Below are 57671 nucleotides of genomic sequence, written 5' to 3'. Positions count from 1 at the left end.
CCCCTGCCAGAAGAGCTCCATAAAACACCCAGGGGATTCCTGCTCGCGCAATTTTCCAGAAAAGATTTTTTCACGGGCAATGCGGCCATCTACAATAATCTTATTATCTTCTCCTCCCGCTACGCTTACGATAAATTCACCCCGGTTACCAACAATTACTCACTCAGCGCAACCACCAAAGACTTTGCCAGAATATTTTTTTCAGCAACCCATGAGGTAAAAGAACAGGATGGGGTACATTCCACGTTATTTACCCTCACCCTCACACAGTGCAGCACTTCCTGGGATTTGTGCGTCATTGTGAAGCATCACCATGCAGGACTGGCCTCGTTATCTCCCGCGGTGTTTGCCTTTCTCGTGGCTATTTTATGTTTTATCTGGATTGCGATAACGTTATTTTCCTTTCGACTCAATGAAGACCGCTTTTCACTGGAACGGACGTTGGTTAAAGCCGTCTTAACCAACACTATTGGCGTTCACTACCAGCCCATAATTCGCATTCAGGATAGCAAAATAGTGGGCGTGGAGGTTTTATCGAGATGGCGCGACGCAAAACACGGTGACGTCTCGCCGGAATTGTTTATTCCATTAATCCAGAAAATTGGTTTGTATAAAAAATATTATACCCATATTCTTGAGAAAGCCCTTAAGGACATCGCACCGCTGGTGCTTAAGCATCAGCTGGTCGTTTCGCTCAATGTTGGTCGAACGGAAATTGAAGATGGACAATTTATCAGCATTTTGCGCCGTGGATGTTTAGCCAACAACATTCCGCTGTCTCTGGTAAAAGTCGAGCTCTCTGAAAAAGCCGTTTCCACCGCGAATATTCTGGAGGGCTTCTGTCAGAAGTTAAAATCCCTTGGTGTCAGAATATCCATTGATGACTTCGGTGTGCAAAACTCCAACCTGGCCAGGCTTTCGCTTCTTGAATATGATGAGATCAAAATCGACAAGTCGCTGGTCGATGGCATCAGTGAGCATTATAAACAGAACATTTTTGTTATCTTTAGCGACGCCCTCGCAAAACTGAATAAAACGCTGGTTTTCGAAGGCGTTGAGAACGAAATACAATTCCGCTTTATTGCTGAACGATATCCTGAGGCTCTGGTTCAGGGATGGTATTTTTCAAAATCTGTTTCCCGCCGTGAGCTTGCGAAGCGGCTCCTGGGTCTGGCGCGGTAGGCTATTCATTTCCCCACTGATTAAGGAAGTTCGCAATATCATCAATACGTTCAGCATGAACCCCGGCTTCACGCGCCATCTCTTGCTGAGCTTCCTCATCAATCTCCTCATTATTTGATAACCGCGTGAGCAGCAGCTGGAAATAATGCGCCAGTGGGTCCTGCTCTGACTCACTGACAGGCTTTGCGGCTTCCGTCGCGTATTCTTCGACGATGTCATAATACTTCAATGGGATGTCGTTATTCATAACTGTCTAAACCTCTCACGATGAAGCCACAAGTATATCGGACGACGCACGGTTGACCAACGCGTTGCTTCAGATAAGCAGCGCAAGCAGGGCGGCAAGCGCAGGTAAAGCCTGAACATACAGAATCTTCCGGCTGGCGGTCACTGCGCCAAAGAGACCGGCAATCAGCACGCAGGCCAGGAAGAAGATGGCCACATGAACGCCCTCTTCACCGAGCCAGAGGCTCCAGAGCAAACCCGCCGCAAGAAAACCGTTGTATAGCCCCTGATTCGCGGCCAGCACGCGGGTTTCACGCGCAAATTCCGGGCTGAGATTAAACGCCTTATGCCCGGTTCTGGTGTCCCACAGAAACATTTCCAGCACAAGGATGTAAAGATGGATAAATGCAACGACAGCGATAAGAACAGTGGCTAGCATCGTGTTATTTCCTGCAGGCAGAGGCAAAAAAAACGGGAACCCTCAGGCCCCCGCTCTTGTTTAACCCAGAGTCTGGATTACATGTTCGCGATGATCGCGTCGCCAAACTCTGAGCATTTCAGCAGTTTAGCGCCTTCCATCAGACGTTCGAAATCGTAAGTTACGGTTTTGGCGTTGATCGCGCCTTCCATACCTTTCACGATCAGGTCTGCGGCTTCGAACCATTCCATATGACGCAGCATCATCTCTGCGGACAGGATGATAGAGCCTGGGTTCACTTTGTCCTGACCTGCATATTTAGGAGCAGTACCGTGGGTCGCCTCGAACAGAGCGCACTCGTCACCGATGTTTGCACCAGGGGCGATTCCGATACCGCCAACCTGTGCTGCCAGGGCGTCAGAGATGTAGTCACCGTTCAGGTTCATACAGGCAATCACGTCGTATTCAGCAGGACGCAGCAGGATCTGCTGCAGGAACGCATCGGCGATCACATCTTTAACGATGATCTCTTTGCCGTTGTTCGGGTTCTTAATCTTCTGCCACGGGCCACCGTCGATCAGCTCACCGCCGAACTCTTCTTTCGCCAACTGGTAACCCCAGTCTTTGAAGGCACCTTCGGTGAACTTCATGATGTTGCCTTTGTGAACCAGAGTCACAGAGTCACGGTCGTTGGTGATCGCGTATTCGATAGCCGCGCGCACCAGACGTTTAGTCCCTTCTTCGGAGCATGGCTTGATGCCGATACCGCAATGTTCAGGGAAGCGAATTTTCTTCACGCCCATCTCTTCGCGCAGGAATTTAATCACTTTTTCTGCGTCTGCAGAGTCTGCTTTCCACTCGATGCCCGCGTAGATGTCTTCTGAGTTTTCGCGGAAGATAACCATATCGGTCAGTTCAGGGTGCTTAACCGGGCTTGGGGTGCCCTGATAGTAACGCACCGGACGCAGACAGACGTACAGGTCCAGCTCCTGACGCAGTGCCACGTTCAGGGAGCGGATACCGCCGCCGACTGGGGTGGTCAATGGGCCTTTGATAGCAACGCGGTAGTCGCGGATCAGGTCCAGCGTTTCTGCTGGCAGCCAGACGTCCTGGCCATAAACTTGAGTCGATTTCTCACCGGTGTAAATTTCCATCCAGGAAATTTTACGCTCGCCTTTGTAGGCTTTCTCAACAGCGGCATCAACCACTTTCAGCATTGCCGGGGTAACGTCTACACCGATACCGTCACCTTCAATGAACGGGATAATCGGATTGTGAGGAACGTTAATCTTGCCGTTTTGCAGGGTGATCTTTTTACCTTCCGCCGGAACAACTACTTTGCTTTCCATTAACCTCTCCTTCGAGCGCTTCTGGTTGTTACTGATCTTATGTTAATAAATTGTAATGAGCCCTTCGATAGTACCTGAATGTCCTGCGCCATGAAAGGTCTTCGTTATTAGGCTATAATGCGGCAATTGATAACGCCTGAAAATACCATGAAGAAAACTTCTTTTACAAAACACCGGGTTGAGCGATTCAGCTCGCGACAAGCCGCCAGAAGACCGCAAGAAACCCAGCCGAAGCGGGTTATTTTGTTCAATAAACCCTACGATGTTTTGCCGCAGTTCACCGATGAGGCCGGACGCAGCACGCTGAAGGATTACATTCCCGTTCAGGGCGTTTACGCCGCCGGGCGTCTGGACCGGGACAGCGAAGGACTTTTAGTTTTAACCAACGACGGCGCTCTGCAGGCAAAGCTCACACAGCCGGGAAAACGCACGGGCAAAATTTACTTCGTGCAGGTCGAAGGCGAACCGGACGAAGAAACGCTGGAGAAATTACGCCGTGGCGTAACGCTGAACGATGGCCCAACCCTGCCTGCAGGTATTGAACGCGTGAATGAACCGGAGTGGCTATGGCCGCGCAATCCGCCCATCCGCGAACGCAAATCCATTCCGACAAGCTGGCTCAAAATCACCCTTTATGAAGGCCGCAACCGTCAGGTTCGGCGCATGACCGCTCACGTCGGCTTCCCTACTCTGCGTCTGATTCGCTACGCCATGGGCAGCTACACCCTGGAAACGCTGGCAAACGGTGAATGGCGAGACGTTACCGCTTAAGGAGTCACTATGTTTAAACCTCATGTTACGGTCGCCTGCGTGGTCCACGCCCAGGGTAAATTCCTTGTAGTCGAAGAGAGCATTAACGGTAAAGCGCTGTGGAACCAGCCAGCCGGGCACCTTGAAGCCAATGAGACCTTACTGCAGGCAGCAAAACGCGAGCTGTGGGAAGAGACCGGCATACACGCTGAACCCCAGCACTTTATCCGACTGCATCAGTGGATTGCGCCCGATAGCACCCCGTTCCTGCGCTTCTTGTTTGCCGTCGAGCTTAGCGAAATGTGCGCCACAGAGCCGCAGGATGACGATATCGACCGCTGCCTGTGGGTGACTGCCGAGGAGATCCTTAACGCACCAAACCTGCGCTCGCCGCTGGTTGCGGAAAGCATTCGCTGCTGGCAGTCTGCTGGCCGCTTACCGCTGGAAGTCATCGGCGCATTTAACTGGCCGTTTACAGAGGGTGCCAATGGTGGGGGGGCGTGATAGAATACGCCGCCTTGAAGTTCAATGTCGTGAGTATTCCATGTCAGATAACAGCCAGAAAAAAGTGATCGTCGGCATGTCCGGCGGTGTCGATTCCTCCGTTTCCGCCTACCTGTTACAGCAACAGGGCTATAAGGTGGAGGGCCTGTTCATGAAGAACTGGGAGGAAGATGATGGCGAGGAATACTGCACTGCCGCTGCGGATCTCGCCGATGCGCAGGCCGTGTGCGATAAGCTCGGCATTGAACTGCACACCGTTAACTTTGCTGCAGAATACTGGGATAACGTCTTTGAACTGTTCCTGGAAGAGTACAAAGCGGGGCGCACCCCGAACCCGGATATTCTGTGCAACAAAGAGATCAAATTTAAAGCCTTCCTGGAATTCGCTGCGGAAGATCTGGGCGCAGACTACATTGCGACCGGCCACTACGTGCGTCGTGCAGATGTGAATGGCAAAAGCCAGCTGCTGCGCGGTCTGGACGGCAACAAAGATCAGAGCTACTTCCTTTATACCCTGAGCCACGAACAGATCGCCCAGAGCCTGTTCCCGGTTGGCGAGCTGGAAAAGCCGCAGGTACGTAAAATCGCGGAAGAGCTGGACCTGATCACCGCAAAGAAAAAGGACTCTACCGGCATCTGCTTCATCGGTGAGCGCAAATTCCGTGATTTCCTTGGCCGCTACCTGCCTGCACAGCCGGGTAAAATTGTCACCGTTGATGGCGATGAGATCGGCCAGCACCAGGGGCTGATGTACCATACTTTAGGCCAGCGCAAAGGTCTGGGTATCGGTGGAACCAAAGATGGCAGCGAAGATCCGTGGTATGTGGTCGACAAAGATGTCGAAAACAATATTCTGGTTGTCGCCCAGGGGCACGACCATCCGCGTCTGATGTCCGTTGGCCTTATCGCGCAACAGCTGCACTGGGTCGATCGCGAGCCGCTGAAAGGCACGCTGCGCTGCACGGTGAAAACGCGCTACCGTCAGACCGATATTCCTTGCACCGTTACCGCGCTCGATGACGATCGCATTGACGTGCGTTTTGACGAGCCGGTTGCCGCCGTCACCCCAGGTCAGTCTGCTGTCTTCTACAGCGGCGAAATCTGCCTGGGCGGCGGGATCATTGAACAGCGCCTGCCGCTGCCCGCTGTTTAACAGAGTGCACACATAAAGGAGACCATGTGGCGAAGAACTACTACGACATCACCCTGGCGCTGGCAGGAATTTGCCAGTCTGCCCGTCTGGTGCAACAGCTGGCGCATCAGGGTCATTGCGATGCCGATGCCCTGCACGTTTCACTCAACAGCGTTATCGACCTTAACCCCGGTTCAACTCTGGGTGTATTTGGTGGGAGTGAAACCAATCTTCGTCTCGGTCTTGAAACCCTGCTTGGCGTGCTTAACGCCAGTAGTCGTCAAGGATTAAACGCAGAACTGACCCGCTACACCTTAAGCCTGATGGTACTTGAGCGTAAGTTGAGCGCGGCGAAAGGCGCGCTCAATACCCTGGGCGATCGTATCGGCGGGCTCCAGCGTCAACTCGACCATTTTGATCTGCAATCCGAAACGCTGCTGAGCGCGATGGCCGGTATTTACGTTGATGTCATCAGCCCGCTGGGCCCACGTATTCAGGTCACCGGATCCCCTGCCGTGCTGCAAAGCCCACAGGTGCAGGCAAAAGTACGTGCGTCCCTGCTGGCAGGGATCCGCGCCGCCGTGCTGTGGCATCAGGTTGGCGGTGGCCGTCTGCAGTTAATGTTTTCTCGTAATCGCCTGACCACTCAGGCAAAACAAATTCTTGCTCATTGTTAACCTCCCGGAGTTGCGAATTATGGAATTATCCTCACTGACCGCCGTATCCCCTGTCGATGGACGCTACGGCGATAAAGTCAGCGCGCTGCGCGGGATCTTCAGCGAATATGGTTTGCTGAAGTTCCGTGTTCAGGTTGAAGTACGCTGGCTGCAGAAGCTGGCCGCCCAGGCAGCAATCAAGGAAGTTCCTGCTTTTGACGAAAAGGCAAACGATTACCTTGATAAAATCGTTGCTGAGTTTAGCGAAGAAGATGCCGCGCGCATTAAGACCATTGAACGCACCACCAACCACGACGTGAAAGCGGTTGAGTACTTCCTGAAAGAGAAAGTGGAAAGCGTCCCTGCCCTGCACGCGGTGTCAGAGTTCATTCACTTCGCCTGTACCTCTGAAGATATCAACAACCTGTCTCACGCGCTCATGCTCTCTACCGCGCGTAAAGAGGTTGTGCTGCCTTACTGGCGTAAGATCATCGACGCGGTGAAAGCGCTCTCCGTGGAATACCGCGACATTCCGCTGCTTTCCCGTACTCACGGCCAGCCAGCCACCCCTTCCACCATGGGTAAAGAGATGGCGAACGTGGCGTACCGTATGGAGCGCCAGTACCGCCAACTGGAACAGGTTGAAATTCTTGGCAAAATCAACGGTGCAGTCGGTAACTACAATGCCCACATCGCCGCTTACCCGGAAGTGGACTGGCACCAGTTCAGCGAAGAGTTTGTCACCTCCCTGGGTATTCAGTGGAACCCGTATACCACACAGATTGAACCGCACGACTATATCGCTGAGCTGTTTGACTGCATCGCGCGCTTCAACACCATTCTGATCGACTTCGATCGTGACGTGTGGGGCTACATTGCGCTGAACCACTTCAAGCAGAAAACCATCGCCGGTGAAATTGGTTCTTCCACCATGCCGCATAAAGTGAACCCAATTGACTTCGAAAACTCCGAAGGCAACCTGGGCCTGGCGAATGCCGTGCTGCAGCATATGGCGAGCAAACTGCCGGTATCCCGCTGGCAGCGTGACCTGACCGATTCCACCGTACTGCGTAACCTGGGCGTGGGCATTGGCTACGCGCTGATCGCGTATCAGTCCACCCTGAAAGGCGTGAGCAAACTGGAAGTGAATCGCGATCGTCTGCTGGACGAACTGGATCACAACTGGGAAGTACTGGCGGAGCCGATTCAGACCGTGATGCGTCGCTACGGCATCGAAAAGCCGTATGAAAAACTGAAAGAGCTGACTCGCGGCAAGCGTGTAGACGCTGAAGGCATGAAACAGTTTATTGACGGTCTGGCACTGCCAGAAGAAGAGAAAACGCGCCTGAAAGCCATGACGCCGGCGAACTACATTGGCCGCGCCATTACCATGGTCGACGAGCTGAAGTAACACCCCTTCCCCCCTTTCCGCCCGGAAAGGGGGTTGCTTTTCCCCGGTTTACTGAATGTTTATCCCCACGGCAACATAATCAGCGTTAAACTATTCGTACTACATATTCTGGGAGAAAAGATGATGCGCGTACTGGTTGTTGAGGATAACGCATTGCTACGCCACCACCTGAAGGTTCAGCTTCAGGAGATGGGACATCAGGTGGACGATGCTGAAGATGCAAAAGAAGCCGATTATTATCTCAATGAACATCTGCCGGATATCGCCATTGTCGATTTAGGCTTGCCTGATGAAGACGGTCTGTCGTTAATTCGTCGCTGGCGCAGCCATGATGTTTCTCTCCCGGTGCTGGTTCTGACCGCCCGCGAAGGCTGGCAGGACAAAGTTGAAGTGCTCAGCGCCGGTGCGGATGATTACGTCACCAAGCCGTTCCATATTGAAGAAGTGGCTGCGCGAATGCAGGCGCTATTACGCCGCAACAGCGGGCTGGCTTCACAGGTTATCTCCATTCCGCCTTTCCAGGTGGATCTCTCCCGACGCGAGCTTTCGATTAACAATGAAGTGATCAAGCTGACCGCATTCGAATACACCATCATGGAAACGCTGATCCGTAACAGTGGCAAGGTTGTGAGCAAAGACTCCTTAATGCTCCAGCTCTACCCGGACGCGGAGCTGCGCGAGAGCCATACTATTGATGTGCTGATGGGGCGTTTGCGTAAGAAAATTCAGGCGCAGTACCCGCAGGATGTGATCACGACCGTCCGCGGCCAGGGCTACCTGTTTGAATTACGCTAAATGAGAAAGATTTTGCGCCATATTCTGCCCCTCTCACTGCGGGTTCGTTTTTTGCTGGCAACGGCCGCAGTGGTGCTGGTGCTGTCGCTCTCCTACGGTATGGTCGCCCTGGTGGGTTACAGCGTCAGCTTCGATAAAACAACTTTTCGACTGTTACGTGGCGAAAGTAATCTGTTTTACACTCTGGCGAAATGGGAAAACAACCGTATCAGCGTTGAAATGCCCGAGAACCTGAATCAACAGAGCCCTACTTTAGCCCTGATTTACAACGAAAAAGGGAAGTTGCTGTGGGCGCAAAGAGATATCCCATGGCTGGTTAAAAGCATTCGTCCGGAGTGGCTTAAAACCAATGGTTTTCATGAGATAGAAGCCGATCTTAACACCACCAGCTCCCTGATTCGCGAAGATCGCTCTATGCAGCAGAAACTCAATGAAATCCGCGAGGATGATGCCGAAACGGAGATGACGCACTCCGTGGCGATTAATATCTACCCGGCGACGATGAACATGCCGCAGTTGACCATTGTGGTGATCGACACCATTCCTGTCGAGCTCAAGCGCTCCTACAGGGTCTGGAGCTGGTTCGTTTATGTTCTGGCCGCTAACCTGCTGCTGGTAATCCCGCTGCTTTGGGTGGCGGCGTGGTGGAGCTTGCGCCCCATTGAATCCCTGGCGCGAGAGGTGCGCGAGCTTGAGGAACACCATCGCGAAAAACTCAATCCGGAAACCACCCGTGAGCTGACAAGTCTGGTACGTAATCTCAACCGCCTGCTGAAAAGTGAACGCGAACGCTATGATAAGTACCGTACAACCCTGACTGACCTCACTCACAGCCTGAAAACACCGCTGGCCGTGATGCAAAGTACCCTGCGTTCAATGCGCAGTTCAAAGCTGAGCGTTGATGATGCCGAGCCGGTGATGCTGGAGCAGATCAGTCGAATCTCACAGCAAATTGGCTATTACCTGCACCGCGCCAGTATGCGTTCCGGCAGCGCGCTTCTGAGCCGCGAGCTGCACCCGGTGGCACCGCTGCTGGATAATCTTACGTCCGCCCTCAACAAGGTGTACCAGCGTAAAGGGGTGAACATCAGCCTCGATATCTCGCCTGAGATAAGCTTTGTCGGCGAAAAGAATGACTTCATGGAAGTCATGGGCAACCTGCTGGATAACGCCTGTAAATACTGCCTGGAATTTGTGGAAGTGTCTGCGCGTCAGACGGATAACGAGTTACATATTATCGTTGAAGATGATGGCCCGGGGATCCCGCGCAATAAACGTGATGTGGTGTTCGATCGCGGCCAGCGCGCCGATACGCTGCGCCCTGGCCAGGGGGTGGGGTTAGCCGTCGCACGTGAAATTGTCGACCAGTACGATGGAAAAATTGAAACCAGCGAAAGTTTGCTGGGCGGCGCCAGAATGGAAGTGATTTTTGGTCGCCAGCAGCCCACATCGAACGATAGTTAACCCGTTATGTGAAAAATGCGAGGATCTCGCAGCCGGGGGGCTGAGCTTCCGTTATAATCCGTGTCAGTAAGAACCTGCGGAATAAAAAAATATGGATTATCACTTAACGCTTAACTGGCCCGAGTTTATTGAACGTTACTGGCAAAAACGCCCGGTGGTTCTGAAACGTGGGTTCAGCAACTTTGTCGACCCTATCTCGCCTGACGAACTGGCCGGTCTGGCCATGGAAAACGAAGTCGACAGCCGCCTGGTCAGTCACCAGGACGGGAAATGGCAGGTCAGTCACGGTCCTTTCGAAAGCTATGATCATCTCGGTGAAAACAACTGGTCGCTGCTGGTGCAGGCCGTCAACCACTGGCACGAACCCACTGCCGCGCTAATGCGCCCGTTCCGCGCCCTGCCCGACTGGCGGATGGACGATCTGATGATCTCCTTCTCCGTTCCGGGTGGCGGCGTGGGTCCGCACCTGGACCAGTACGACGTGTTTATTATTCAGGGTACGGGTCGCCGCCGCTGGCGCGTGGGCGAGAAAGTGCCGATGAAACAGCACTGTCCGCATCCGGACCTGCTTCAGGTGGATCCGTTTGAAGGGATTATTGATGAAGAGCTGGAGCCAGGCGATATTCTCTACATTCCGCCTGGGTTCCCGCATGAGGGTTACTCCCTGGAAAACTCGCTCAACTACTCGGTTGGGTTCCGCGCACCAAGCGGTCGCGAGATGATCAGCGGCTTTGCCGACTATGTTCTGCAACGCGAGCTGGGCAGCTATCGCTACAGCGATCCGGATGTGCCTGCGCGCGAACATCCGGCAGATATTCTGCCAGCAGAGCTGGACAAGCTGCGCGGTATGATGCTGGATCTGATCAACGAGCCGGAACATTTCAGACAGTGGTTTGGCGAGTTTATTAGCCAGTCCCGCCACGAGCTGGACGTGGCGCCTCCGGAGCCGCCTTATCAGGCTGACGAGATTTATGATGCCCTTCAGCAGGGCGACAAGCTGGTTCGTCTGGGCGGGTTGCGCGTGCTGCGCATCGGTGAAGAGGTCTTCGTCAATGGCGAGAAGCTGGATTCCCCGCACCGTCCTGCACTGGAAGCGATTGCCAGCCATATGGTTCTGACTGCTGAAACCTTTGGCGATGCGCTGGAAGATCCCTCATTCCTCGCCATGCTGGCCGCGCTGGTTAACAGCGGGTATTGGTTTTTTGAGGATTGAGTCTTGAGATGTGCCGGGTGGCGGCTTCGCCTTACCCGGCCTACATTTCGATCGTAGGCCCGGTAAGCGCAGCGCCACCGGGCAATGTCTCACCGCTTCGCGGTTAACTCCGCTATGCGCACAATCACCTTCACCGCTTTTTCCATTCCTTCCAGCGTCACAAACTCATGCTTGCCGTGGTAGTTGTAGCCACCGGTAAACAGGTTCGGGCACGGCAATCCCATAAATGACAGCTGTGAACCGTCGGTACCGCCACGAATCGGTTTTAAGATCGGTTCAATATCGCAGTCGCGCATTGCCTGCCGGGCGATATCAATTATGTGCGGATGCGCCATCACCTTCTCACGCATATTGTAATAGCTGTCTTCGATGATGAGTTCAATGTAGCAGTCAGGATGCAGCCCTTTGCCTACCTTTTTGGCGATCTCCATCATCTTACGCTTGCGCGCTTCAAAGGCTTTACGGTCAAAATCGCGCACGATGTAGTGCATCTGGGCGCTATCCACGGTGCCCTTAATGCTGGTCAGGTGATAGAAACCTTCATACCCGTCTGTCATCTCCGGGCTCTCTTGCGCCGGGACTTCAGCATGAATACGCGACGCCAGCGACAGCGCATTCACCATCACCCCTTTGGCTGAGCCGGGGTGAACGTTGTTCCCGACAATTTTAATGGTCACCGAAGCGGCGTTAAAGTTTTCATACTCCAGCTCGCCCACGCCACCGCCATCGACGGTGTAGGCCCACTGCGCGTTAAAAGCCTCCACATCGAAATGTTTCGCGCCTTTCCCCACCTCTTCGTCCGGCGTGAAAGCAACCCGGATATCCCCGTGCGGAATGTTTTTGCCTTTCAGCACCGCCAGCGCCGTCATGATCTCCGCGATCCCCGCCTTATCATCTGCGCCCAGCAGCGTTTTCCCGTCGGTGGTGATGAGCGTCTGACCGAGCAGCTGGTGCAGGACCGGGAACATCACGGGAGAGAGCACTTCGTCGCCAATGCCCAGCGCAATATCACCGCCGCGGTAGTTTTCAACAATCTGCGGGTTCACATGTTTACCGCTAAAATCCGGAGAGGTGTCGACATGGGAGATAAAGCCAATCGCCGGGATATCACCCGGGACATTCGCCGGCAGCGTGCCCATCACAGTGCCCTTTTCGCTTAACGTGACGTTAACCAGCCCCATGGCGTCGAGCTGCTCTTTAAGCAGGTTTAATAACTTCCACTGGCCTTCGGTGCTTGGCACCTGGCGGACACCCGGTTTAGATTGGGTATCCAGCGAAACGTACTGTAAAAAACGCTCAAGTAATTTATCCATGCAGTCACCCTCACTTTTTGTGACAACATTATCAATAAGCATCAAAACGCAAATATTGCGTCAGGTCACTTTTATCCCGCAAACGAGAATATTTTCCGTTTATATCGTTCTGCGTTAGTAAATGTAGCTTATGAATCAGTGACAAGGATTGGCGATTCCCGAGGTTTGCCGTAGAATGTCCGCCCTCATTACGAGTCACCAAGGTGGTTACACACAAACCCCGCTTCGGCCTGCTGCCTGAGGCGTCTATATGGGACAGTGCAAAAATTGAATACACAACCCCGTTCTCGTTCACCGCTGGTGCAACTTGAACGAATTCGTAAAAGTTTTGATGGCAAAGAGGTCATTTCCGACCTCAATCTGACCATCAATGACGGCGAGTTTCTTACGCTGCTTGGCCCCTCCGGCTGCGGCAAGACAACCGTACTGCGCCTTATCGCCGGGCTGGAAAGCGTCGATAATGGCCACATCCATCTTGAGAACCAGGACATAACCCAGGTTCCTGCCGAAGATCGCCACGTCAATACCGTCTTTCAGAGCTATGCCCTGTTCCCTCACATGACCGTGTTTGAGAACGTGGCGTTTGGCCTGCGGATGCAAAAAACGCCGGCCAGCGAGATCCCCCCGCGCGTCACGGAAGCCCTGCGGATGGTGCAGCTGGACGAGTTTGCTCAGCGAAAACCCCACCAGCTCTCCGGCGGTCAGCAGCAGCGCGTGGCCATTGCCCGCGCCGTGGTCAATAAACCGCGCCTGCTTCTTTTAGATGAGTCGCTTTCCGCGCTGGACTACAAACTGCGCAAGCAGATGCAGAACGAGCTGAAGGCGCTACAGCGCAAGCTTGGCATCACCTTCGTCTTCGTCACCCACGACCAGGAAGAGGCGCTGACCATGTCAGACCGTATTGTGGTGATGCGCGATGGCAAAATAGAGCAGGACGGCACGCCGCGTGAAATTTACGAAGAGCCGAAAAACCTGTTTGTCGCCAGCTTCATTGGCGAAATCAATATCTTTAATGCCACGGTGATTGAACGTCTGGACGATCGGCGCGTGCGCGCGAACGTGGAAGGACGTGAATGCAATATCACCGTGAACTTCGCCGTCGAGAAGGGACAAAAACTCAACGTCCTGCTGCGTCCTGAAGATCTGCGTGTCGATGAAATTCACGGTAATACCGAAGCCGAAGGGCTTATCGGCTATATCCGCGAGCGCAATTACAAAGGGATGACGCTGGAGTCCGTCGTCGAACTGGAAAATGGCAAAATGGTAATGGTCAGCGAATTCTTTAACGAGGACGATCCTGACTTCGACCACTCTCTCGACCAGAAAATGGTTATCAACTGGGTAGAAAGCTGGGAGGTTGTACTGGCTGATGAAGAACACAAGTAAATTCCAGAAGGTGGTGATTACCACTATCGTCGGTTGGCTTGTGTTATTTGTCTTTTTACCCAACCTGATGATCATCGCCACCAGCTTTCTGACCCGCGACGATGCCCACTTCGTTAAGCTGGTCTTTACGCTGGATAACTACGCGCGCCTGCTCGACCCGCTCTATTTTGACGTGCTTCTGCACTCGCTGAATATGGCGCTGATTGCTACCGTCGCCTGCCTGCTACTGGGGTATCCTTTCGCATGGTTCCTGGCCGGGCTGCCACAAAAGGTGCGCCCGCTGTTGCTGTTTCTGTTGATTGTGCCGTTCTGGACCAACTCGCTGATTCGCATCTACGGGTTAAAAATCTTCCTGAGCACCAAAGGCTACCTCAACGCGTTTCTGCTGTGGCTGGGGGTGATTGATACCCCTGTACGCATCATGTTTACTCCGGGTGCGGTGGTTATTGGCCTTGTCTATATTCTGCTGCCGTTTATGGTGATGCCGCTCTACTCCAGCATCGAGAAGCTCGATAAACCGCTGCTGGAAGCGGCAAAAGATCTGGGTGCTAACAAGCTGCAAACCTTTATCCGCATTATCATTCCACTGACCATGCCCGGCATTATCGCCGGTTGTCTGCTGGTGATGCTCCCGGCAATGGGGCTGTTCTACGTTTCAGATCTCATGGGCGGGGCAAAAAACCTGCTGATTGGTAACGTGATCAAGAGCCAGTTCCTGAACATCCGCGACTGGCCGTTCGGATCCGCGACCAGCATTACGCTGACGGTGGTAATGGGGCTGATGCTGCTGGTCTACTGGCGCGCCTCACGGTTGCTGAATAAGAAGGTGGAACTCGAATGATCGGTCGACTGCTTCGCGGCGGTTTTATGACCGCCATTTACGCTTACCTTTATATTCCGATTATCATTTTGATCGTGAATTCGTTTAACAGTTCACGCTTCGGCATCAACTGGCAGGGCTTTACCACCAACTGGTACAGCCTGCTGATGAATAATGACAGTCTGCTGCAGGCCGCTCAGCACTCGCTGACGATGGCGATTTTCTCCGCCACCTTCGCCACGCTGATCGGTTCCCTCACCGCGGTGGCATTGTATCGCTATCGCTTTCGCGGTAAGCCGTTCGTCAGCGGCATGCTGTTTGTGGTAATGATGTCGCCGGATATCGTGATGGCGATTTCGCTGCTGGTGCTGTTTATGCTGCTGGGCATTCAGCTTGGCTTCTGGTCGCTGCTGTTTTCCCACATCACCTTCTGCCTTCCGTTTGTGGTGGTTACCGTCTTTGCACGTCTGAAAGGCTTTGACGTGCGTATGCTTGAGGCGGCGAAAGATCTGGGGGCCAGCGAGATGACCATCCTGCGCAAAATCATTCTGCCGCTGGCGATGCCCGCGGTAGCCGCAGGATGGCTACTCAGCTTTACGCTGTCGATGGATGACGTGGTTGTTTCTTCGTTCGTGACCGGGCCGAGTTACGAAATCCTGCCACTGAAGATCTATTCGATGGTCAAAGTCGGCGTCTCACCTGAAGTGAACGCGCTGGCGACCATTCTGTTGGTGTTTTCGCTGGTTCTGGTGATTGCCAGCCAGATTATTGCTCGTGATAAAACAAAATCTCAGGGGACAATGAAATGAAAAAAATGCTCGCCGCTGCGGCACTGGTACTTGGCATGGGTGCCGCGCACGCTGATGACGGTAAAACGCTCTACTTCTATAACTGGACCGAGTATGTGCCACCGGGCCTGCTGGAACAGTTTACGAAAGAGACGGGCATCAAGGTCATCTACTCGACCTACGAGTCGAATGAAACCATGTATGCCAAGCTCAAAACCTACAAGGACGGCGCATATGATCTGGTGGTGCCGTCTACCTACTTTGTCGACAAAATGCGCAAAGAGGGCATGATTCAGAAGATCGATAAAACGAAGCTCACTCACTTCAACAATCTCGATCCGGAGATGCTCAACAAGCCGTTTGACCCGAATAACGACTACTCCATTCCTTACATCTGGGGCGCAACCGCAATTGGTGTCAACAGCGAGGTTATCGATCCGAAAACCGTTACAAGCTGGGCCGATCTGTGGAAACCGGAATACAAAGGCAGCCTGCTGTTAACCGACGACGCGCGCGAAGTGTTCCAGGTAGCGCTGCGTAAGCTCGGCTACTCCGGCAATACAACGGACCCAAAAGAGATTGAAGCGGCCTATAACGAGCTGAAAAAGCTGATGCCTAACGTGGCGGCATTTAACTCTGATAACCCGGCAAACCCGTATATGGAAGGCGAAGTGAATCTGGGCATGGTGTGGAACGGCTCCGCGTATGTTGCCCGTCAGGCCGGTACGCCGCTGGAGGTAGTGTGGCCGAAAGAAGGCGGGATCTTCTGGATGGATAGCCTCGCGATCCCTGCCAATGCCAAAAACGTGGAGGGTGCGCTGAAGCTGATTAACTTCCTGCTACGCCCGGACGTGGCGAAGCAGGTTGCCGAAACGATTGGCTACCCGACACCGAACCTCGCGGCACGCAAGCTGCTGAAGCCTGAAGTGGCTAACGATAAGTCACTCTATCCGGATGCCGACACCATCAGTAAAGGGGAATGGCAGAACGACGTTGGTGACGCCAGCCGCCTCTACGAAGAGTATTACCAGAAACTAAAAGCGGGCCGATAAACGGCATCGCGCGATTCCTCACGCCGTGCTAACGGCGTGAGGAAGCATTAACTGGCCGCATTCTCGCCAGCCCAAATCGTCGCCCTTCTCATCGCCTCGACCACATCATCATCCGACAGCCCCAGTGCGTGACTCAGTCTTGTCGCCTCCTCCCACTGCTGCTGCTCGTAGTAACGACAGAGTGCGATCATATCAGCTAGCTGCCCCTCCTGATGGCACAGTGCGTTGCTCACGCTCTGCGGCACCGCAATCTGCTTCATCAACTCGGTCATCGGCAGTTCAAGGAGAGTATCCAGCAGCGAGAACAGGCCGCACAGAAAAGCATTTTCAGCCAGCGTCGGTTCGTTTATCGCCTCTGCGATCAATTCGCAGAATTTCCCACGCATCATGCTCAACGGATAAAGCTCGCTGACGGTGTCATTGTCCGCACTCGCCAGGACCACGACGGCAACGAACCGTCTCAGCTGATTCTCCCCAAGATAGCGGAGTACCTCACTCAGGGTTAACTTGCTGAAATTACAGGCACCAACATGTTTAAATGCCGTGTGCTTCATGTAGCGCATAATTTTCCAGGAGAGGGTGAGATCACTTTTTATCAGCGACTCGATAATGCGATAATCAGGTTTATTACGTCCGATTTCCATTTGCAGGCGGAAAATCGCAAGCTGATTTTGCGATAAGCGTTTATATTTAATCATCTCCGGACGGCAGAAAAAATAACCCTGAAACAGAGAAAACCCTTCATCTCTGAATCGAATAAATTCCTCTTTAGTCTCAATTTTTTCAGCGAGATATTTTATATGTGCGGTCTCTTTTTTACGCGATGCCAGATACTCTTTAATTTGCGCTAAGGTATAATTTCTGACATCGAATTTCAGAACCGAAATATAAGGTAAAAACGCATCCCATTCCGGAGCGAGGGTGAAATCATCGAGCGCGAAGTGGTAGCCGTGCGCATTCATCTCTCTGACGGCCTGCAACAGCTCAGCCCCCGGAACCGCATCTTCCAGTATCTCAATGACCACGCTCTCTTTATCGAGCGCTTCTCCGCTCCGGTCGATGACCATCCGGGAGGGAAAATTAATAAACGACGTGTGCTCCCCGGCGATCCGTTGCGCGGGTACACATAAAAACTGATCTGATATCATTCTGGATGTCGCATATTCCGCCGAGACATCCGGAAAACGGTTTGTCATTCCCTCTCTGAAGAGCAGTTCATAGGCGACCGTCTTCATCTCCGGGTTAAAAATGGGTTGTCTGGCGATAAATCCGTACATATCCCATCCTCCTCTACCACTTAATATTTATTAGCATCCTCTTTCTACACGACGATAACGAGCATTATCGAGCACTATTTTGATTGAATGCACAAAATAAAAGCATCCACACTAATTAACAGGGTTTATATTCTCAGAATTTAAATTAAATACTCCCGGTACTCTACAGAAAGAGAGTGATATATCCGATAAGTAATATGTGCCTGACCGACATGCACACGATTACGGGAGATAAGAATGCAAAACGCCAAGGTCCGAAGATCAAAAATGAGCGTCAAAACGTTAATGCTATTGTCCATTTTTCTCACCGTGACGGTGGGCTTTACCGCCACGATTGGTTTTATGATGTGGCAGTGGATGGCGCAGCAGGACAGTCTGGCCAAAAAACATATCCGCCAGATTGCTGAGGTGCAGTCTTTGCAGGTCAGTAAGGAGATGGATTCCGCGCTGGCTGCCGCCAGGGATATGGGCAACAGTGCCCTGGCGCTGCGGGATGCGGGCATCTCCGATCGCCAAAGTCTCAACCAACTGCTGATCCATTATCTTGCGGCCCACCCGCAGTTTCTCTCCATGTCGATGGCTTTTGAGCCCAACGCGTTTGACCATCAGGATGCCGCCTTTGCCGGACAGAGCGGAGAGGATCCTGCCGGACGCTATGCCCGCTATGTCGACCGCGATGCCTCTGGCAAACCCGCACTGCACCTGCTGACGGACCTGGAAACACCCGGCAGCGGCGATTATTACCTGCTGCCGAAGCAACGGCAAAAAGAGGTGATCATCGAACCCTATATCTACCCCTACAATGGCGTAGACGTCATGCTTACCTCCATTGCCGCCCCCATTATGGCTGACGGTAAGTTTCTGGGATCGGTCACCTCTGACTTTTCACTCGCCACGCTGCAAGCCATGACTGGGGCAATAAAGCCGTGGAACGGGACTGGCTATGCCCTGCTCCTCTCAGCGGAAAATAAAGTGGTATTCAGCCCGGACAAACAGGCCACCGGAAAGCCTTACGCGGGGAAGATAACGGGCCATGATGTCATCCGGGAAAACGATCCACTGCTGAAGGAGGAGGCATTTATTACCTGGCAGGATATTGCAATTGGTAACAGCCAGACGCCGTGGAAGCTGGCCATCGTCACCCCGGTCAGTGAGGTGATGGCCGAGGCGCGTGCATTTTTGCTGAAAGCCATTGTCCTTATGGTGCTCAGTATCGTAGTGGTGAGCCTGGTCATGGCGCAAATCTTTACGCGTAAAGTTGACCGACCGGTGGGTGGCGAACCTTCTGACGCCGCCGGAATTGCCCTGGCCGTCGCCCGCGGGGAGCTGAACAATACAATTCCGGTGCGCGCGGGAGATACTCGCAGTATTTTTTACGCCCTGCACACCATGCAGATGCAGCTCAAACGCATCGTCGACAACATCAGCGATGCCAGCCATTCCGTGCGGGGTGGCACCAGCGAGATTTCGGCAGGTAACCTTGACCTTGCCTCGCGAACCGAGGAGCAGGCAGCAGCGATTGTGGAAACCGCGGCCAGCATGGAAGAGATTTCGGCCACGGTGAAGAATAATGCCGACAATGCGCACAAAGCGACCACGCTGACCGACCGCGCCGCCAGCCTCGCCGGACATGGCGAAACGCTGGTGAACGACGTCGTCACGGTGATCGGCGAGATTGATGACAGCGCGCGTAAGATCGGTGAGATCAACAGCATTGTCGATGGCATTGCCTTCCAGACCAATATCCTGGCGCTAAACGCGGCCGTAGAAGCCGCACGGGCGGGTGAGCAGGGACGCGGTTTTGCGGTGGTGGCCGGTGAAGTCCGTAACCTGGCCCAGCGGAGCGCTAACGCAGCAAAAGAGATTTCTCAGCTCATTGCCGAATCGTCTGGCCGCGTCAACAAAGGCGTTGAGCTGGTCAATGAAACCGGCGTGATGATGAAACAGGTTATCGAGGCGGTGTCGCATGTGCATCTGGTGATAAACGATATCGTTCAGGCGCTGGACGAGCAAAATCGGGGGATTAGCCAGGTCAGCACCGCCGTGAATCAGATGGACAGCACAACCCAGCAGAACGCCGCTCTGGTGCAGCAGATCTCAGCCGCGGCGCTCTCACTGGACGAGCAGGCTAAATCGCTGGAGAAGACGCTGGCGTTCTTTCATTCGTAAATCGTCAGGCACCCGCAGGACGGGTGCCTTTTTACACCATTGCCGCTACAGCCCTTTCAGCAGCTTGTCGACAAATTCCGGGACGACCGCGCTTGCCAGACCGTAGTGTTTCTCTTCAAACTCGCTGCCCACCTGGCTTGGCTCCAGATTGAGCTCAACCGTATGGGCGCCGTGCAGTCGCGCTTCGTGAACAAACCCCGCCGCCGGGTAAACATGGCCGGATGTACCAATGGCGATAAACACGTCCGCCATCGCCAGCGCGCTGTAAATATCATCCATCCCCAGGGGCATCTCGCCGAACCACACCACGTGCGGGCGCAGGCGTGCGGGGAACTGACAGCAGTGACATTTGTCTTCTGGCAGCACGTCCTCTTTCCAGTCCAGCACCTGGCCGCTCCAGGCACAGCGAACTTTGAGCAACTCACCGTGCATGTGGATGATGTTTTTGTTACCGGCTCGCTCATGCAGGTTGTCGATATTCTGCGTCACCAGCAGGAAACGATCCCCCAGCGCCTCTTCCAGCTTCGCCAGCGCCAGATGCGCCGGATTGGGCGCAATCTCAGGCTGCTGCAGCTGGCGACGGCGGGCGTTGTAAAACGCCTGCACGAGATCCGGATCGCGGGCAAAACCTTCCGGCGTGGCGACATCCTCCACGCGGTGTTCTTCCCACAGTCCGTCCGCCGCGCGGAAGGTTCGAATTCCTGACTCAGCGGAGATCCCCGCCCCGGTCAGCACCACCACTCTGGGTTTATCCATCGCTTCTGGCATCATTCTGTCTCTGAAAAAGATCCGCTGACGCAAGCGCTCACGTAAGCGGCGTTTGTTTTTGCGAAAACGGCTGAGTCGACCCTGGCGACGCGACAGCATAGAAACCTCGTAAACTAATCGGTGAGATGAAGGAATGCGGCTCCGCGCATGCCTCCTGCGTCCCCGTGTCGCGCACGTTCAATACGCGGCACGCGTGCAACCGGCAATAAATGTCGGGGCAAACGCCCGGACAACTGTTCCGTAATCGCAGTGAAGTTTGACAACCCTCCCCCAATCACCAGCAGATCCGGGTCGACGATAGTGAGAATATTTCCCAGACATACCGCCAGCAGATCCAGATAGCGCTCAACGTGCTCACGCGCCTGCGCATCCCCTTGCTCCCACAAGGTAATGATTTGAGGGGCCTCAAGTTTCTGATGATAGAAGTGTTCGTAAAGCCATGCAAACCCGCGGCCGGAGAGGTAGTTCTCAATACAGCCGTGCTGACCGCAGCCGCAGCGGGTCAGCGGAAACTCACGCCCGACAATGTCCAGGGCATCCACCGGCAAGCGGATATGGCCGAACTCACCGGTGATATAGCTACGCCCGGTGATGGGCTTACCGTTGATCACGATCCCTCCGCCGACGCCCGTGCCGAGGATCAGTCCCATGACCAATGGATACTGACGGAATTCATCATCCCAGGCTTCAGAGAGCGCAAAACAGTTGGCATCGTTATCTAAACGCACGTCGCGTTCAAGGCGGGCAGAGAGATCGGCGCGCAGCGCTTTGCCGCTGGCAGCAGGTACGTTGGCGGCATACAGCGTGCCGTCGTCGGTTTCGGGCATGCCCGGAATACCAATGCCGACGCTGCCTTTGACGCCAAAGCGTTCATCTGCTTGCGCCACCAGCGCGGCAATGGCGGTTAAAAATTCGTCGTAGCTCTCGCGCGGCGTGGGAACGCGCGTTTCCCACTGCAGCCTGAGGTCTTTATCAAATACGCCGAGCGCAATCTTGGTGCCGCCAATATCAAATCCATAATACATAGTGCATTCCTCTTTTGACCTGGCGGCCCAAAAGCCGCTAGATCATGACGTAATTACTGGCCACTTAATACCCTCGCCGGATCAATTCGGCTTGCGCGACGCGCCGGATACCAGCTTGCCAGCAGACTCAGTAAAAGTGCTGTAACCAGCACATAAAAAACGTCCAGCCAGTGCAATTCAGACGGCAGGAAGTCAATAAAATAGATATCACCCGACAGGAACTGGTGACCAATAAGCTTTTCAATGCCGTTAATAATTGGCGTCAACTGCAGGGAAACCACCACGCCAATCACCACGCCACACAGGCTGCCGAACAATCCTGCCAGCAAACCGTACCAGACGAAGATGGCGCGAATAAGACCGTCTTTCGCCCCAAGCGTTCTCAGCACGGCAATGTCACCGCTCTTGTCCTTGACTGCCATCACCAGCGTCGAGACGATGTTAAAGCACGCCACACCGATCACCAGCACCATCGCCAGATACATAATCGCGCGGATCATCTGGATATCACGGTACATATACCCGTAAGTGCCGATCCAGCTTTTGATGTAAACATAGTTATTGGTCACGCTGCCCGCGTCGCGTACCAGTTTGTTGGCATTAAAGACGTCGTTCACCTTAATGGCAATGCCCGTCACGCTGTCGCCCATGTCGAGATACTGCCGCGCATCTTCCATCGGCACCATCGCAAAGCTATGGTCAAGCTGACCGCTCAGCTGAAGAATACCGGTGACGTGCAGGCGCACGCGTTTCGGCTGCTGCAATTTGTGATCGGCGCTGGCGTTCGGGATCATGATCGACACCCAGTCGCCCTGCTTCACCTTCAGGGCATCTGCAACGCCTTTGCCCATGATGATCTGCTGCTCGCCGGCCTTAAAGTTTGCCCACGCGCCGTTCTGCACATATTTCGGCAACGCGCTCAGGCGTTCTTCCTGGGCGGGGTTCACCCCTTTCACCTGGATGGCACGCAGGTTTACCCCGCTCTCCACCAGCCCGGTAAAGTTGATATAGGGCGCGGCGGCAGCGATGCCCGGGACTTTCTCTACTTTGTTGAGCGCATCGCTCCAGTGGGTCCAGGGCTGGTTAACCGGCTCGATTTCCCCGTGCGGTACCACCGCCAGAATGCGGTTATTCAGTTCGCGCTCGAAGCCGTTCATGGCGCTCAGGCCGACAATCAACACCGCCACGCCCAGCGCAATACCGATGGTCGAGATGACGGAGATGAGCGACACCATGCCGCCGCGACGGCGACCGCGGCTAAAGCGTAACCCGATGAGTAACGATAACGGTGAAGCCATTACTCCGCTCCCATCAGGGTCAGTTCTGCATTCAGATGACCGTCGCGCATTTCAAGCTGGCGCCCCATGCGTTTTGCCAGCTGCAGATCGTGGGTGACCACCAGAAACGCGGTGCCCTGCGAGGCGTTAAGTTCACCCAAAAGCTGGAAAATACTGTCCGCATTACGCGCATCCAGGTTACCGGTCGGTTCATCCGCCAGCACCAGACGCGGGTTGTTGACCAACGCACGGGCAATGGCCACGCGCTGACGTTCGCCGCCGGAAAGCTCCGATGGACGGTGATTGCCACGGTGACCCAGCCCTACTGCGTTCAGCATGTCGCTGGCGCGGGCGTTAATTTCTGCCGGTTTCTTTTTGCCAATCAGCAACGGCATCGCCACGTTTTCCAGCGCCGTGAAGTCCGGCAGCAGGTGGTGGAACTGGTAGATAAAGCCCAGCTCGCGATTACGCAGCTCGGCCTTCGCCGCTGAGGACATTTTGCTCATCGGCTGGCCGGAAAAAATCACGTCGCCGCTGGTTGGGGTATCCAGCCCGCCCAGCAGGTGCAGCAGCGTACTTTTGCCCGAGCCGGAGCTGCCGACAATCGCCATCATCTCGCCTTCGCCCACGCTGAAGCTCACATTGTGCAGCACGTCGGTCTGCACAGCGCCTTCCTGATAGCGTTTGGACAGGTTGTCGCATTGCAACAGGATCTTATTCATAACGTAAAGCCTCAGCGGGTTGAGTGGCGGCAGCGCGCCAGGAAGGATAAAGCGTCGAAAGCAGCGCAATGGCCATCGCGGCCAACGCAATACCGATAACCTGCAGCGGCTCGATAGCCACCGGCAGCGCCGCGCCATCAAGCAGCGCGCCGATGATCGGCATTAAATTATTAAGCTGGCTGGCAAGCAGAGCGCCGAGCCCCGCCCCCAGCAGCGCGCCGATAATGCCGGCGCTGGCACCCTGCACCATAAAGACCGCCATGATCTGGCGCGGCGTGAGCCCCTGGGTTTGCAGGATGGCGACCTCGCCCTGCTTTTCCATCACCATCAGACCCAGCGAGGTGATGATGTTAAAAGCGGCCACGGCCACGATCAGGCTCAACAGCAGCCCCATCATGTTTTTTTCCATACGCACGGCCTGGAACAGTTCGCCTTTACGTTCGCGCCAGTCCTGCCATTTGGTGCCGTCCGGCAGTTTTTGCTGGCTGAGGGTATCAACCTTCAGCGGCGCGTCGAGCCACAGGCGCCAGCCCGTGATGTTCCCTGCCGGGTAACGCATCAGGCGCGAAGCATCCTGAATGTTAACCAGCATCTGATAACCATCGACTTCGCTGTTGGCGGCAAAGGTACCAATTACGTTAAACAGGCGCTGGCTTGGCAGGCGCCCCATCGGCGTAAACTGACTGGCAGAGGGCACCATCACACGCAGCTGGTCGCCACGGTTGACGCCAAGCTGGCCGGCAAGCTGCTCACCCAGAATAACGTTGTATTTTCCGGCGGCCAGATCGGTCTGCTTCACGTTAACCAGGTACGGCGTCAGCGGATCGTTTTGTGCAGGGTCAATACCCAGCATGACGCCGACCGCCACGCTGCGGGCGCTTTGCAGCACCACGTCGCCAGTTGTTAACGGCGCAACGCGCGTGACACCCTGTAACTTCGCCGCGCTTTCCGGCAGCTGTTGCGGGTTCAGCGAACCGTTGGTGGAGGAGAGAACGGCCTGCGGCATCAGCCCCAGGATGTTGTTTTGCAGCTCGCGCTCGAAGCCATTCATGACGGAAAGGACCGTCACCAGTGCCATCACGCCGAGCGTAATGCCAATAGTCGAAAGCCAGGAGACAAAGCGACCGAAGCGGTCCGCGGCGCGCCCACGCATGTAACGTAAGCCTATGAAGAGTGCGACAGGTTGATACATGAAATCCGTCTGTTTGCTGATAGCAGACCCACGAGTATATAAGCGAATCCGTTAAGCGTAAATGACTGAAACCGTAAGCTTTGGTAATCATTTTTCTGAAAAATTCAGATAAATCAGCGTGCTATTGTCTGAATTGTCGCCTCGCAACCTCCACCTTTTCCGAAAAACCTCCTGATACAGACTGTTACCCGTTACATCCCGGTTTCATTTCAGAACAATTGCTCGTTCGTTTATGGCAATTTAAGGTAGTCGCGAACAATGAAGCAAAAAGCATTATGGATTAACCAGATAAAAGGGCTGTGTATCTGCCTGGTGGTTATCTATCATTCGGTCATCACCTTTTATCCGCACCTGAGCGGGCTGCAACATCCGCTATCCGGCCTTCTCGCGAAATGTTGGGTCTATTTTAATCTCTACCTCGCCCCATTCCGCATGCCGGTATTCTTCTTTATCTCCGGCTATCTGATCCGTCGTTATATCGATGAGGTGAACTGGCGAACCAGTCTCGACAAACGGATCTGGAGCATTGTCTGGGTTCTGGTCCTGTGGGGGATTCTGCAATGGCAGGCATTGACCCACCTGAATGCCTGGCTGGCGCCCGATCGTGAGCTTGCCACCTCCTCGAACGCGGCCTACGCCGATTCCCTCTCAGGATTTGTACGCGGTATGCTCACCGCCAGCACCAGCCTGTGGTATCTGTATGCTCTGGTCGTCTACTTCACGCTGTGTAAACTACTGAGCCGCTGGAAGCTACCGGTGCTCGGGCTGCTGGCACTGGCGAGCGTCGCGATCAACTTCCTGCCGTTGCCGTGGTGGGGAATGAACAGCGTAGTACGCAACATGATCTACTACAGCCTCGGAGCGTGGTATGGCGCAGAGCTGATGGCGTGGATGAAAAGTTTCAACCTGCGCCGCACGTGGCTGGCGACAGGCGCGTTCGCCGCCGTCTCCGTGGTGCTGTGGTTTGCTAACGTTCCTCTCCTGCTTTCCCTGCTGTCGATTGTGTTGATCATGAAGCTTTTCTACAGTATTGAGCAGCGTTACGCCGTGCATCCCAACAATCTGCTGAACGTGATTGGCTCCAACACCATTGCGATCTATACCACCCACCGCATCCTCATTGAGGCCTTCAGCCTGTTCCTGATTGGCGAGATGAATGCCGCATACTGGCCGGTCTGGGCAGAGCTGGGCTTAATTCTGGTCTATCCGTTTGCCAGCCTGCTTATCTGCACCCTTGCCGGGCTCGGGGTGCGCAAACTCTCCACCGCGCTGTTTGGCGATCTTTTCTTCTCTCCTCCGTCAACGCTCTCCCTGTCACCGTCCCCCCGCTAATGCCTTCTCCGCCCCCCGTTTTGGGGGCGGAAAGTCACCCCGTGCGGTTACAATTTGCTTATGTAAAACGATCGAGGATAATAAAGACATTGCGTATCAGTGATATGCCCCAATACTGTTGGTATATCCATAAGAGACTCTGACATAGCCATGCCTGAACACTATCGTTATTCCTTGCCTGTCAAAGCGGGCGACCAGCGCCAGTTGGGTGAACTTACGGGCGCGGCGTGCGCCACGCTGGTGGCAGAAATTGCTGAGCGACACCCCGGCCCGGTGGTGCTTGTTGCCCCGGATATGCAAAATGCCCTGCGCCTGCACGACGAAATCCGCCAGTTCACCGATAGCCTGGTGTTCAGCCTGGCCGACTGGGAAACGCTGCCGTATGACAGCTTCTCTCCGCATCAGGAGATCATCTCCTCGCGCCTGTCGACGCTCTACCAGTTGCCGACCATGCAGCGCGGTGTGCTGATTGTGCCGGTAAATACCCTGATGCAGCGCGTCTGTCCGCACAGCTATCTGCATGGTCATGCGCTGGTGATGAAAAAAGGCCAGCGCCTGTCCCGTGATGCCCTGCGCGAGCAGCTTGACGGTGCCGGCTATCGCCATGTCGATCAGGTGATGGAGCACGGGGAATACGCAACCCGCGGCGCGTTGCTTGACCTGTATCCCATGGGCAGCGACCAGCCGTATCGTCTCGATTTCTTCGATGATGAAATCGACAGCCTGCGCGTGTTCGACGCCGACACCCAGCGCACGCTAGAGGAAGTAGAGTCCATTAACTTACTGCCCGCGCATGAATTCCCGACGGACAAAACTGCCATCGAACTGTTCCGCAGCCAGTGGCGCGATAAGTTCGACGTGAAGCGTGATGCCGAGCATATCTATCAGCAGGTTAGCAAAGGCACGCTCCCGGCCGGGATCGAATACTGGCAGCCGTTGTTCTTTAACGAGCCGCTGCCTGCCCTGTTCAGCTACTTCCCGGCAAATACGCTGATTGTGAACACCGGCGATATCGACGCCAGCGCCAGCCGTTTCGAAAGCGAAACCCGCGCCCGCTTCGAAAACCGGGGCGTTGACCCGATGCGTCCGCTGCTGCCGCCGGAAACGCTGTGGCTGCGTACCGACGAACTCAATGCGGAGCTGAAGCGCTGGCCGCGGATCCAGCTCAAAACCGATTCGCTTGCCGATAAGGCCGCCAACACCAACCTCGCCTTCCGGACGCTGCCGGACCTGGCCGTTCAGGCGCAGCAGAAATCGCCGCTGGATAATCTGCGTAAGTTCCTGGAGTCCTTTACCGGCCCGGTGGTGTTCTCCGTTGAGAGTGAAGGCCGCCGCGAAGCACTCGGCGAGCTGCTGGGGCGAATAAAAGTTGCGCCGAAACGCATTCAGCGCCTGAGCGACGCGGCCGGAAACGGCCGTTATCTGATGATTGGTGCCGCCGAACACGGGTTTATTGATACGCTCAACAACCTGGCGCTGATTTGCGAAAGCGATCTGCTGGGTGAGCGCGTCGCGCGGCGCCGTCAGGACAGCCGTCGAACCATTAACCCGGACACGCTGATCCGTAACCTGGCCGAGCTGCATCCGGGCCAGCCCATTGTTCACCTGGAGCATGGCGTTGGGCGCTATCAGGGAATGACCACGCTGGAAGCCGGCGGCATCAAAGGTGAATATCTGATGCTGACCTACGCCAACGACGCCAAACTGTATGTTCCGGTGTCATCCCTGCATCTGATCAGCCGATACGCAGGTGGCGCGGAGGATAACGCCCCGCTGCACAAACTGGGCGGCGATGCCTGGGCTCGCGCGCGCCAGAAAGCGGCGGAGAAAGTACGCGACGTGGCGGCCGAGCTGCTGGATATCTACGCCCAGCGCGCGGCCAAAGAGGGCTTCGCCTTTAAGCATGATAAAGAGCAGTACCAGATGTTCTGCGACAGCTTCCCGTTTGAAACCACGCCGGACCAGGCCCAGGCCATCAACGCCGTACTGAGCGACATGTGCCAGCCGCTGGCGATGGACCGCTTAGTCTGCGGCGACGTCGGCTTCGGCAAAACCGAAGTGGCGATGCGCGCCGCCTTCCTGGCGGTTGAAAACAACAAGCAGGTGGCGGTGCTGGTGCCGACCACCCTGCTCGCCCAGCAGCACTTCGACAACTTCCGCGACCGTTTCGCCAACTGGCCGGTGCGCATTGAGATGCTGTCACGTTTTCGCAGCGCCAAAGAGCAGACGCAGATCCTCGAACAGGCAAGCGAAGGCAAAATCGATATTCTGATAGGTACGCACAAGCTGCTGCAAAGCGACGTGAAGTGGAAAGATTTGGGGCTGCTGATCGTCGACGAAGAGCACCGCTTCGGGGTGCGTCACAAAGAGCGGATCAAAGCGATGCGCGCCGACGTCGATATTCTGACCCTGACCGCAACGCCAATTCCGCGTACGCTGAACATGGCGATGAGCGGCATGCGCGATCTGTCGATTATCGCCACACCACCGGCGCGTCGTCTGGCGGTGAAAACCTTTGTCCGCGAGTACGATAATCTGGTGGTACGCGAGGCGATCCTGCGTGAGGTACTGCGCGGGGGCCAGGTTTATTATCTTTATAACGACGTTGAAAATATCCAGAAAGCCGCGGACAGGCTGGCCGAGCTGGTACCGGAAGCGCGTATTGCCATCGGCCACGGGCAGATGCGCGAGCGCGAGCTGGAGCGGGTGATGAACGACTTCCATCACCAGCGCTTTAACGTACTGGTGTGTACCACCATCATTGAAACCGGCATTGATATCCCGACGGCGAATACCATCATTATTGAGCGTGCGGATCACTTTGGTCTGGCGCAGCTTCATCAGCTGCGCGGTCGCGTCGGCCGTTCGCATCATCAGGCTTACGCCTGGCTGTTGACCCCGCATCCGAAAGCGATGACCACCGACGCGCAAAAGCGTCTGGAAGCCATCGCCTCGCTGGAAGACCTCGGTGCAGGCTTTGCGCTGGCCACGCACGATCTTGAGATCCGTGGTGCCGGCGAACTGCTGGGCGAGGATCAGAGCGGCTCCATGGAAACCATCGGCTTCTCGCTCTATATGGAGCTGCTGGAAAACGCGGTTGATGCCCTGAAGACCGGACGCGAGCCGTCGCTGGAAAATCTCACCAGCCAGCAGACCGAGGTCGAGTTGCGTATGCCGTCCCTGCTGCCGGATGATTTCATTCCTGATGTGAATACCCGCCTGTCATTCTACAAACGCATTGCCAGCGCGAAGAATGAAAATGAGCTGGAAGAGATCAAAGTGGAACTGATTGACCGCTTTGGCCTGCTGCCCGATGCGGCGAGAAATCTGCTGGATATCGCGCGGCTGCGCCAGCAGGCGCAGAAGCTGGGGATCCGCAAACTTGAAGGTAATGAAAAAGGCGGCGTCATTGAATTCGCCGAGAAGAACCACGTCAACCCGATGTGGCTGATTGGCCTGCTGCAAAAACAGCCGCAGTATTTCCGCCTGGATGGGCCAACCCGTCTGAAATTTACCCAGGAGCTGGCGGATCGCAAAACCCGTATGGACTGGGTGCGTAACTTTATGCGGCAGCTCGAAGAGAATGCGGTCGCGTAATCTGCCCTCCCCCCGTTAGCCAGTGCTGCCGGGGGGACAATTTACAAACTCTTTGCACTTCACCCGATCTTCCCGACACACCCTTTCGCCATAATTATCATTAACACCTTATAAAACAATAACCTTATCATTTATATGGATTATGGTGATGATGACCCCTTCGCGTTTTACCCGCTGGATAACCCTGTTTGTGCTGGCTGCCGCCGTCGCGGTTGCACTTCCCGCTCGCGCAAACACCTGGCCTCTTCCACCACCTGGCAGCAAGCTGGTCGGGGAAAACCGCTTTCATGTGGTTGAAAATAATGGCGGTTCACTGGAAGCCATTGCCAAAAAATATAACGTCGGTTTTCTGGCTCTGCTGCAGGCGAATCCCGGCGTCGATCCATATGTCCCGCGCGCGGGCAGCGTACTGACGATCCCGTTACAAACTCTCCTGCCGGATGCCCCGCGCGAGGGGATCGTCATAAACCTGGCTGAGTTACGTCTCTATTATTATCCGCCGGGTAAAAATGAAGTGACCGTCTACCCTATCGGTATCGGTCAACTGGGCGGCGACACCCTGACACCGACGATGGTGACGACCGTCTCGGATAAACGGGCGAATCCAACCTGGACGCCAACGGCCAACATTCGCGCCCGTTATAAAGCCCAGGGCATCGATCTTCCCGCGGTTGTTCCGGCTGGCCCGGATAACCCAATGGGGCACCACGCGATCCGCCTGGCGGCATACGGTGGGGTTTACCTGCTGCACGGAACGAATGCCGACTTTGGCATCGGCATGCGCGTCAGCTCCGGCTGTATTCGTCTGCGCGATGACGATATCAAAACGCTGTTCAATGTCGTTACGCCAGGGACTAAAGTGAATATTATCAATACGCCGATTAAAGTCTCTGAGGAGCCCGGTGGCGTACGACTTGTTGAGATTCACCAGCCGCTCTCAAAAAATATCGGCGACGATCCGCAGACGTTACCCATTAACCTGAATGCTGCGATGGTGAGCTTTAAAACGAATGCGAATACCGAGAGCCAGGTGATGGAACGTGCGATGGAGGCCCGGTCAGGCATGCCGACCGATGTCACCCGGCATCACGATATCGTTCAGCAGTCGATGTAAAACAGAACGTAAAACGCCCTGCTTAGCAGGGCGTTTTTTATTGCAGTGGCATAAATGAGGGTTTATGCCCGGCTTATTTGTAGATGACAGCCGTGCCGTGCAGCGTGTTAGGACCGGTCACAGAGGTGATGCGGTAGGATTTTGCACCCATTGCTTCCGCTTTTTGTGCCAGCTGATCTTCCAGTGAACCCAGGTTAGTCCCGGCAGACGCAGAGATCGTCCCGACTTTATGCTGATCGGCTGGCGTTGACTGAACTTGTACAGCAGCAAAGCTTGCGAAAGAAAGGGAACTCAGTACGGCTGCAGCGATGAGGGTTTTTACGTTTTTCATGATGTTTACCTTTGGCAGATGAATTTGGAGGTCGTTAGCGATTTAGTTAACGATCGATAGGTAAATCATAAATGTGATCCAGCTCACGCGTCAACACAATTTTATAACGAGCATTAATTAATTTTTAAAGTCGTTAATTTTCATACATATATGATTAATTTATTTTTAAGCATTCTGCACTGGTGGTGGGTTGCGTTTATTTTTATAATGGTTATTCAACAAATCAACAGAGGACCAACGGCAAATGACAACCGACGTCACGAGTTGTGCGAAGAAAAGCCGTGGCCGACCAAAAGTGTTTGACAGGGATGCAGCGCTTGATAAGGCCATGACTCTCTTCTGGCAACATGGGTATGAAGCGACCTCGCTTTCCGATCTGGTAGAAGCCACCGGCGCCAAAGCACCGACGCTCTATGCTGAATTTACCAACAAAGAGGGGCTGTTCAGGGCAGTGCTGGACCGATACATTTCGCGCTTTGCAGCGAAACACGAAGCCCAGCTGTTTTGTGAAGAGAAAAGCGTTGAACAGGCGCTACGGGATTACTTCACCGCCGTTGCCACCTGCTTCACCAGCAAAGATACGCCCGCGGGCTGCTTTATGATTAACACCTCCGCCACCCTGGCGGCAGCGTCGAAAGAGATCGCCAATACGGTGAAATCGCGTCATGCCATGCAGGAAGAGACGCTCAGCGCATTTCTGGCTCAACGCCAGCAGCGCGGTGAAATTCCCGCGCACTGTCAGCCGCAGATGCTGGCGCAGTACCTGAGCTGTATTTTGCAGGGTATGTCGATCAGCGCGCGTGAAGGCGCGACGCTGGAAAAACTGCAGAATATAACCGAAACCACACTACGCTTGTGGCCTGAACTCCTCAAAATTTGAGGTAAAAAAAAGCTCCTCAGCCTGAGCGCTTGAGGAGCTAAGTTCAGAGAACATCTTTTTTACACTTTGTTATTCAGTACCAGCTGGCCATTTCCATCCAGTGGGATTTGCGTTCCTGGGTCTTTATCCATACGGATTTTGCCCTGCTGATCGCCAATTTTGTAGGTCACGTCATAACCCAGCATTTTCTCCGACTTGTCATAGACGGTTTTACAACGCTGCTGAGTCGTGGTGTAAGTATCGTTATCCTGCATCGCACCCTGCACCTGGTTGCCGGCATAGCCGCCACCCAGCGCACCAACGACGGTCGCGACATCTTTACCCCGGCCACCGCCAAACTGGTGACCAATTACCCCACCCGCTACTGCACCCAGAACAGAGCCGGCAATACGGTTTTCATCCTGTACCGGACGACGGTGGGTCACGGAGACGTTACGGCACTCCTGACGAGGGGTTTTTACGGTTTCTTTAATGGGAGTAGCAGAAACCACCTGCGCATACTGCGGGCCGCGATCTAATACGTTGAGACTGGCAACAGCAGCCACACCTAACGCCGCTGCGACACCAATCCCTATACCCGCCAACATAGATTTATTCACGGGACTTCCTCCTTTGTTGCTATTGGTAACAATTTTGCAATGAAGCCACGGCTTCGCCAATAAGACAAAGGATCAAAAAGTGGACAATGGAGAGGGATATATCATGTTTAGGAGAACTCTTAAGCACCTAATCCATGACGGGCAGCATGATATGCTAAAAACTCCCTCCGGAGGGCCCGGAGGGAGTGAAAGATTAGTGGAGTTTAAGACGCGGACGGATGACGCGGTTGATTCTGCCCACCAGCATCATCAGACCCGTTTTGAAGTAGCCGTGCAGTGCGATCTGGTGCATACGGTACAGTGAAATATAGACAAAGCGAGCTATGCGCCCTTCTACCATCATCGAGCCACGCATCAGGTTACCCATCAGGCTACCGACGGTAGAGAAGTTGGACAGCGATACCAGAGAGCCGTGGTCTTTATAGACATACGTCTTCATCGGTTTGCCTTTGTACTGCGCCAGAATATTATGCAGCACCAGGCTTGCCATCTGGTGTGCAGCCTGAGCACGCGGCGGCACGAAGCCACCTTCAGGGCGCGCGCAGGAAGCACAGTCGCCAATCGCAAAGATTTCCGGGTCGCGCGTGGTTTGCAGCGTTGGCTCCGTCACCAGCTGGTTAATGCGGTTCGTTTCCAGACCACCGATATCTTTCATAAAATCAGGCGCTTTGATACCTGCCGCCCAGACCATCAGATCCGCTTTGATGTACTCGCCGTCTTTGGTGTGCAGACCGCCTTCGTCGGCGCTGGTCACCATCGTCTGTGTCAGCACCCGCACACCCAGTTTGGTGAGTTCATTGTGCGCCGCACCGGAGATACGCGGAGGCAGCGCCGGGAGGATGCGTTCACCGGCTTCGACCAGCGTGACGTTTAGCGCGTCGTTTGTTAACCCTTTATACCCGTAGCTGTGCAGCTGTTTCACCGCATTGTGCAGCTCAGCAGAGAGCTCTACCCCCGTTGCCCCGCCGCCGACAATGGCAATGTTAACCTTGCCATTCGCACCCATGTTATTGGTGTACTTCAGGAACAGGTTCAGCATCTCCTGATGGAAACGACGTGCCTGGTGCGGGTTATCAAGGAAGATACAGTGCTCTTTCACGCCCGGCGTGTTGAAATCGTTAGAGGTACTGCCCAGCGCCATTACCAGCGTGTCATACGCCAGTTTGCGTTCAGGAACCAGCAGCTCGCCTTTTTCATCACGCAGCTCTGCCAGGGTGATGGTTTTGCTTTCACGGTTGATATCCACCACGGAACCCAGCTGGAACTGGAAATGGTGATTGCGTGCGTGCGCCAGATAGCTCAGCGCATCCACGCCCTCATCCAGCGATCCGGTCGCCACTTCGTGCAGCAACGGTTTCCACAGGTGACTGTGGTTACGATCCACCAGCGTGATTTTGGCTTTTTTACCGCGACCCAGCTTCTTACCCAACTGTGTGGCCAGCTCCAGCCCGCCAGCACCACCGCCTACAATCACTATCTTTTTCAATGGCGTAGTCAACGTGACCCCCTCAAATTATTAACCAATTGTTAATTAAAAGTTATAAAAATAACCCTTAATTAACAACAGGTTACAGCACTGAAACCATTCAGGTGAATTGAGAATACCACGTCAGGCGCATTGGTCATACCAAAATTGATATGCATCAAGTTTTGATGGCTTAAAAGTAGACAATTCTGGACAAAAAGAAACCCGGTACGCATTAGCGACCGGGTTCCGGAGGTGACTGACTGTGGCTTAGCCCAGCGTTTTAAAGGCTTTTATGCGCTGCAGATGTGGGGAGATGTTCTTGAACTTATGGGTCTGATTCTTCATCCCAGACAATCTCATAGTAATGATGCAGAAGCTCCGCAGCCCGGTGGCTGTTGAGCGCCTCATCATTACGCGAAAGGATCACCAGACACCGGTCGCGGTTTTTATCGCGAAAATTACTGACGCACTTGGTGGCAATATCGACGTACTCTTCCGGGCGGTCAATTTTGCCTTCCATGTTCTCATTCGGGAAAAGGTTAGGATTAAATACAACCTGGCGTATGTCGCACAGAAAACCAATCCGCTCTGCCCAGTAGCCACCCAGGCCCACGCCGCAAATCAGCGGGCGATCGTCGATATTAAGCTGCAGCATCTTGTCCACTTCTTTGAGCAGATGCTGCATATCATGCTTCGGATGGCGCGTGCTGTAGCTGATCAACCGGACATCGGGATCGATAAACTGCAGCTGCAACACCTTCTCATGATTACCAGGACTGTTTGAGTCAAAACCGTGTAAATAGATGATCATTGTCTTCTCACCATGCTACGCCTTCCGGGAGGGATTACAGGCTGGCTTTGTGCGCCTGCCAGCGCTCATTCAGGTCTTCAAGCCGGGCGTTGACCGTCTTCCAGCGCGCCGAATCCATCAGCTCCTGACGGCTAAATGAACCTTTATGATACAATTGTGTAACACGCTCTGCATTGATCGGCGACAGGTTATCCAGCACGCTAACAGCCCCTTTACGATTATTGCAGACCAGGATCATATCGCAACCTGCGTCCAGCGACGCCTGACCGCGTTCTGCATAGCTGCCCATAATTGCCGCCCCTTCCATCGACAAATCGTCGGAGAAAATCACGCCATTGAAACCCAGCTCCTGGCGCAATACGGTTTTCAGCCAGTGCGGAGAGCCACTGGCCGGCCGCGGGTCGACGTCGCTGTAAATCACGTGGGCAGGCATGATAGCGTCAAGTTTGTTATCGGTGATAAGTGAACGGAACACCGACATATCTTTGGCACGAATTTCCGCTTCCGGGCGCGGATCGCGCGGGGTCTCTTTATGGGAATCCGCCGTCACGGCTCCGTGGCCCGGGAAGTGTTTGCCGGTGGTTTTCATACCTGCATCGTGCATCCCGTCGATAAATCGGGTCGCCATTGCCAGCGCAATACGCGGATCTTCATGGTATGAGCGCTCACCAATCGCGGCGCTGATATGGCCCACATCAAGTACCGGGGCAAAACTGATGTCGATATCCATGGCTATCATCTCGCAGGCCATCAGCCAGCCCGCTTCCTGCGCCAGTTTGCCCCCCTCTTCCGTACCGAGCAGCGCGGCGAAAGACTGGGCAGCCGGCAGATGGGTGAAACCGTCGCGAAAACGCTGCACGCGCCCGCCTTCCTGATCGACGGCCACCACCAGATGGTTACGCGACGCGGCGCGGATCTGACGCACCAGCTCGCGCAGCTGCGCTGGATCGTGATAGTTGCGGGTAAACAGGATCAGGCCGCCCACCAGCGGATGCGCCAGAATTTCACGCTCCTCCGCATCCAGCTCAAACCCTTCAACATTCAACATGACTGGACCCACACTCACCTCTCTTATCCTTTCGTTTGTAACTGACGCCAGGCATCGTTTGCCAGCGCAATAAATTGTTTATCTCTGGACTGCTGAAGGCGCATTTCAAACCAGCCCGCCATCAGCATAATGACCCAGGGTCGCCAGCGTCTCACCTGACGAGCCAGCGCGTCGGCGTCAATATGCGCTACTCTGGCATACTCTCTGATGAGCGTCAGCCGCGCGGCGTCACTTTCCGTCCAGACCGCGGCCAACTCCAGCGCCACATCGCCGTCTCCGGCATATTCCCAGTCAATAAGTCTGGCTCCACCTGACGTATGCACAATGTTCCCGGCGTGCACATCCATATGTAACGGTGAGAGCCGAATCGGTTGCGGCTCGCCCGCTTTACGCAGCCGTTTGAGATGCGCAAGCCAGACAGGAGTACGTCTTTTCGGGGAGGCTTGCTGCCAGTAGTGCTCAAGCAGCGGAAGTAACGCGATTCGCCACCCCAGACGCTGTTGCTGGTGCAGATGATACAGCATCGCCGCGAGCTCCGGGGTGTCCGGCAGCGCGCTTTTCACCTCGCCCTCAAGATAGTCGACGGCCATCCAGCCCTGTCGGAAAAAACGGGATTCCGGCACGAGATCCGACGGAAGACGTCTGAGGGCACGAAACTGACGACGAAAATGGAAAGCGGGCGCGAAGGGATCGTGATTATGCCGTAAGACCAGACGGTGCGCACCCTGCTCCAGAATACAACTCGCGCCGCCAAGCCCGGAGTGGGCCTGCGGCGCGATAAGGCGGTACTGCGGAAAATAGCGCGTCAGGATCGCATCACGCGTGCTGTCATTGTTGCGTAACCGCACCTTTACCTGACCAGATAATTTCGCCTGTCTGAACCAGCATCAGCTGCATCTGCAGGGCTGGGGTATTCACGTTGCCGGTCGCATTAGAGTACAGCACATACTGGGCGCCAACGTTGCGGGCAATCCCAATCGCCTTGCTGCGGGTGCCGAGGCTATCCTGCGGCGACAGGCCGAGTTGCTGTTTGGCCACCCCGAGCTGCTGAGCAGAGACCAGCGTAAACTTGCCGTTGTTCGCCAGGGCATTGCGCAGGGTTTCCGTCGCTTCGCCCGCGTTCAGCGAACCGTTAGTACGGTTGTTAACGCTGTCGACCAGCAGCACGCCGCCTGGCGTCACGCCCTGTGCCTGCAGCATTTTACCGACCATCGGTTGCATTGCACCGTTCCAGTCATAATGGCGCACGCGCGGCGTAGGCTGTGACGTCTGGTCCGGGTGCTCAATTGGACCAGGCTGTGACGGAATGGACGGTACAGACGGCACGGTTGGCTGTGGCTCCGTTGGCGTTGTCGGCTGCTCAGTACCCGGTTTAGCCTCTTCTACAGGTGCAGGCTGTTCAGTACGGGTCACACACCCTGCCAGAAACAGAGCGAAAGCTGTCACGAGCGCATAACGGCTCAAATTTTTAATCAAAGTTCACCCCTTACAGATAAAGATAAAGTCTTACCTTATGTGCACCCAAATAGCTGGCGCTGTCATAGATCGTTACCGACGACCTCGCCGGAAGGGTGACGCTGCGCGGCGCCTCCAGCGGATGCATTTCAAGACCTCTTACGTCATACCAGAAAAAACGGTAGTGGACCGTCACGGGTTCATTTCGTTCGTTAAAGAGCGCAGAGGAGGCTGAAGACTTAATTTCACTGACGGTTAACGCGGGCTGTTGCGCCGTAATACCCGCCGCCAGCACGGAGGACTCCATCACCAGCGTCTGTTCATCGCTCACGGGGATCGCCGGGCGCGTGCTGCATCCCACAATCATCATCGTCATTACCAGCGCTGCAATACGCCCTTTAAACATGTCAAAGACCTTTGTGTGCCAGCATCGGCCCCAGAGGACGTCCACCCAGCAGATGCATGTGAATATGATAAACTTCCTGGCCGCCATGACGATTACAGTTCATGATCAGACGGTAACCGTCTTCCGCTATGCCTTCCTGCTCGGCAATTTTCGCCGCCACCGTCAGCATACGACCTAACGCCACTTCGTGCTCGGTTTTTACGTCATTTACGGTCGGAATCAGAATATTGGGAATGATAAGGACGTGTGTCGGTGCCTGGGGGGAAATGTCCCGGAAAGCCGTCACCAGTTCATCCTGATAGACGATATCCGAGGGGATTTCGCGACGGATAATTTTACTGAAAATCGTTTCTTCAGCCATGACCTTTTCCTTTTTTGTTAAATCTGGCGTGGTGCGTCCGCTGATAACACACTCTCGGGAAGACTGTGTGACACAATCCAAGAGTATGAGCGAGTTTCTCCTGTCCTTTCAACCTTCTCCCCCGAATTCTTTCCTGAATCTTCATCAGCTGAATGAAGAGTGACCGCTCAGGCGTATTCACTGGCTGAAACATTATTTCAGTTCCGCTCGACACATCTGTTTACAGCATTAATGGCAATGCGTATATTTCGCATTTGCATTTTCATGCGCATTTTTAACATAGAAAACGACGTCAGACCGCGATCGCGGGACTGATGCTACCAACCTTCACCGTTCTTAAGGGTTTGATCATGTCTTTCAATCATCATACCAGGGATGGGCAACGTCAGCCTGTCGCAACGCCTTCGTTGCTGGCAGCCTGTATTGCTATGGCATTGATGCCAGCCGTGAGTTTTGCCGCCTCCACAGACGAAGATACCGTTGTGGTTGATGGCAGTTTCGATAACGCGCCTGCCTTGTCCGACGGGCAGGATCGGGACTACAGCGTCAAGACCACCACCACCGGGACCAAACTGCTCCTCGTGCCTCGCGATATTCCGCAGTCCGTCAGCGTCATCAGCCAGCAGCGCATGGCGGATCAAAACCTGCAGTCTATCGGCCAGGTGTTAACTAATACCACTGGCGTGACGGCGCAGGTTCAGGACAGCGACCGTACCGTATTTTACTCACGCGGATTCTTCGTGAGTAACTATGCGTACGATGACCTGCCGACCTCCATCAGCGAAGTGTGGAACTTCGGCGATACTGCCGCCGATACCGCGATTTATGACCGTATCGAAGTGGTACGCGGCGCAACCGGCCTGATGTCCGGGACGGGAAACCCGGCGGCCTATGTCAATATGGTGCGCAAACATGCAGACAGCAATGAATTCAAAGGTAATGTCAGTGCCAGCTACGGTAGCTGGGATAAACAGCGCTACGTGCTGGATCTGCAGGCGCCGCTGGTGGAGTCCGGCAAGATACGCGGCCGCCTGATTACGGGCTATCAGGATAACGACAGCTTTGTTGATAACTACCACTACCGTAAGAAATTCCTCTACGGCGTGGTGGATGCGGATGTGACCGACAGCACGACCCTTTCTGTCGGCTATGAATACCAGGAAAGCAACACCGAGGATCCGACCTGGGGCGGATTGCCAACCTGGAACAGCGACGGGAGTAAAACCCATTACGATCGTAGCCAGACCGTAGCGCCAAAGTGGGCATATTCGGATAAAGACAACACCCGCATTTTCGCCAACCTGACTCAGCGCTTTGACAACGGCTGGGAAGCCCACATCAACGGCATGCATGCTGATACGAATTTCGACAGCAAACTGATGTATATGTCCGGCTATCCCGATCAAGCGACCGGTGCAGGCATGGTGGGCTATGGTGGCTGGAACAAAGGCGAGCGCAAACAGGATGCGGTTGATGCCTTCCTGCGCGGCGGATTCGATCTCTTTGGCCGTCAGCACGAAATGATGTTTGGCGGCAGCTTCAGCCGCCAGCGCAACCATTATGACAATAGGATGCCGGATGCGTTATACGGCATGATCGACGTGGGTAATTTCAAAAACTGGAACGGGGATATTGCCGATCCTCAGTGGACGCCATGGAAGCTCTACAGCCAGGACGACATCCGTCAGTCATCGGCCTATACCTCCGCCCGCTTCTCGCTTGCCGATCCGCTGCACCTGATCCTCGGGGCGCGCTATACCAACTATAACATTCGCTATAACCCGGCGGGCTCTCCGGACACCCGTCTGGAAAGTACCAAAGATGACGTCACGCCTTACGCGGGCCTGGTCTACGACATTAATGAAGACTGGTCGACTTACGTCAGCTATACCTCAATCTTCCAGCCTCAGGACAAGCGTAATGCCAGTGGTCGTTACCTCGACCCAACCACGGGTAAAAGCTATGAAGCCGGTGTGAAAGCGGACTGGTTCAATACCCGCCTGACCACCTCGCTGGCAATTTTCCGCATTGAACAGGATAACGTGGCGAGCAACACTTATACCTACATGCCGAGCGGTGAATCCATTTATGAATCGCTGGACGGTGTGGTGAGTAAAGGGATTGAGTTCGAGCTTAACGGCGCGCTGACGGATAACTGGCAGCTAACGTTCGGCGCAACCCGCTACATTGCTGAAGATAAAAACGGCAACGCAGTCAGCTCCGATCAGCCGCGCACAACCATGAAGCTGTTTACCCGTTATCAACTGCCAATGCTGCCAGAACTGACCGTGGGCGGTGGCGTAAACTGGCAGAATAAGGTGTGGACGGATGTAGACGGCGGCCCGGCGGGACAATCCCGCGCAGAGCAAGGCAGTTACGGGCTGGTTAACCTGTTCAGCCGTTATCAGGTCACCAAAGAGTTTGCCGTCCAGGCTAACGTCAACAACCTGTTTGACAAAGAGTATTACGATTACGTCGGCTCTTATGTGGTTTATGGCGCACCGTTGAACGTCTCGGTGAGCGCGAGCTACGACTTCTGAGTGTTTAGCCGGGTGGCGGCTGCGCCTTACCCGGCACAACAAACCGCAGCAATAAAAAAGGCAGCCATTCGGCTGCCTTAGTCTCCCCTGCTCACAGCTTAGCTGTTGCGGATGTACTCATCCATTTCGGTTTTCAGGTTATCGGATTTAGTACCGAAGATTGCCTGAACACCAGAACCTGCAACAACCACGCCCGCTGCGCCCAGTTTTTTCAGACCCGGCTGGTCTACTTTCGCAACATCGGCAACGCTCACACGCAGACGAGTGATACACGCGTCCAGGTTAGTGATGTTCTCTTTGCCACCGAACGCTGCAACCAGGGCCGGAGCCATTTCGCTGGTCACACCTGCTTTGCTGTCTTCAGTTGCATCTTCACGGCCTGGGGTTTTCAGGTCCAGTGCTTTGATCAGCACGCGGAAGATGGTGTAGTAGACAACGGCATAGCACGCACCCACGATTGGGAACAGCCACAGTTTGCTGCTGTTACCGGACAGAACGATAAAGTCGATCAGACCGTGAGAGAAGGACGTACCGTCACGCATACCCAGCAGGATACAGATTGGGAACGCCAGACCCGCCAGAATCGCGTGGATAACGTACAGAATCGGCGCAACGAACATGAAGGAGAACTCGATCGGCTCGGTGATACCGGTCAGGAACGAGGTCAGCGCTGCGGAGATCATGATACCGCCCACTTTTGCACGGTTCTCTGGTTTAGCAGAGTGCCAGATTGCAATCGCAGCAGCCGGCAGGCCGTACATTTTGAACAGGAAGCCACCAGACAGTTTGCCTGCAGTTGGATCACCTGCCATGTAACGTGGGATATCACCGTGGAATACCTGGCCCGCTGCGTTGGTGAATTCACCAATTTGCATCTGGAATGGAACGTTCCAGATGTGGTGCAGACCGAATGGCACCAGGCAACGCTCGATGAAGCCGTAGATACCAAACGCCACAACCGGGTTCTGGTAAGCAGCCCACTGAGAGAAGGTCTGGATCGCGGAACCGATTGGTGGCCAGATGAAGGACAGGATCACGCCAGTGAAAATCGCTGCCAGACCAGAGATGATCGGAACGAAACGCTTGCCCGCGAAGAAGCCCAGATACTCAGGCAGCTTGATGCGATAGAAGCGGTTAAACATATACGCTGCAATCGCACCGGAGATGATACCGCCCAGAACACCGGTGTCTGCCAGGTGTTTCGCGGCAATCTCTTCTGCCGGTAAATGCAGAACCAGAGGCGCAACCACAGCCATGGTTTTCACCATGATGCCGTAGGCAACCACTGCAGCCAGCGCAGAAACGCCGTCGTTATTGGTGAAGCCCAGCGCCACACCAATCGCGAAGATCAGAGGCATGTTAGCAAAGACGGAACCGCCTGCTTCGGCCATCACATGGGAAACTACGGCTGGCAGCCAGCTGAAGTTTGCAGAACCGACACCCAGCAGGATACCTGCGATAGGCAGTACGGATACTGGCAGCATCAGCGATTTACCGACCTTTTGCAGGTTAGCAAATGCATTCTTAAACATAATTGAGAGTGCTCCTGAGTATTTGTGCTTTTTTTACGCTTTCACGCATTGGCCCGGGGGGAGTACCGTGCCGTGGACAGGACATCTAAGCGCCCTTTATTTATTACACAGAGTAAAATAATTCCCTCTGGGATTGTTTGACGGCTATCACGTTTCAGCTTAAGACGGACGAAAAACTTGCAGTTATTTACAAAAAGCATGTCTGGATGTGTCTAAATACATCCTCACCGCCCCAAATGAGGCGGTGAACTTTACTCGTTTTGTTTATTAATTACGAGCCTAAAAAAAACAGGTGTATCAGACAGATTGCAGGCGGGCGGGGTCGATATGGAACAGCGCAGAGAAGTTTTCCGTCGTGACGCGGGCCAGCTCTTCGATGCTGACGCCTTTAAGCACGGCCATGTATTCCGCAACGTCTCGCGTCATGGCTGGCTGGTTCTCTTTCCCGCGATGCGGTACCGGTGCCAGATACGGAGAGTCTGTTTCTACCAGAATGCGGTCGAGCGGAACATAACGCGCAGCATCACGCAGCTGCTCTGCATTACGGAACGTCACGATCCCGGAAAACGAAATATAAAACCCTAGATCAAGCAGTTTACCCGCCGTTTCTCTGTCTTCTGTGAAACAGTGTAGTACGCCACCGCAATCCGTCACCTTTTCTTCCTGGAGGATCGCCAGCGTATCGGCGCGTGCATCACGGGTATGCACGATGACCGGTTTGTTCAGCTCGCGGCCAATGCGGATATGGTTGCGGAAGGATTCCTGCTGGCGCGGTTTCGTTTCCGGCGTGTAAAAATAGTCCAGCCCGGTTTCACCCATCGCCACGACGCCCTCTTCCGCAGCCAGTCGGCGTAACTCATCAACATCGTACGCTTCATCCTGGTTCAGCGGATGCACGCCGCAGGAGAACACCACGTTATCGCGAACGCCCACCAGCTCACGCATGGCGCGGTACCCCGGCAACGTCGTCGCCACGGCAAGACAAAATTTCACATCGCGGGCAGCGGCTTTTGCCAGCACGTCATCCACGTCATTGTGAAGGGATTGATAATCCAGGCCATCAAGATGGCAGTGTGAGTCGACTAAAAACATAATGTCTCTCTCAGAGATGGGAAACAGGCGGCGTAACGCCTGGTTGCAGGTAATGTTCAATACGCAGTAACTGGTCGGTCAGTAACAGCTCGCGATTAAGACCCGTTACGGTTAAAAGCTGTTCCCGGCTTTCGCAGATATCATGAAGGATAGCGTGCAAGGACGTTCCTGAAAGGCGGCTCGCCAGCAGGTTCACCAGTGGCCACGCGTCCGGGTTTGTCAGTAGTGTTGCCCGCTGCTGGAGCTTTAGCGCATCCAAAAGTAAGGACGCCAGCCAGTGCAAACGCTCAACGGCCCGATCGCTATTCAGTGCAGGCAGCAAGCTCAACCAGTCCTGGCTGTTGAGCGAAGCCTCGACAGCCTTACAGAGCGTTTCTCGCTGCGACCAGACGTCGGGTTGCAGTAATGCCAGCGCCGCTGCGGGCGCGCCGCTGCTCAGGCGAAGCGCAGAGAGCGCACTTTCCTGTGACGTTGTCACCTCGCGTTCTAGCCAGCTCAAGGACCATGATTCCTGGGGCACCGCAAGGTGATGAAGACGACAGCGGCTGCGCAACGTTGCCAGCAATCGGCCCGGATCGCGGCATGAGAGGAAGAACCATGTTTTCTCCGGCGGCTCTTCCAGCGTTTTGAGCAGCGCGTTAGCCGCCGCCTCGGTCAGTAATGCAGCGTCGTTGAGCCAGACGACTTTCGCCCCGCCCAGTCGCGCATGTTCGTACAGTTTTTCACTGACTTCGCGCACGGCATCAATACCGAGCGCGCTTTTGCCCTTCTCAGGCGCCAGCGTGTAATAGTCAGGATGCGTGCCCGCCTGCATCAGCTGGCAGCCACGGCATTTCCCGCAGCTTTTGTGCCCTTCAGGCTGCTGGCACATCAGGAAACGGGTAATGGCGTAAATTAGCGCATCATCCCCCATCCCCGGCAATGCATGAATCAGTAACGCATGATGCCCCCGACCGGCCTGATAGCTGTTGATCAGCTGTTCAAAGTGCGGGCGCAACCATGGATACCATTTCATGCCTGCTGCTCCTGTAGCCACTGCGTAACGGTCTGCTGGATGTCTTGCGTGACGTCTTCCAGCGATTGCGTCGCATCGATGGTACGAATTGAGCTGTCCTGCGCGGCCAGCTCAAGATAGCGTGCGCGGGTGCGGTTAAAGAAATCAAAGGACTCTTGTTCAATGCGATCCAGCTCGCCGCGCGCGCGGGCGCGTTTGAGGCCCACTTCCGGAGTGACATCCAGATAGAGCGTCAGGTCCGGGCGAAAATCACCCAGTACGGCATTACGCAGCGTTGCCAGCATTGTCTGGTCAATACCGCGTCCCCCGCCCTGGTACGCCTGAGTGGACAGATCGTGACGGTCGCCAATCACCCACTTGCCATCGGCCAGAGCGGGTTTTATCACTGTCTCAACCAGCTGGACGCGGGCCGCATAGAACATCAGCACTTCGGCTTTGTCAGTGATAACTTCGTCGCCAACAGATTTGATATCCAGCACCAGGCTGCGCAGTTTCTCAGCCAGCTGAGTGCCGCCTGGCTCTCGGGTGAAGACCATGTCAGTGACGCCAAGCGCGTTCAGCGTTTCCACCACTACGTCGCGAGCGGTGGTTTTCCCCGCGCCTTCGAGTCCCTCAATGACGATGTATTTACTGCGCATTTTTTTCCTTAAGTGCCTTCAGATAGTCCTGAACAGAGCGATTATGACTGACAAGATTGGTGTTAAAGGTGTGCCCCCCTTTTCCGTCAGCCACAAAATAGAGATACGGTGTTTTGGCCGGATGCGCGGCGGCTTTAAGCGACGCCTCGCTCGGCGTTGCAATCGGGCCCGGCGGCAGGCCGTTAATGACGTAGGTATTATACGCCGTTGGCGTCTCGAGATCTTTCCTCGAAATCTTTCCGCTGTAGCGCTCGCCCATGCCGTAAATAACGGTAGGGTCGGTTTGCAGACGCATGCCAATGCGAAGACGGTTGATAAATACCGACGCGACCCGATCGCGCTCGGCAGCAACGGCAGTCTCTTTCTCGATGATCGAAGCCATGGTCACGAACTGGTTTTGATCTTTATAGGGCAGCCCTTCCATACGCCCTTCCCAGGCGGAATCGACTGCCGCGACCATCTTTTTGTGCGCCCGTTTAAGAATTGCGACATCCGTCGTGCCCGCGGTGTACATCCAGGTGTCCGGCCAGAACCAGCCTTCCACCCACTCAGGATGCTCAAATTTCAGCACCCCGGCGACCGTCTCGTAACGATCATCTTTCAGAGTGTGCTTGATATAGGGCGCATCACGCAGCTGTTTCAGGTAATCGCTCAGTCGCATCCCTTCGACAAAACGCAGCGGGAACTGCGCTTCTTTGCCACTTTCCAGCAGCTGCAGCATCTCCCTGACGGTCATGCCGGGCGTAAAACGATAGGTACCGGCCTTGAAGTGAGACAGTTCCGGCTCGATACGCAGTAACCACTGGAACACGCGCGGGCGGTTGATGATTTTATCGCTGTAAAGCTGTTCGCCCAGCGCCATCCGCCCGGTACCGGCTTTAAGGGTAAAAATCGTCTCGTCTTTAATGAGGATCTTACTGTCCGCCAGCTGGAAAACTTTCCATACACCGACGCCGGCGGCAGCGCCGAGGACAACCAACAGTAACAGAACAAGGCGTAACAGTTTCATCATGCTAATCGGACGACTCACAAATTGGGGCTAAATAGTGGTAAAGTTCGCGCGCGGGCCACTCTCGCTCTGCGTAGCGCTGTACGGGGACAACCGGCATTAGCGCGTTACAGATAAGCACTTCATCAGCCTGCGCGAGCGCCGTTAGCGGCGCATTCACTTCGACAACGCGATACGCGGTCAGTGCCAGTTGGGCGATAATAAACTGCCGCATAATGCCGTTTACGCCCGCCTGATCGAGGCGTGGGGTAAAGACATCCTGCCCACAGCGCCAGAACAGATTTGCGGCACAGCATTCCGTAAGCCACCCATCGCTGTCAAGGACAAGGGCTTCATCGGCATCCGTCTGCTCAAGATGAGAACGAATCAGCACCTGCTCAAGGCGGTTGAGGTGCTTCATTCCTGCAAGATAAGGGTTGCGACCCAAGGGGATCGGGCTGAGAGCAAGCGTTACGCCGGTTTCTTTCCAGCGTGCGTAATGCGTAGGATATTCAGAAACGCTCAGGATGCGCACCGGTTGCTGACAGCCTGCGGGGCTATAGCCGCGACCGCCAGCTCCACGCGTGATAACGACCTTTAACACGCCGTCACCCTTTTTTTGCGCCATATCCCGCATTTCCGCAGCAAGGGTTTCCCATGCATCAAACGGGATAGCCAACCTTGTGCAGGCCGTCTGCAAACGTGTCAGATGGTGGCTGAAAAGTGAAACAACGCCGCCGCTAATTCGAGCAGTGGTAAAACAACCATCCCCAAACTGAACGCTACGATCGTTCACATCTAACTTTTTTTGTAACTCACCATTAATTAGATACATTCACCCTCCATATAAATACCTGACTAGGGTGGCAGGTGAAAGAGGATATCGCAAGTCTGTTATCTTCGAATAAATGTAAAAAAGCACAGGAAGGTTGGGCGCGCCTACGCCTGTATACATGAGAGAAATGCTATTCATCTATTAATGAATAAATGAAATATTATTCACGGAGAGGATTATTAAAGTTAAATTAAAAACACTCATTAGATATAGTTTATAGTTCATATTTTAGCACATAGATATAATCCCCCATGTGAATACCCAAGTGCGCAAGATAGTTTTAAAAACACAAGACAATGTTTCTTGCTGAAAACTATCGAGCATCATCACATCGTGTGCCATGAGTACTCACCTGTGTTTTATATCAATCACACTCTTCAAGGACATTATCAATGAAAGGAAAAGTAGCGGCTGTTGCCTTAATCACTACACTCGGAATGGTTTCTGCCGCGCAGGCCGATGATGGACAGGTAAATTTCACCGGTAATATCATCGAGCAAGGTTGTAAAATTGACACCACCATGACCGCGCCGCAGACCGTCAAGTTAGGTGATATCGCTAAAACTGCTCTGCCAGAGGCTGGTTCTGTTGCCGCGAATACTCGCTTTACTCTGAAACTGTCTGAGTGCCCGGCAGACCTGAAAGGCAAAGCTGTTGTTGTGAAATACACCGGCAAACCAGACGCCACTAATAATGACTATCTGGAAGTCACCGGCGCAGGCACCACTGGCGTTGCCAAAGGCGTTGCTATTCAGTTGCTGAACGGCGACGGCACCGCGTTACCGCTGGCAACCGCATCTAAAGCAGCGACCATCGATGCGACTGCTGGCACCGCTACCATGAATTTCAGCGCACAGTATATCGCAACTGCCGCTACCGTTGAGGCGGGTTCCGCTAACGGTACCGCTAACTTTACGCTGGCATACAATTAATCATCGCGCGATAAATTTCCGCCTTTGGCTATAAGCAATGCCGGGGCTTCCCGGCATTGCTATTTTGAGGTTAACCAGATGAAATTAGTGAATTCATTAATCGCCGCTGCATTTGTTTTTTCAATGGCAACAGCGCAAGCGGGTGTTATTATTGGAGGCACTCGCATTATATACCATGCAGACAAAAAAGAATCTTCCCTGGACGTCAAAAACCCAGACCCATACTCCTATTTAATTCAGTCATGGGTTGATAAAGATGAAAACGACACCAGTAAAACACCGTTTATCGTCACGCCGCCCCTGTTCCGCTTAGCTGGCAATGAAGAAAACAAACTGCGTATTATTAATACGGGCGGGAATCTGCCACAGGATCGTGAGTCACTGTTCTGGATGAACATTAAAACCATTCCGGCAACAGAAAAGTTAGACAACGTAAATACCCTACAGATTGCGATTAAGACACGTATCAAACTCATTTATCGCCCCGCATCGCTTACTGAGATGCCGGAAAAGTTTGCCAGCAAGCTTAGCTGGAAACGCAGCGATCAACAGCTTACGGTCAGTAACCCAACCCCCTATTACATGAACTTCAGCGAAGTCAAAGTCGGTGCCAGTACGGTTACGGATGCGACATACGTTGCGCCCATGTCCAGCGCGACCTTCAGTCTTCCGGCAAATGCCAAAGGCAATATTCGCTGGAAAATTATCAGTGACTTCGGCGCAGCTGGCGCGGAACACCAGACGCAGTAATCACTCATTAGATACTCGGACTCCGAAAGGATCACGGAATGATCAGAGCTAAAAAAAATAAGATCTCGCCAACCAGGCTGGCCTGCTTCATCGCATTGCAGTGTACATTCTCGTTGTCGCACCCTGCCTGTGCCCGGGAATATTTTAACCCCGCGCTACTGGGTATTGACGGTCCAGGTAAAGACATTTCTGACCTAAGTGCCTTTGAAGAAGGTGTTGGCCAAATGCCGGGTACTTATCGCGTTGACGTGCTGGTCAATCAGACATTGACTGGCACACATGACATTGAATTTAGCATGCAAAAGGACAGTCACGGCCAGACATCATTGCAACCGTGCATAAGCGTGGAGATGCTACGTGACTTTGGCGTCCGAACCGAGCAATTTCCGCAACTGACCGGAGAGAACCATTGCGCAAACCTGGCCGCTATTCCCAACGCTGCTACTCAGTTCGTCTTCAATAAACAGCAACTTTTGTTGAGCATCCCTCAGGCGGCGATGAATAACCAGGCGCGTGGATATGTTGCTCCAGAACGCCTGGATGAAGGCATCAATGCGCTGCTGCTTAATTACAGCTTTACAGGCGGCAACACCCAGGCTCGTCACTCTGATATGACCGATTCAGACAGCTATTACCTGAACCTGCGCCCAGGGCTAAATATCGGCCCATGGCGCGTACGTAACTACAGCACCTGGTCACGCAACACCAGCGGCAACAGTACCCAGAATAACTGGGATTCGGCATATACCTACGCTCAGCGAAATATTATCGCGCTCAAAAGTCAGCTGACGCTTGGCGAAAGCAACTCCCCTTCCGATCTGTTTGACAGCGTACCTTTTCGGGGTGCGCAACTGGCCTCCGATGACGACATGCTGCCTGACAGCCTGCGCGGCTACGCACCGGTGGTTCGCGGAATTGCCCGGACCAACGCCCAGGTCATCATTAAACAAAACGGCTACACCATTTACCAAAGCTATGTGTCGCCGGGGGCATTTGAGATCACTGACATGTATCCCACGGGCAGTAGCGGCGATCTGGACGTGACGATTAAAGAAGCTGACGGCAGCGAACAGCACCAGTTGGTCCCCTTCGCCTCACTGCCGGTTCTACAGCGTGAAGGTCGTTTAAAGTACAGCCTGACCAGCGGTCAGTACCGTCCTTACGACAGCGCCGTCGATAAAACATTCTTTACTCAGGGCTCGGCCATCTACGGCCTGCCAGCAGGATTTACCGCCTACGGCGGCGGACAGCTATCGCAACATTATCAGTCGCTACTTGTGGGGATCGGTAAAAACTTTGGTGGGCTGGGAGCCGTATCCGTCGATGGCACGCAGGCCTGGTCAACCCAACAGGATCAGGAAAAAGCGATCGGCCAGTCAATGCGTGTTCGTTACAGTAAAAACATTCTCGAAACGGGGACCAATATCTCCATTTCGGGTTATCGCTACTCAACTTCAGGCTATTACACCCTGCAGGAAGTGCTCGACACCTGGCGGGACAGTGACTGGCAGGACAATACCGAACGCCGGCGTAATCGTGCCGAGATATTGCTTAACCAGAATCTCTGGGAAGGCGCGGGGTCCATCTCGTTAAACGCCATCAGCGAGGATTACTGGAACAGCGACCGAACAATGCGCTCAATCGGCGCGGGTTACAGCAACAGCTGGAACGGCATCACCTGGAGCCTGAACTACAGCTTTAACCGTAACACCACTGATGCCCGCGACAGCGACACCGTTTACAGCGAGGACCAGGTGTTCTCAATGAGTATCAGCGTGCCGCTGGATCGCTGGCTCAGCAGCAGTCGCGCCACCTACAACCTCAATACCAGTAAACATGGCAGCACCAGCCATACGGTCGGGCTGAATGGCACCGCGCTGCAAGATCAGAACCTCAACTGGAGCGTGCAGGAAAGCGAGACGAACCACGATGGGGGTAACGGCGGTAGCGCCAGCCTGGACTACCAGGGTACCTATGCCAGAATGAACAGCGCCTACAGTTACGACCACGATCAGCGCCGGGTAAATTATGGTATCAGCGGCGGTGTGGTTGCGCATGCAAATGGCATTACGCTGAGTCAGGAATTAGGTGAGACCGTCGCTCTGGTTGAAGCGCCGGGAGCAAGCGGTGTTGATATCACGAACCAGACGGGCGTCAGCACCGATTTCCGCGGCTATACCGTTGTGCCGTTTATCAGCCCATACCGTGAAAACACGCTGTCGCTGAATACCGAACAACTGCCGGATGATGCCGACGTTGAGCTTTCTGCGAAAACGGTTACGCCAACCCGAGGGGCTATTGTCCGGGCACATTTTGACACACGTGTGGGTAAACGCGTTTTGATGACGTTAACCCGTCGTGACGGGCACCCTGTTCCGTTTGGTGCAATCGTGACTGACGACAAGAACGCAAAAACCACCTCGATTGTCGGTGATGGTGGACAGGTTTATCTGGCTGGTATGTCACTTCAGGGAAGTGCAACCGTAAAATGGGGTGCAAATAAGCAGTGTCATACCCGCTGGCAATTACCAGAGAGCACATCATCAAGCGCAATTGTAGAGGTCAACGCATCATGTCGTTAAATATAATGCTTAAAAAATGGCTAACCCCTGTTATTTTTATTCCATGTGGTCTGTCAGGCATAAATTGCGCCTACGCAAATTATATTGAAGTTCAATCTTTCCATGTCATGCACCATGGATTTTCTACATTATCTATACCGAATGTCGTGGGCGGCACGACAGACTGGTATGATAATGATTCCATTTATACCGAGACTATCCCCGGCGAAGGAAAAAACTCCTATATTGATTTGTCTGTTAACGGACAATTACTTGCCGACAATGTGACCTGGGCAACAAGCAATCCAGGTATTGGTATTCAATATCAGGTCCATGTTTCATCTGTACCGGGATATTCACCGCAAGATAATCCCACAGCTCCCAATTACCGCATCAATCTGCCAATTGTCGATGGTAGCGCGCGTGACGGTTACTACCATGTATGGTATCGCCTGGTCAGATTAAGTGAAAAAATACCAGCAGGTACTATTATTTCTGTCCCCGACGTAACCATGAACGTACATAACCCTGATGGTGATGGTGTTGCGTTAGATTCGGGCCTGATTCTGTCCGGCGTAGTCAGTCAGCCAATTGTAACTGCCTGTACTATTAACGCACCAAAGGAAATAAAATTATCCCCACTGTATGGCGCAAGCCTGGCAAGTGGCGCATCAAACATTACCGACGTACCCAAAGTTGAGTTGAAAAACTGCCCTGGCGCGATTAATGGGATCACCTATAACTTATTCGCGGTATACGGCGCACACAATGCCAATAATGGGGTATTAAATACGGTCACTGGCGATGGTTACGCCAGCAATGTCTATATTCAGGTACAGAACGCCGATGGTTCTGCACATAAGATCAACAGTGAGATCAATCTTGGGCTTTATGACGGCTCAGGCGACTACACCCTGCCCGATTTTAAGGTCGCTTATTATATTGATGACGCTGCAACTGTTACTGCTGGCAATGTGAAATCGGCCATTGAACTTAAAGTAACCTACAACTAATACATAAGGAATGAAAATGAATATCGCGAATGGAAAAAAAATAGCGATTCTGGCAACGCTCTGCGGAGGTCTGTTTTCTGGCACGTGTTCAGCCAACTCGGTCAATATTGACATTACAGGCACGGTTGTTGCCTCACCCTGTGTGGTCAATGGAGATAGCCCCTCGCTGGCGGTAAAATTAGGTGACAATATACAGGCTGATAGTCTGGCCACTGCCGGAAGTGCAACAAACTGGACTAACTTTACGCTTGCATTAACAAACTGCCCTGCTTCAACGTCCAGCTTTAGCGTTACTTTTGGCGGTACAGCGGATACCGATACTAACTATTATAAAAATACCGGAACGGCCACTAACCTGAAGCTGGAGTTGACCGACGAAACGACTAACACGGCTTACAAGAGTGGCGCCACGTTGCAAAATGTCGCCATCAGCAGCAGTACGCACGCCTATGATTTGAAAATGCGCGCCCGAGCCGTTTCCAACGGCAACGTGATGCCAGGCACCATTATCGGCCAGGCACAGGCCACCTTTACCTATCAGTAATGCAGGATGGGGATGATGATAGAACGGGTAAAATCTACTCTCGCATGCCTGGTGTTTGCACTTTGTAGCTCCGCGCAGGCAACCACTATCGATCTGAGCGGCACGGTCGTGGCGTCTGCCTGTACCGTGGATGCGGGATCCAAAAATCAGACAGTAAGGTTCGATCAAGCACGAGCGGTAAACTTTAGTCGCGTTGGGGCAACCGGAGAATGGCAGGATTTTTCACTCACGCTTTCATCCTGCCCCAGCTCAACGACACGTGTTCAGGCTACCTTGACCGGCGATTCAGACAGTGACGATCAGACAAAATTTGCTAATAGCAGCGGGGATGCAACAGGCATGGCGATGCAGATCATGACCCGCGATCATCTCACCGAGATCTCACCCGCGGGCTCGATTACCGTCGATGTAGACAGAACAACGCACAATGCTCAGTTTCCTCTCGCGGCCCGCCTCTATACCCCTACGGGAACCGTCACGGCAGGCGAATTTAACACCACCGTCCAGTTCACTTTCACCTATCAGTAACGAAAATGTGAACTAAAAAAACGGAGCGCTATGCGCTCCGTTTTTTATGGGCAAGAAACCATTACACGCGTTTGAAAATCAGCGAGCCATTGGTACCGCCGAAGCCGAAGGAGTTACACAGGGTGTACTCCATACCGCTAACCTGACGCGCTTCGTGAGGCACGAAGTCCAGATCGCAACCTTCATCCGGGTTATCCAGGTTGATGGTTGGTGGAACCGCCTGATCGCGCAGCGCAAGGATAGAGTAGATTGACTCTACTGCACCCGCCGCACCCAACAGGTGACCGGTCATGGATTTTGTGGAGCTGACCAGTACGCGGCTGGCAGACTCGCCGAAGATAGACTTAACAGCCTGAGCTTCCGCTTTGTCGCCTGCAGGTGTAGAGGTACCGTGCGCGTTCACGTAGCCAATCTGAGCTGGCGTAATGCCCGCATCACGGATCGCGTTTTCCATTGCCAGCGCAGCACCTGCGCCATTCTCCGGAGGAGACGTCATGTGATAAGCATCGCTACTCATACCAAAGCCAACGACTTCAGCATAAATTTTCGCGCCGCGTTTTTTCGCGTGTTCGTACTCTTCCAGCACGAGCATGCCCGCACCGTCACCCAGTACGAAACCGTCACGGTCTTTATCCCACGGACGGCTTGCCGCCTGAGGATTATCGTTACGGGTAGAGAGCGCACGCGCTGCACCAAAACCACCGACACCCAGAGGGGTACTGGCTTTTTCTGCACCACCCGCAACCATAGCATCTGCATCGCCGTACGCAATCATGCGCGCGGCCTGGCCGATGTTATGTACGCCAGACGTACAAGCAGTCGCGATTGAAATGCTTGGACCACGCAGGCCAAACATGATGGTCAGGTGACCCGCCACCATGTTAACAATCGTGGACGGAACGAAGAACGGGCTGATTTTACGCGGGCCGCCATTCATCAGGGATGTATGGTTTTCCTCGATCAGGCCAAGACCGCCAATCCCGGAGCCGATAGCGGCACCGATACGGGTTGCGTTCTCTTCCGTAATTTCAAGGCCAGAATCCTGCATGGCCTGAACGCCAGCGACAATTCCATATTGAATGAAGGCATCCATCTTGCGCTGTTCTTTGCGCGAGATGATCTCTTCACAGTTAAAATCCTTTACTAAGCCAGCAAATTTCGTTGCATAGGCGCTAGTATCGAAATGGTCGATTAGGCTGATGCCGCTCTGACCGGCAAGGAGAGCTTTCCAGGTGGACTCTACGGTATTGCCGACAGGAGACAACATGCCAAGTCCGGTCACAACTACACGACGCTTAGACACGTTTGTCCTCCAGGGAGGGATAAAAAAAGAGATTCGTGGGACTAAAAAAGATAAAACTCAGGCGGTCGAATGACCGCCTGGAGATGTTCACTTACGCCTGGTGGCCGTTGATGTAATCAATGGCAGCCTGAACGGTGGTGATCTTCTCAGCTTCTTCGTCCGGAATCTCAGTATCAAACTCTTCTTCCAGAGCCATTACCAGCTCAACGGTGTCAAGAGAATCTGCGCCCAGGTCTTCAACGAAGGAAGCGGAGTTCACAACTTCTTCCTGCTTAACGCCCAGCTGTTCGCCGATAATTTTCTTAACGCGTTCTTCGATAGTGCTCATACTCTTAAATTTCCTATCAAAACTCGCTTTCGCGATGGTTTTCGTAGTGTATAAAATGTTGAAAAATTTGCAACTAAATCCCGGCAGGTCTTACCACGATTTTACGTTATTTTGAGGCCATTTGCCCTAATAACGCAAATATTTTCGATCGTGATTAAACCATGTACATCCCGCCGTTGACGTGGAGGGTTTCACCAGTGATGTAACCCGCTTCGTCAGAGGCTAAAAATGCAACCGCACTGGCGATTTCTTTAGGGTCGCCAAGACGACCCGCCGGAACTGCTGCCAGTGTACCCGCACGCTGCTCATCGGTCAGCGCACGCGTCATGTCCGTTTCAATAAAGCCCGGAGCAACAACGTTTACAGTAATCCCGCGGGACGCGACTTCACGCGCCAGCGACTTACTGAAACCAATCAGACCCGCTTTCGCCGCAGCGTAGTTAGCCTGACCAGCATTTCCCATGGTACCAACCACAGAACCAACAGTGATAATACGACCATGACGCTTTTTCATCATAGCGCGCATTACCGCTTTTGACAGACGGAATACAGATGACAGGTTGGTTTCGATAATATCGTTCCACTCATCATCTTTCATTCGCATCAGAAGGTTGTCGCGAGTGATCCCGGCATTGTTTACCAGAATATCCACTTCGCCAAACTCTGCACGAATATTTTCCAGAACAGATTCGATAGATGCAGGTTCGGTCACATTCAGTACCAGACCTTTACCGTTTGCACCCAGATATTCGCTGATGGCCTGAGCGCCATTCTCGCTGGTTGCTGTACCAATCACTTTCGCGCCGCGCGCAACCAGTGTTTCAGCAATTGCGCGCCCGATACCACGGCTTGCGCCAGTGACCAGGGCAATTTTTCCTTCAAAACTCATGGTATTCCTCTTTTATTGCGAGAGTGCCGCTGACATCGCTTCCGGCTCGTTAATCGCGGACGCTGTCAGGGTGTCAACAATACGTTTTGTCAGACCGGTGAGGACCTTACCTGGGCCGACTTCATACAGTTGCTCAACGCCCTGAGCGGCCATAAACTCAACGGTTTTGGTCCACTGTACCGGGCTGTAGAGCTGGCGAACCAGCGCGTCGCGGATGGCTTCCGGCGCGGTTTCGCATTTCACATCGACGTTGTTCACAACGGAAATCGTCGGTGCGTTAAAGGTGATTTTTTCCAGCTCAACCGCCAGTTTCTCGGCAGCGGGCTTCATCAATGCACAGTGAGACGGCACGCTCACCGGCAGCGGCAGTGCACGTTTCGCGCCTGCAGCTTTACAGGCAGCACCGGCACGTTCAACCGCTTCTTTATGACCGGCGATAACAACCTGGCCTGGCGAGTTGAAGTTAACCGGAGAAACCACCTGACCTTCAGCAGACTCTTCACACGCTTTTGCAATCGCGGCATCATCCAGGCCGATAATGGCAGACATGCCACCCGTGCCTTCCGGCACCGCTTCCTGCATGAATTTACCGCGCAGTTCCACCAGACGCACCGCGTCAGCAAACGCGATCACACCGGCGCAGACCAGCGCAGAATATTCTCCCAGGCTATGACCCGCGAGCAGCGCGGGGGCTTTACCACCCTGCTGCTGCCAGACGCGCCACAGTGCAACGGAGGCGGTCAGCAATGCTGGCTGGGTCTGCCAGGTTTTGTTCAGCTCTTCGGCCGGACCCTGTTGAGTCAGCGCCCACAGATCATAACCCAGCGCGTCAGAAGCTTCACGAAAAGTCTCTTCAATGACCGGGTAGTTTGCTGCCATTTCAGACAACATCCCAACGGTTTGAGAACCCTGGCCCGGGAACACAAAAGCAAATTGCGTCATTTTTTTATTCCTTATCCTAGAAACGAACCAGCGCGGAACCCCAGGTGAACCCGCCACCGAAGGCTTCAAGCAAGACCAACTGGCCCCGTTTGATTCGTCCGTCGCGTACCGCTTCATCAAATGCGCACGGTACTGACGCCGCAGAGGTGTTGCCGTGACGGTCCAGCGTCACCACAACGTTATCCATCGACATGCCCAGCTTTTTAGCGGTCGCGCTGATGATACGCAGGTTCGCCTGATGCGGTACCAGCCAGTCGAGTGCGGTACGTTCAAGGTTGTTCGCTTCCAGCGTCTCATCGACAATGTGCGCAAGCTCAGTCACCGCCACCTTGAACACCTCATTACCCGCCATGGTCAGGTAAATAGCGTTATCCGGATTAACGCGATCGGCGTTAGGCAGCGTTAACAGTTCACCGTAGCGACCATCGGCATGCAAATGCGTAGAGATGATACCCGGCTCTTCGGACTGCCCCAGCAGCACCGCGCCTGCACCATCACCAAAAATAATGATCGTCCCGCGATCGGTTGGATCGCAGGTACGCGCCAGTACGTCAGCACCGATCACCAGCGCATATTTGACGGAACCCGATTTAACATACTGATCGGCAATGCTCAGCGCATAGGTAAAGCCTGCACACGCGGCGGCAACGTCAAACGCCGGGCAGCCTTTAATACCGAGCATGTTTTGCACCTGGCACGCTGCGCTAGGGAAAGCATGCGTGGCAGACGTCGTAGCGACCACGATCAAGCCAATCTGTTCTTTATCAATGCCCGCCATTTCGATAGCACGCTGTGCGGCTTCGTAACCCATGGTGGACACGGTTTCGTCTGGCGCGGCGATACGACGTTCACGGATACCTGTGCGCGTGACAATCCACTCGTCAGACGTATCTACCATTTTTTCCAGATCGGCGTTGGTACGCACTTGTTTTGGCAGGTAGCTGCCGGTAC

At 54.0% G+C, this 57671-nt stretch carries 54 protein-coding genes and 1 pseudogene (2 of these 55 only partly in view); 25 read left to right on the top strand and 30 right to left on the bottom strand.

Annotation, left to right across the window (positions count from 1 at the left end; all coding sequences use genetic code 11):
• Positions 1-1182: the 3' portion of an EAL domain-containing protein gene (locus tag ACMGGM_RS21990; protein ID WP_045135039.1), read on the top strand. 318 nt of this gene lie to the left of the window's left edge; the window shows 1182 of its 1500 coding nt (coding positions 319-1500); the start codon falls outside the window, past its left edge; the stop codon is at positions 1180-1182.
• A 1-nt stretch (position 1183) separates the two neighbouring features.
• Here ACMGGM_RS21990 and ACMGGM_RS21985 read toward each other — a convergent pair whose 3' ends face one another.
• The 3 genes from ACMGGM_RS21985 to icd all read right to left on the bottom strand — a co-directional run bounded on the left by ACMGGM_RS21985 (position 1184) and on the right by icd (position 3174).
• Positions 1184-1429: a DUF2543 family protein gene (locus tag ACMGGM_RS21985; RefSeq protein WP_014883428.1), complete on the bottom strand. Its 246-nt coding sequence runs from the start codon at positions 1427-1429 to the stop codon at positions 1184-1186.
• A gap of 69 nt (positions 1430-1498) precedes the next feature.
• Entirely contained in the window at positions 1499-1846 is a 348-nt protein-coding gene (locus tag ACMGGM_RS21980; RefSeq protein WP_014883427.1) for a DUF1304 domain-containing protein, read from the bottom strand.
• 77 nt (positions 1847-1923) lie between these two features.
• Positions 1924-3174, bottom strand: coding sequence for an NADP-dependent isocitrate dehydrogenase (gene icd / locus ACMGGM_RS21975; protein WP_045135038.1), 1251 nt, complete (start codon positions 3172-3174; stop codon positions 1924-1926).
• A 117-nt stretch (positions 3175-3291) separates the two neighbouring features.
• Between icd and rluE the strand changes: the two genes are divergently transcribed.
• The 8 genes from rluE (at position 3292) to ACMGGM_RS21935 (ending at position 11099) form a co-directional block, all read left to right on the top strand.
• Positions 3292-3945 carry a 23S rRNA pseudouridine(2457) synthase RluE gene (rluE, locus tag ACMGGM_RS21970; RefSeq protein ID WP_014883425.1) on the top strand — a complete coding sequence of 218 codons (654 nt, stop codon included), beginning with the start codon at positions 3292-3294 and terminating at the stop codon, positions 3943-3945.
• A 9-nt stretch (positions 3946-3954) separates the two neighbouring features.
• On the top strand, positions 3955-4428 hold the full coding sequence (locus ACMGGM_RS21965; protein ID WP_014883424.1) for an NUDIX hydrolase: 474 nt from the start codon (positions 3955-3957) through the stop codon (positions 4426-4428).
• A 40-nt stretch (positions 4429-4468) separates the two neighbouring features.
• Complete coding sequence (gene mnmA, locus ACMGGM_RS21960) at positions 4469-5581, top strand: tRNA 2-thiouridine(34) synthase MnmA (RefSeq protein WP_014883423.1); 1113 nt, start codon at positions 4469-4471, stop codon at positions 5579-5581.
• A gap of 26 nt (positions 5582-5607) precedes the next feature.
• A complete protein-coding gene (gene hflD / locus ACMGGM_RS21955) occupies positions 5608-6237 on the top strand; it encodes a high frequency lysogenization protein HflD (RefSeq protein WP_014883422.1) in 630 nt (209 codons plus the stop codon).
• A gap of 19 nt (positions 6238-6256) precedes the next feature.
• Positions 6257-7627: an adenylosuccinate lyase gene (purB, locus tag ACMGGM_RS21950; protein WP_014883421.1), complete on the top strand. Its 1371-nt coding sequence runs from the start codon at positions 6257-6259 to the stop codon at positions 7625-7627.
• Positions 7628-7750: 123 nt separating this feature from the next.
• A complete protein-coding gene (phoP, locus tag ACMGGM_RS21945; protein ID WP_014883420.1) occupies positions 7751-8422 on the top strand; it encodes a two-component system response regulator PhoP in 672 nt (223 codons plus the stop codon).
• Entirely contained in the window at positions 8423-9886 is a 1464-nt protein-coding gene (phoQ, locus tag ACMGGM_RS21940) for a two-component system sensor histidine kinase PhoQ (protein ID WP_045135037.1), read from the top strand.
• A gap of 91 nt (positions 9887-9977) precedes the next feature.
• Positions 9978-11099 carry a cupin domain-containing protein gene (locus tag ACMGGM_RS21935; protein ID WP_014883418.1) on the top strand — a complete coding sequence of 374 codons (1122 nt, stop codon included), beginning with the start codon at positions 9978-9980 and terminating at the stop codon, positions 11097-11099.
• 89 nt (positions 11100-11188) lie between these two features.
• Here ACMGGM_RS21935 and pepT read toward each other — a convergent pair whose 3' ends face one another.
• Complete coding sequence (pepT, locus tag ACMGGM_RS21930) at positions 11189-12412, bottom strand: peptidase T (RefSeq protein ID WP_014883416.1); 1224 nt, start codon at positions 12410-12412, stop codon at positions 11189-11191.
• A 237-nt stretch (positions 12413-12649) separates the two neighbouring features.
• Between pepT and potA the strand changes: the two genes are divergently transcribed.
• Genes potA through potD form a run of 4 tightly spaced genes read left to right on the top strand, consistent with a single transcriptional unit; the run spans position 12650 to position 16458 of the window.
• Positions 12650-13798, top strand: a complete 1149-nt coding sequence (gene potA / locus ACMGGM_RS21925) for a spermidine/putrescine ABC transporter ATP-binding protein PotA (RefSeq protein WP_198923270.1) — start codon at positions 12650-12652, stop codon at positions 13796-13798.
• Positions 13782-14639, top strand: a complete 858-nt coding sequence (gene potB / locus ACMGGM_RS21920) for a spermidine/putrescine ABC transporter permease PotB (protein WP_047027471.1) — start codon at positions 13782-13784, stop codon at positions 14637-14639. Before potA ends, potB begins: the two co-directional genes overlap by 17 nt.
• The gene (gene potC, locus ACMGGM_RS21915; RefSeq protein WP_014883413.1) at positions 14636-15427 is read left to right on the top strand and encodes a spermidine/putrescine ABC transporter permease PotC; all 792 of its coding nucleotides are present in this window, start codon (positions 14636-14638) and stop codon (positions 15425-15427) included. The genes potB and potC overlap by 4 nt, the downstream gene beginning before the upstream one ends.
• On the top strand, positions 15424-16458 hold the full coding sequence (gene potD / locus ACMGGM_RS21910; protein ID WP_063943012.1) for a spermidine/putrescine ABC transporter substrate-binding protein PotD: 1035 nt from the start codon (positions 15424-15426) through the stop codon (positions 16456-16458). Before potC ends, potD begins: the two co-directional genes overlap by 4 nt.
• 47 nt (positions 16459-16505) lie before the next feature.
• On the opposite strand, the gene ACMGGM_RS21905 is transcribed toward potD, so the two are convergent.
• Positions 16506-17735: an EAL and HDOD domain-containing protein gene (locus ACMGGM_RS21905; RefSeq protein WP_032636978.1), complete on the bottom strand. Its 1230-nt coding sequence runs from the start codon at positions 17733-17735 to the stop codon at positions 16506-16508.
• 267 nt (positions 17736-18002) lie between these two features.
• On the opposite strand from ACMGGM_RS21905, the gene ACMGGM_RS21900 reads away from it, so the two are divergent.
• On the top strand, positions 18003-19904 hold the full coding sequence (locus tag ACMGGM_RS21900) for a methyl-accepting chemotaxis protein (RefSeq protein WP_396294638.1): 1902 nt from the start codon (positions 18003-18005) through the stop codon (positions 19902-19904).
• Between the two features lie 45 nt (positions 19905-19949).
• Here ACMGGM_RS21900 and cobB read toward each other — a convergent pair whose 3' ends face one another.
• The 5 genes from cobB to lolC are packed head-to-tail and all read right to left on the bottom strand — an operon-like array spanning position 19950 to position 24888.
• Positions 19950-20771: a Sir2 family NAD+-dependent deacetylase gene (cobB, locus tag ACMGGM_RS21895; RefSeq protein WP_014883409.1), complete on the bottom strand. Its 822-nt coding sequence runs from the start codon at positions 20769-20771 to the stop codon at positions 19950-19952.
• A gap of 14 nt (positions 20772-20785) precedes the next feature.
• A complete protein-coding gene (gene nagK, locus ACMGGM_RS21890; protein WP_014883408.1) occupies positions 20786-21697 on the bottom strand; it encodes an N-acetylglucosamine kinase in 912 nt (303 codons plus the stop codon).
• Positions 21698-21750: 53 nt separating this feature from the next.
• Positions 21751-22995, bottom strand: coding sequence for a lipoprotein-releasing ABC transporter permease subunit LolE (gene lolE / locus ACMGGM_RS21885; RefSeq protein WP_014883407.1), 1245 nt, complete (start codon positions 22993-22995; stop codon positions 21751-21753).
• Complete coding sequence (lolD, locus tag ACMGGM_RS21880) at positions 22995-23696, bottom strand: lipoprotein-releasing ABC transporter ATP-binding protein LolD (RefSeq protein ID WP_023332716.1); 702 nt, start codon at positions 23694-23696, stop codon at positions 22995-22997. The genes lolE and lolD overlap by 1 nt, the downstream gene beginning before the upstream one ends.
• The gene (gene lolC, locus ACMGGM_RS21875) at positions 23689-24888 is read right to left on the bottom strand and encodes a lipoprotein-releasing ABC transporter permease subunit LolC (protein ID WP_014883405.1); all 1200 of its coding nucleotides are present in this window, start codon (positions 24886-24888) and stop codon (positions 23689-23691) included. The genes lolD and lolC overlap by 8 nt, the downstream gene beginning before the upstream one ends.
• 258 nt (positions 24889-25146) lie before the next feature.
• Here lolC and ACMGGM_RS21870 point away from each other — a divergent pair, with 258 nt between their 5' ends.
• From ACMGGM_RS21870 to ldtC, 3 genes are all read left to right on the top strand, one after another.
• On the top strand, positions 25147-26220 hold the full coding sequence (locus tag ACMGGM_RS21870; RefSeq protein ID WP_014883404.1) for an acyltransferase family protein: 1074 nt from the start codon (positions 25147-25149) through the stop codon (positions 26218-26220).
• Positions 26221-26370: 150 nt separating this feature from the next.
• Positions 26371-29817 (top strand): transcription-repair coupling factor, encoded by a 3447-nt coding sequence (gene mfd / locus ACMGGM_RS21865; protein WP_063613953.1) that lies wholly within the window; start codon positions 26371-26373, stop codon positions 29815-29817.
• 148 nt (positions 29818-29965) lie between these two features.
• A complete protein-coding gene (ldtC, locus tag ACMGGM_RS21860) occupies positions 29966-30931 on the top strand; it encodes a L,D-transpeptidase LdtC (RefSeq protein ID WP_063613952.1) in 966 nt (321 codons plus the stop codon).
• A gap of 73 nt (positions 30932-31004) precedes the next feature.
• Here ldtC and bhsA read toward each other — a convergent pair whose 3' ends face one another.
• Positions 31005-31262, bottom strand: a complete 258-nt coding sequence (gene bhsA / locus ACMGGM_RS21855; RefSeq protein WP_023332711.1) for a multiple stress resistance protein BhsA — start codon at positions 31260-31262, stop codon at positions 31005-31007.
• 244 nt (positions 31263-31506) lie between these two features.
• Between bhsA and comR the strand changes: the two genes are divergently transcribed.
• A complete protein-coding gene (gene comR, locus ACMGGM_RS21850; RefSeq protein ID WP_014883400.1) occupies positions 31507-32142 on the top strand; it encodes a TetR family copper-responsive transcriptional repressor ComR in 636 nt (211 codons plus the stop codon).
• 59 nt (positions 32143-32201) lie between these two features.
• On the opposite strand, the gene ACMGGM_RS21845 is transcribed toward comR, so the two are convergent.
• From ACMGGM_RS21845 to hinT, 8 genes and pseudogenes are all read right to left on the bottom strand, one after another.
• Positions 32202-32741, bottom strand: a complete 540-nt coding sequence (locus ACMGGM_RS21845) for a glycine zipper 2TM domain-containing protein (RefSeq protein WP_008500779.1) — start codon at positions 32739-32741, stop codon at positions 32202-32204.
• A 193-nt stretch (positions 32742-32934) separates the two neighbouring features.
• Positions 32935-34239, bottom strand: a complete 1305-nt coding sequence (locus ACMGGM_RS21840) for an NAD(P)/FAD-dependent oxidoreductase (RefSeq protein ID WP_023337096.1) — start codon at positions 34237-34239, stop codon at positions 32935-32937.
• 237 nt (positions 34240-34476) lie between these two features.
• A pseudogene (ycfP, locus tag ACMGGM_RS21835) lies at positions 34477-35020 on the bottom strand (alpha/beta hydrolase YcfP).
• Between the two features lie 34 nt (positions 35021-35054).
• Entirely contained in the window at positions 35055-36080 is a 1026-nt protein-coding gene (nagZ, locus tag ACMGGM_RS21830; RefSeq protein ID WP_063943325.1) for a beta-N-acetylhexosaminidase, read from the bottom strand.
• An 11-nt stretch (positions 36081-36091) separates the two neighbouring features.
• A complete protein-coding gene (thiK, locus tag ACMGGM_RS21825) occupies positions 36092-36916 on the bottom strand; it encodes a thiamine kinase (RefSeq protein ID WP_414149079.1) in 825 nt (274 codons plus the stop codon).
• Complete coding sequence (gene lpoB, locus ACMGGM_RS21820) at positions 36897-37544, bottom strand: penicillin-binding protein activator LpoB (RefSeq protein ID WP_063943008.1); 648 nt, start codon at positions 37542-37544, stop codon at positions 36897-36899. Before lpoB ends, thiK begins: the two co-directional genes overlap by 20 nt.
• Positions 37545-37554: 10 nt before the next feature.
• A complete protein-coding gene (locus ACMGGM_RS21815; protein WP_023332707.1) occupies positions 37555-37929 on the bottom strand; it encodes a YcfL family protein in 375 nt (124 codons plus the stop codon).
• A 1-nt stretch (position 37930) separates the two neighbouring features.
• Positions 37931-38290, bottom strand: a complete 360-nt coding sequence (hinT, locus tag ACMGGM_RS21810; protein WP_008500786.1) for a purine nucleoside phosphoramidase — start codon at positions 38288-38290, stop codon at positions 37931-37933.
• A gap of 350 nt (positions 38291-38640) precedes the next feature.
• On the opposite strand from hinT, the gene fhuE reads away from it, so the two are divergent.
• Positions 38641-40830: a ferric-rhodotorulic acid/ferric-coprogen receptor FhuE gene (gene fhuE, locus ACMGGM_RS21805; protein WP_063943006.1), complete on the top strand. Its 2190-nt coding sequence runs from the start codon at positions 38641-38643 to the stop codon at positions 40828-40830.
• A gap of 98 nt (positions 40831-40928) precedes the next feature.
• Here the strand turns inward: fhuE and ptsG are convergent, their stop codons facing one another.
• The 6 genes from ptsG to pabC form a co-directional block, all read right to left on the bottom strand.
• Entirely contained in the window at positions 40929-42362 is a 1434-nt protein-coding gene (gene ptsG, locus ACMGGM_RS21800; RefSeq protein WP_014883391.1) for a PTS glucose transporter subunit IIBC, read from the bottom strand.
• A gap of 297 nt (positions 42363-42659) precedes the next feature.
• Positions 42660-43454 carry a metal-dependent hydrolase gene (locus tag ACMGGM_RS21795; RefSeq protein WP_023332705.1) on the bottom strand — a complete coding sequence of 265 codons (795 nt, stop codon included), beginning with the start codon at positions 43452-43454 and terminating at the stop codon, positions 42660-42662.
• Between the two features lie 10 nt (positions 43455-43464).
• Positions 43465-44469: a DNA polymerase III subunit delta' gene (holB, locus tag ACMGGM_RS21790; protein WP_176260512.1), complete on the bottom strand. Its 1005-nt coding sequence runs from the start codon at positions 44467-44469 to the stop codon at positions 43465-43467.
• On the bottom strand, positions 44466-45107 hold the full coding sequence (tmk, locus tag ACMGGM_RS21785) for a dTMP kinase (RefSeq protein WP_014883388.1): 642 nt from the start codon (positions 45105-45107) through the stop codon (positions 44466-44468). Before tmk ends, holB begins: the two co-directional genes overlap by 4 nt.
• Positions 45097-46119, bottom strand: coding sequence for a cell division protein YceG (gene yceG / locus ACMGGM_RS21780; protein ID WP_023332704.1), 1023 nt, complete (start codon positions 46117-46119; stop codon positions 45097-45099). Before yceG ends, tmk begins: the two co-directional genes overlap by 11 nt.
• 1 nt (position 46120) lies before the next feature.
• On the bottom strand, positions 46121-46930 hold the full coding sequence (gene pabC / locus ACMGGM_RS21775) for an aminodeoxychorismate lyase (RefSeq protein ID WP_023332703.1): 810 nt from the start codon (positions 46928-46930) through the stop codon (positions 46121-46123).
• Between the two features lie 392 nt (positions 46931-47322).
• Here pabC and ACMGGM_RS21770 point away from each other — a divergent pair, with 392 nt between their 5' ends.
• The 6 genes from ACMGGM_RS21770 (at position 47323) to ACMGGM_RS21745 (ending at position 53258) form a co-directional block, all read left to right on the top strand.
• The gene (locus tag ACMGGM_RS21770; RefSeq protein ID WP_014883385.1) at positions 47323-47862 is read left to right on the top strand and encodes a fimbrial protein; all 540 of its coding nucleotides are present in this window, start codon (positions 47323-47325) and stop codon (positions 47860-47862) included.
• Positions 47863-47940: 78 nt separating this feature from the next.
• Complete coding sequence (locus ACMGGM_RS21765) at positions 47941-48612, top strand: molecular chaperone (protein WP_014883384.1); 672 nt, start codon at positions 47941-47943, stop codon at positions 48610-48612.
• Positions 48613-48650: 38 nt separating this feature from the next.
• Positions 48651-51194 carry a fimbria/pilus outer membrane usher protein gene (locus ACMGGM_RS21760; RefSeq protein ID WP_063943004.1) on the top strand — a complete coding sequence of 848 codons (2544 nt, stop codon included), beginning with the start codon at positions 48651-48653 and terminating at the stop codon, positions 51192-51194.
• Entirely contained in the window at positions 51185-52186 is a 1002-nt protein-coding gene (locus ACMGGM_RS21755; protein ID WP_096218192.1) for a fimbrial protein, read from the top strand. The genes ACMGGM_RS21760 and ACMGGM_RS21755 overlap by 10 nt, the downstream gene beginning before the upstream one ends.
• Before the next feature lie 16 nt (positions 52187-52202).
• Positions 52203-52730 (top strand): fimbrial protein, encoded by a 528-nt coding sequence (locus ACMGGM_RS21750; protein WP_047361706.1) that lies wholly within the window; start codon positions 52203-52205, stop codon positions 52728-52730.
• Between the two features lie 6 nt (positions 52731-52736).
• A complete protein-coding gene (locus tag ACMGGM_RS21745) occupies positions 52737-53258 on the top strand; it encodes a fimbrial protein (RefSeq protein WP_063943002.1) in 522 nt (173 codons plus the stop codon).
• A gap of 61 nt (positions 53259-53319) precedes the next feature.
• Here ACMGGM_RS21745 and fabF read toward each other — a convergent pair whose 3' ends face one another.
• The 5 genes from fabF to ACMGGM_RS21720 all read right to left on the bottom strand — a co-directional run.
• Positions 53320-54561, bottom strand: coding sequence for a beta-ketoacyl-ACP synthase II (gene fabF / locus ACMGGM_RS21740; RefSeq protein ID WP_014883379.1), 1242 nt, complete (start codon positions 54559-54561; stop codon positions 53320-53322).
• A 91-nt stretch (positions 54562-54652) separates the two neighbouring features.
• The gene (acpP, locus tag ACMGGM_RS21735; protein ID WP_003857954.1) at positions 54653-54889 is read right to left on the bottom strand and encodes an acyl carrier protein; all 237 of its coding nucleotides are present in this window, start codon (positions 54887-54889) and stop codon (positions 54653-54655) included.
• A 154-nt stretch (positions 54890-55043) separates the two neighbouring features.
• Positions 55044-55778, bottom strand: a complete 735-nt coding sequence (gene fabG, locus ACMGGM_RS21730) for a 3-oxoacyl-ACP reductase FabG (protein WP_008500795.1) — start codon at positions 55776-55778, stop codon at positions 55044-55046.
• Between the two features lie 12 nt (positions 55779-55790).
• Positions 55791-56720, bottom strand: a complete 930-nt coding sequence (gene fabD, locus ACMGGM_RS21725; protein WP_014883378.1) for an ACP S-malonyltransferase — start codon at positions 56718-56720, stop codon at positions 55791-55793.
• Positions 56721-56736: 16 nt separating this feature from the next.
• Positions 56737-57671, bottom strand: partial view of a beta-ketoacyl-ACP synthase III gene (locus ACMGGM_RS21720; protein WP_023332696.1) — the 3' portion only. Its footprint extends 19 nt past the window's final position; only the last 935 of its 954 coding nucleotides appear in the window; its start codon lies beyond the right edge, outside the window — the gene reads right to left on this strand; it ends in the stop codon at positions 56737-56739.

The organism is Enterobacter sp. BNK-14, from assembly GCF_047456095.1.
Lineage (GTDB): Bacteria > Pseudomonadota > Gammaproteobacteria > Enterobacterales > Enterobacteriaceae > Enterobacter > Enterobacter kobei.
The sequence above is the reverse complement of the archived record's forward strand: the minus strand, read 5'-3'. Positions and strand labels throughout refer to the sequence as shown.

Bases quoted from the DNA above. Each gene is read 5' to 3' on its own strand.
- cobB (WP_014883409.1), bottom strand. From the start codon at position 20,771: ATGCTGTCGCGTCGCCAGGGTCGACTCAGCCGTTTTCGCAAAAACAAA.
- holB (WP_176260512.1), bottom strand. From the start codon at position 44,469: ATGAAATGGTATCCATGGTTGCGCCCGCACTTTGAACAGCTGATCAAC.
- fabG (WP_008500795.1), bottom strand. From the start codon at position 55,778: ATGAGTTTTGAAGGAAAAATTGCCCTGGTCACTGGCGCAAGCCGTGGT.
- hinT (WP_008500786.1), bottom strand. From the start codon at position 38,290: ATGGCTGAAGAAACGATTTTCAGTAAAATTATCCGTCGCGAAATCCCC.
- icd (WP_045135038.1), bottom strand. From the start codon at position 3,174: ATGGAAAGCAAAGTAGTTGTTCCGGCGGAAGGTAAAAAGATCACCCTG.
- ACMGGM_RS21900 (WP_396294638.1), top strand. From the start codon at position 18,003: ATGAGCGTCAAAACGTTAATGCTATTGTCCATTTTTCTCACCGTGACG.
- rluE (WP_014883425.1), top strand. From the start codon at position 3,292: ATGCGGCAATTGATAACGCCTGAAAATACCATGAAGAAAACTTCTTTT.
- lolD (WP_023332716.1), bottom strand. From the start codon at position 23,696: ATGAATAAGATCCTGTTGCAATGCGACAACCTGTCCAAACGCTATCAG.
- pepT (WP_014883416.1), bottom strand. From the start codon at position 12,412: ATGGATAAATTACTTGAGCGTTTTTTACAGTACGTTTCGCTGGATACC.
- yceG (WP_023332704.1), bottom strand. From the start codon at position 46,119: ATGATGAAACTGTTACGCCTTGTTCTGTTACTGTTGGTTGTCCTCGGC.
- ACMGGM_RS21870 (WP_014883404.1), top strand. From the start codon at position 25,147: ATGAAGCAAAAAGCATTATGGATTAACCAGATAAAAGGGCTGTGTATC.
- acpP (WP_003857954.1), bottom strand. From the start codon at position 54,889: ATGAGCACTATCGAAGAACGCGTTAAGAAAATTATCGGCGAACAGCTG.
- lolC (WP_014883405.1), bottom strand. From the start codon at position 24,888: ATGTATCAACCTGTCGCACTCTTCATAGGCTTACGTTACATGCGTGGG.
- ACMGGM_RS21965 (WP_014883424.1), top strand. From the start codon at position 3,955: ATGTTTAAACCTCATGTTACGGTCGCCTGCGTGGTCCACGCCCAGGGT.
- bhsA (WP_023332711.1), bottom strand. From the start codon at position 31,262: ATGAAAAACGTAAAAACCCTCATCGCTGCAGCCGTACTGAGTTCCCTT.
- ACMGGM_RS21770 (WP_014883385.1), top strand. From the start codon at position 47,323: ATGAAAGGAAAAGTAGCGGCTGTTGCCTTAATCACTACACTCGGAATG.
- ACMGGM_RS21760 (WP_063943004.1), top strand. From the start codon at position 48,651: ATGATCAGAGCTAAAAAAAATAAGATCTCGCCAACCAGGCTGGCCTGC.
- phoP (WP_014883420.1), top strand. From the start codon at position 7,751: ATGCGCGTACTGGTTGTTGAGGATAACGCATTGCTACGCCACCACCTG.
- pabC (WP_023332703.1), bottom strand. From the start codon at position 46,930: ATGTATCTAATTAATGGTGAGTTACAAAAAAAGTTAGATGTGAACGAT.
- ACMGGM_RS21935 (WP_014883418.1), top strand. From the start codon at position 9,978: ATGGATTATCACTTAACGCTTAACTGGCCCGAGTTTATTGAACGTTAC.
- comR (WP_014883400.1), top strand. From the start codon at position 31,507: ATGACAACCGACGTCACGAGTTGTGCGAAGAAAAGCCGTGGCCGACCA.
- ACMGGM_RS21905 (WP_032636978.1), bottom strand. From the start codon at position 17,735: ATGTACGGATTTATCGCCAGACAACCCATTTTTAACCCGGAGATGAAG.
- potB (WP_047027471.1), top strand. From the start codon at position 13,782: ATGAAGAACACAAGTAAATTCCAGAAGGTGGTGATTACCACTATCGTC.
- potD (WP_063943012.1), top strand. From the start codon at position 15,424: ATGAAAAAAATGCTCGCCGCTGCGGCACTGGTACTTGGCATGGGTGCC.
- mfd (WP_063613953.1), top strand. From the start codon at position 26,371: ATGCCTGAACACTATCGTTATTCCTTGCCTGTCAAAGCGGGCGACCAG.
- ACMGGM_RS21985 (WP_014883428.1), bottom strand. From the start codon at position 1,429: ATGAATAACGACATCCCATTGAAGTATTATGACATCGTCGAAGAATAC.
- ACMGGM_RS21980 (WP_014883427.1), bottom strand. From the start codon at position 1,846: ATGCTAGCCACTGTTCTTATCGCTGTCGTTGCATTTATCCATCTTTAC.
- tmk (WP_014883388.1), bottom strand. From the start codon at position 45,107: ATGCGCAGTAAATACATCGTCATTGAGGGACTCGAAGGCGCGGGGAAA.
- phoQ (WP_045135037.1), top strand. From the start codon at position 8,423: ATGAGAAAGATTTTGCGCCATATTCTGCCCCTCTCACTGCGGGTTCGT.
- ACMGGM_RS21750 (WP_047361706.1), top strand. From the start codon at position 52,203: ATGAATATCGCGAATGGAAAAAAAATAGCGATTCTGGCAACGCTCTGC.
- ACMGGM_RS21765 (WP_014883384.1), top strand. From the start codon at position 47,941: ATGAAATTAGTGAATTCATTAATCGCCGCTGCATTTGTTTTTTCAATG.
- ldtC (WP_063613952.1), top strand. From the start codon at position 29,966: ATGATGACCCCTTCGCGTTTTACCCGCTGGATAACCCTGTTTGTGCTG.
- nagK (WP_014883408.1), bottom strand. From the start codon at position 21,697: ATGTATTATGGATTTGATATTGGCGGCACCAAGATTGCGCTCGGCGTA.
- fabD (WP_014883378.1), bottom strand. From the start codon at position 56,720: ATGACGCAATTTGCTTTTGTGTTCCCGGGCCAGGGTTCTCAAACCGTT.
- purB (WP_014883421.1), top strand. From the start codon at position 6,257: ATGGAATTATCCTCACTGACCGCCGTATCCCCTGTCGATGGACGCTAC.
- ACMGGM_RS21795 (WP_023332705.1), bottom strand. From the start codon at position 43,454: ATGTTTTTAGTCGACTCACACTGCCATCTTGATGGCCTGGATTATCAA.
- ACMGGM_RS21745 (WP_063943002.1), top strand. From the start codon at position 52,737: ATGGGGATGATGATAGAACGGGTAAAATCTACTCTCGCATGCCTGGTG.
- ptsG (WP_014883391.1), bottom strand. From the start codon at position 42,362: ATGTTTAAGAATGCATTTGCTAACCTGCAAAAGGTCGGTAAATCGCTG.
- ACMGGM_RS21755 (WP_096218192.1), top strand. From the start codon at position 51,185: ATGTCGTTAAATATAATGCTTAAAAAATGGCTAACCCCTGTTATTTTT.
- mnmA (WP_014883423.1), top strand. From the start codon at position 4,469: ATGTCAGATAACAGCCAGAAAAAAGTGATCGTCGGCATGTCCGGCGGT.
- fhuE (WP_063943006.1), top strand. From the start codon at position 38,641: ATGTCTTTCAATCATCATACCAGGGATGGGCAACGTCAGCCTGTCGCA.
- ACMGGM_RS21815 (WP_023332707.1), bottom strand. From the start codon at position 37,929: ATGTTTAAAGGGCGTATTGCAGCGCTGGTAATGACGATGATGATTGTG.
- potC (WP_014883413.1), top strand. From the start codon at position 14,636: ATGATCGGTCGACTGCTTCGCGGCGGTTTTATGACCGCCATTTACGCT.
- lolE (WP_014883407.1), bottom strand. From the start codon at position 22,995: ATGGCTTCACCGTTATCGTTACTCATCGGGTTACGCTTTAGCCGCGGT.